The organism is Stenotrophomonas sp. STEN008, from assembly GCF_056760435.1.
Window position 1 is genome coordinate 1 of the sequence record NZ_JBRRET010000029.1, and the last position, 49,156, is coordinate 49,156.

The window sequence follows — 49,156 nt, forward strand, 5'->3', positions numbered from 1 at the left end:
CGTCGCAGCCTTGGCCTCTGCTGCCTCGCGTTCCGCCGCCACGGTGGCAGCCACATTCGCAGCGCGGGCGGGGGGGGGGGGGGGGGGCCGCCCCCGGGGGCGGCACTGCCCCGCTCCGGTACCGCTCCCTTGTGCCGGCAATCGACAGACAGCGCAGACGCACCGTCGTCGCCTGCTCTCGACCCCACGTACACGCCCACGCTGGCAGGCTGGGCGTCATGGCTGAACCGCTCCCCCTGCGTCCGCCACCTCCATTGCTGGACGATGCCTGCGCGTTGTTCCTCGATGTCGATGGCACCCTGATTGAATTCGCTGCACGACCGGACGCCGTGCAGCTGCTGCCCGATGTGCGTGAGGCCATCGGTCGTATCAGCGACCGCCTGGAAGGTGCCGTAGCACTGGTCAGTGGCCGTCCTCTGGCACAGCTTGACCAGTTGTTCGCGCCTCTGCAGCTGCCTGCGGCCGGCCTGCACGGCCATGAACTGCGTGGCCAGGACGGACGCGTGCTGCGCGACGAACATGACGATGACACCGCCGAATGGCTGCATGCCCTGCATCAGCAGGCGATGCGTTTTGCCCATGGCCATCCCGGGGTACTGGTAGAAGACAAGGGTGTGGGCCTGGCCCTGCACTGGCGCGAGGCGCCGCACGCTGGAAGCGAGGTGCGGGCGTTCGCTGACCGCCATGTGCGCGGTCGCTCCAGCTACCGCCTGCAACCCGGCGATCACGTGGTCGAGTTCGTGCCCGTCGGCACCGACAAGGGCCGCGCGATCCGGCGGATGATGCAGTACTTGCCGTTCCGGGGCCGCCTGCCCGTGTTCCTCGGCGATGACCTGACGGATGAATTCGGATTCGACGCCGCCAACGGCCAGCATGGCTGGAGCGTGCTGATCGGCGAGCGTGAACCCAGCGCCGCCGTGTTCGCGCTGCCTGACATACGCAGCGTGCACGCCTGGCTGCGCGAGAATGCCTATTGACCCGGCCACCCCCACGGCCGCAACCGAGATGTACCGCGTGATGACCCAACCCGATCTTGATCTGGGCGTGGTCGGCAACGGCAGCTTCGGCGCCCTGGTCGACAAACATGCCCGTGTCGTCTGGAGCTGCCTGCCCACCTTTGACGGCGACCCCACCTTCTGTGCGCTGCTGGGCCCGAACCAGCAGACAGGCGGCGACTTCGCCGTCGAGCTGGAGGACTTCGCCGACAGCGAGCAGGAATATCTCACCAACACCGCCATCCTGCGCACGGTGCTGCGCGACACGCATGGAGGTGCGCTGGAGATCCTCGATTTCGCACCACGCTGGCGGCAGAACGACCGCTTCTACCGGCCGGTCAGCCTGATCCGCCAGGTGCGGCCATTGGCCGGCAGCCCGCGTATCGTCATCCGCGCACGGCCGCTGGCCGACTGGGGCGCACGTGTTCCCGAATCCACGTGGGGCAGCAACCACGTGCGCTGGATCCTGCCCGACCACGTGCTGCGGCTGACCACCGATGTGCCGGTCCGGATGGTCCGTGATGGCCTGCCGTTCGTCCTCAACCACCCTGTGCACCTGATCCTGGGCGTGGATGAATCGCTCAACCGCTCGATCAGCGGCTATGTGCAGGAAGCGTTCCAGCGCACGCGTGACTACTGGCGCGAATGGGTGCGCTATCTGTCGATCCCGCTGGAATGGCAGGACGCGGTGATCCGCAGCGCGATCACTCTCAAGCTGTGTCAGTACGAGGACAGTGGGGCGATCATCGCGGCGATGACCACCTCGATTCCCGAAGCTCCCGGCAGCGTGCGCAACTGGGACTACCGCTACTGCTGGCTGCGCGATGCTGCGTTCGTGGTGCGTTCGCTGAACCGGCTTGGCGCCACCCGTACGATGGAGCAGTTCCTCGGCTACATCTTCAACCTCGCCACCACCGACGGCACGCTGCAGCCGCTGTACGGCATCGGATTCGAGGCCAAGCTGGACGAGGATGAAGTTCCCAGCCTGTCCGGCTACCGCGGGATGGGCCCGGTGCGCCGCGGCAACCTGGCCTGGGTGCAGCGCCAGCACGACGTGTATGGCAGCGTGGTGCTGGCCTCCACGCAGCTGTTCTTCGATCGTCGCCTGCAGGACCCCGGGGATGCCCATACCTTTGCCCGGCTGGAACCGCTGGGCGAACAGGCCTTTGCCCTGCACGACGTCCCCGACGCAGGCCTGTGGGAGTTCCGCGGCCGCACCGAGGTGCACACCTACACCAGCGCGATGTGCTGGGCCGCCTGCGATCGCCTGTGCAAGATCGCCGTGAGGCTCAAGCGCGATGACCGTGCACGCTACTGGCGCGAGCGCGCCGACATCATCCACGCGCGCATCATGCAGCGGTCCTGGAGCGAATCGCTGGGCCACTTCACCGACACCTTCGACGGCCATCGCCTGGACGCGTCGCTGCTGCTGCTGGCCGACATCGGCTTCATCGATGCACTCGACGCACGTTTCATCGCCACCGTCGAGGCCATCGGCCGCGACCTCAAGCATGGCAATTCGCTGTACCGCTACATCGCACCGGACGATTTCGGCGAGCCGGAAACCAGCTTCACCATCTGCACCTTCTGGTACATCGATGCGCTGGCGGCGATCGGGCGCATGGATGAGGCACGCGAGATGTTCGAGACGCTGTTGAAGCAGCGCAACCATCTTGGTCTGCTGTCGGAGGACCTGGCCTTCGACAGCGGCGAGGCGTGGGGCAATTTCCCGCAGACGTATTCGCATGTGGGTCTGATCACGGCAGCGATGCGCCTGTCACGTTCGTGGCAGGAGGCATCATGAGTCGTCTGGTGGTGGTCTCCAACCGCGTTGCCGTGCCCGGCGAGAACCGCGCCGGGGGCCTTGCGGTGGGCCTGCTGGCTGCGCTCAAGGAGCGCGGCGGCATGTGGTTCGGCTGGAGTGGCAAGACCGTGCGTGATGGCAGCGGCGCGCTGCATGAACAGCAGGACGGCGACATCCGCTTCGTCACCATGGACCTGAACAAGCGCGAGGTGGACGGCTACTACAACGGCTTCGCCAACCGCACGCTGTGGCCGCTGCTGCATTTCCGCCTGGACCTGGTCGACTATGACCGCGGCACGCGCGAGACGTATCACAAGGTCAATGCGATGTTCGCGGACAAGCTCGCGCCGTTGCTGCGCGAGGACGATATCGTCTGGATCCACGACTACCATCTGATCCCGCTGGGTGCCCTGCTGCGCGAGCGCGGCATCGGCTGCCGCATCGGCTTCTTCCTGCACATCCCGATGCCCTCGGCGGACCTGCTGCAGGCCATGCCCGACCACCTGCGGCTGTTCTCCGCGCTGTATGCCTATGACCTGGTGGGATTCCAGACCCAGCGCGATGCCGACCGCTTCCAGACCTACCTGCGGCTGTTCGGCGGCGGTCGCGTGCTCGACAACGGCGAACTGGAGGCCCCGGGGGGGCGCCGCTTCCGCGCTGCCGCCTTCCCGATCGGCATCGACACCGGGCTTATCGCGCGTCAGGCCAGCACCGCAGCGGCCAAGGCCGCCGTGAAGAACCTGCGGGCCAGTCTGCGGGATCGGCAGCTGGCCATCGGCGTGGACCGCCTGGACTATTCCAAGGGACTGCCCGAACGTTTCCTCGGCTTCGAACGTTACCTGCAGCGCCACCCCGACCAGCGCGGCACCCTGACCTACCTGCAGATCGCGCCGGTCTCGCGCGGTGATGTCACCGAGTACCGGCAACTGCGCAGCCAGCTGGAACAGATCGCCGGGCACATCAACGGTGGCCATGCCGAGCCGGACTGGACGCCGCTTCGCTACGTCAACCAGAACTTCACCCATGCCACCCTCACCGGCTTCTACCGCGCGGCGGCCGTCGGTCTGGTCACCCCGCTGCGCGATGGCATGAACCTGGTCGCCAAGGAGTACGTCGCCTCGCAGGACCCGGAGGATCCGGGCGTGCTGGTGCTGTCCCTTCTGGCCGGCGCCGCCGATGAACTGAAGCAGGCGCTGCTGGTCAACCCGCACGATCTGGACGGCGTGGCCGATGCCATCGCCACGGCCGCCACCATGTCGCTGCGCAAGCGCCAGGAGCGCTGGCACGCCATGATGGAGCACCTGCGCACCTACGACATCAACCATTGGCGGCGCAGCTACCTGGACGCCCTCGAAGGCTGAATCAGGCGCATTCTGTACGCCGAAACTTGACGCTTTTGGCTCGAAAGTAATTGCGCATGCAACCATCCCGCCGCTGTGGCGTGATCTCCACAGCCGCTGTCGCAAGTGGCACTCAGGCAGGCGAACGTCCTGCTGCCCCAAGGCTTCCAGCCAGCTGCGTGGCGTCCTCGCGACGCCATCGCGGAAAACGAAAGAAAATGAACCGGCGATATTTCATTTCGCATTGACGCGACCTCCCCACAGTGGCGCCCCCAGAGCTCCTGCAATCGACAGAAGCCGCACCGTGCACGACTGCGTGCACATCACTCCGGGGATCCACTGCATGCACGCGTACGACCGTTTCATCGAAGAAGCCAGCCACCGCCTGGGACTGGGCCATCGCACCCGTTGGGTGGTTGATGTGATTGCCGGCTGGATAGCCTCCCACCCGCGGGGACTGGACGGACTGGAGCAGACCTTCGAGCAGGCGGGCCTGGGGGTTCACTTCCGATCCTGGCGGCGTCCCGGGCAGCCGCCGCTGCCGGTGCTGGCCAGCGACCTGCAGCGTGCGCTGGGTGATCCGGTCATGGACCGGCTGGCCCGGCGCAGCAGACTGTCATCGGGGGCGTTCCGGGTCGTGGCCTGCGATCTGCTGCCGGGGCTGATCGCATTGACGTCCCAGCCCATCGAGCCGGCCCCTTCGGAGCCGCGCCAGCTGCGCAACCGCCCGCAGCGGCAGCGACCGCAGATGGCCGGCACCCTGCTCACCCCGCGGGTGCAGGGCATGGCCCTGCGCAGCCTGCTGTGGATGATGGCCGCCGTGGTCGTGCTCGGCGCTACCGCATGGCTGCAGCTGAAGGCACGCACGCCGCTGTGGACGCCACAGGTGATCGTCCGCGAGCACGACGCGCGGCTGTTCCTGCACCAGCGCGGCGCGCAGGTCTCGGTCCATGGCAGCCTGCCCAGCGACGCCCTGCGCCGCCGCCTGTGGAGCGCGTTGATTGCGGTGCATGGCGCAGGGCACGTCAGTGGCCGTATCGAGATCGATCCGCAGGCCCGGTCGCCGCGCTGGTTCGAGCGCCTGATCCGCACCCTGCCCTGCCTGCAGGGCGACGGACTGCGCCTGGAGTTCGCCGGCAACCAGCTGGATATCGACTCCACCGCCCTGAGCGAAGAGCGGCGCCTGGCGATCTCGCGGCAGCTCCGCCAGGATTTCCCCGCCCTGCGGATGAGTGGGCTGTGGGGTCCGGGCCGGGCGGCATTGTCGCGGCTGCCGGCCGATGCCGGCGCCGCGCAGCGGATCGCTGCGCTGAACCTGACCCGGCTGGAGTTCCATCCCGGCTCCAGCGAACTGCGCGGCAGCTCCAGCGAAACGCTGCAGGTGGTGGCCGACGCATTGCGCAGCACTGCGCCAGGCACACGGGTGGAAGTGGCCGCTCACACCGACAGCCAGGGCGCGTCCGAGGCCAACCGGCAGCTCAGCCAGCAGCGTGCGGACGTGGTGGTGACGGCGTTGCAGGCGCATGGCGTGCCGGCACCGACGCTGGTCGCGGTGGGGTACGGCGAGGAGCATCCGGTAGCCGACAACCGCAGCGAGGACGGCCGCGCGCGCAACCAGCGCATCGCCTATCGGCTGCTTGCGGCTCCGCACTGACACCGCGCGCGGACCGACCGGCACATCAGTCCAGGAAACGGCCGGCCTGCTGCGTCGTCGCCAGCGTGCAGCGGTCGTGACGACCGAACCAGCGGTATCGGTTGCGGGCCAGCCTGCGATAGGCGGCATCCCGCCAGCTGCGCGGCAACAGGCGCAGCACGCCCGCCAGCCGCCATGCGCCTCCCAGCCCGGTCAGCACGCGCAGGATCGCGTCCGTGTCAGTCCAGGCGCCCTGCTCGTCCAGCAGCAGAAAGGAGCGCGGGTCCTGCGGATCCAGCCCATGGCTGCGCAGCAGCAGGCTGCCATGCGTACCCTGCATCGCTGCGAAGCGATAACGCCCGTGGCGGTCCACACGCAGCAGGAAACGCACCCAGCGGCTGCACAGCGCACAGACGCCATCGAACACGATCACTGCGTCACTGCGGGTCGAGCCAGCCTTCATAACGGATCAGGGGTCCAATCCAGGGCAATGTCACATCAACCAGGAAAGTGTAGCGCTCTGCGGCCCAGGCCTCGCGGCAGCGCACGCCGTCGAACCAGCGCGTCGGCAGCGGCAGCAGGCCGAACACGCGGACGCTGCGCACCGACCAGTCGATGCCGCCTTCACGCGCCCGCAGCTCGAATCCGAAGTGCACCGCACCGAGCTGCTCATGCAGACCGCCTTCCTGTGCCCACAGCCGCGACACCATCGGCCAGCGCCCGAAACGTCGCGCCCACTGCTCGCCTTGCCCGCAGACGCTGAACACCACCTCGACCGGCAAGGCGTGCGCCTCCTTCGGCAGCCGCGCCAACGCGGCCAGCATGGGCACCAGCCAATGGCCGCCCCGTGCGATCCGCGCCTGCCCGGTACGGCGGCACGGCAGCGGCGCCGCATGCAACGCCTGCACCGGTGCTGCCAGGGTGGCGAAGGCCGGCCCCAGCACCTGCGCGAACAGCGGCACGGTCAGGGAGCGATCCAGGCCAGCGTTGCCATGCGGCCGGTGCGGCGGTCGCGACGGTGCGAATACAGGTCCGGATCGGCAATGGTGGAGATCGTGCCGCCAGACACCTGGGCCGGGTCCACGCCCACGGACTGCAGGCGCTGGCGGGCCAGTGCGAACAGATCGACCTTCCAGTGCCCCGCGCGGGTGGCCACGAAGGCGGCGGCCGCCGCCGGTTCGTGGCCGACGAAGGCCTGATACACCTCTTCGCCGATCTCATAGTCGGCAGGCCCTGCCGCCGGGCCCAGCCAGACCCGCAGCTGCGACGGCGCGGTGCGCATCGCGGCTACCGTGTGTTCCAGCATGCCATCGGCCAGGCCGCGCCAGCCCGCATGGGCCGCGCCCACTTCGCTGCCGTCGGCGGCGGCAAACACCACCGGAAGGCAGTCCGCGGTCAGGATGGCCAGCACCACCCCCGGCACCGACGTCACCGCAGCATCGGCCACCGGCTCGCTGGCCCCGGCCACTGGCGGGCCATCAAAGCGCAGCACGGTGGTGCCATGCACCTGGCGCAGCCAGTGCGGCGCGGAGGGCAGCGCCAGTCCCTGCTGCAGCAGTTGCCGGTTGTGTTCGACGTTGGCCGGCGCATCTCCATCGGCTGCGTGCCGGTTGCCCAGGTTGAACTGGGCAAAGGGTGCCGGCGAAATGCCCGCGCCGTGCCGGCGTGTGGTCAGCGCCCGCACGCCCGGCGGCGCCGGCCAGTCAGCCTGCAGCAGCGGCAGCGCGGTCGCCATCACCAGCGATCCCGCTCGCGCTCGGTAAAGGCCTCGCTGTCTTCGCGCAGCACCTTCATCAGGTGCAGCATGTCGTCCGGTACCGGCGCCGAATTGCGCACCGGCTCGCCGGTGATGGGATGCACGAACTCCAGCGTCTCGGCGTGCAGGGCCTGGCGCTTGAAGCCACGCAGCGCGGCCACCAGTTCGTCGCTGGCGCCCTTGGGCAGCTTCAGCGCACCGCCATACAGCGGGTCGCCGATGATGGGGTGGCGCAGGTGCGCCATATGCACGCGGATCTGGTGGGTGCGGCCGGTTTCCAGCCGGCATTCCAGCGCGGTGTGCGCCCGGAAGCGCTCGCGCAGGCGGTAATGGGTGATCGCGTCCTTGCCGTCTTCGCGCACCGCCATCTTCAGGCGGTCGCGCGGATGACGGTCGATCGGCGCATCGGCGGTGCCGCCGGCCACCAGAGCGCCCATCACGATGGCCAGATACTGGCGGTGCACATCACGCGCGGCCAGCTGTTCGACCAGGGCCGTCTGCGCCTCCAGGGTGCGGGCGACCACCATCACGCCGCTGGTGTCCTTGTCGAGGCGATGCACGATGCCGGCGCGCGGCAGAACCGCCACCGACGGGTCGCGGTACAGCAGCGCATTGACCAGGGTGCCGCTGTGGTTGCCGGCACCCGGGTGGACCACCAGGCCGACCGGCTTGTTGATCACCAGCAGGTGCTCGTCCTCGAACAGCACGTCCAGCGGGATGTCCTCCGGCTGGGCATCGGTCTGGGTCTCCAGCACCACGTTCAGGGTCACCACCTCGCCACCGCGCAGCGGATCGCGCGGCCGCGCCTGGGCGCCATCGAGCAGGACGTCGCCGGCCTTGATCCATTCGGTCAGGCGTGAACGGGAGTACTCGGGGAACAGTTCGGCCACGACGGCGTCGAAACGCCGGCCGGCGGCGGTGTCGGGGACGATGGCCTGGCGGGCCGATTCGGAGGGTTGTTCAGACATGGCAGGGGGGTATCTTTGAAATTTTGGGGTCCCGGCGGTCGGTTTCAGTCGCAGGACAGGACACTAGGCTATCATCGACCCTTCGTATTCCAGACGCGTCCCGCCTTGACCCCATGATCCGACGCTCCGCCATGCTCTCCGCGCCCGTCCGCCTCACCGCCCTGCTGCTGGTGCTGGTCATCGCCGCCACCGGCTGCCATCGCGGCGCCAAGAAGGGTGATCGCCCCGACGAGGGGACGCCGGTCGAACAGCTGTACGAGAAGAGCCACACGCTGATGAAGGGGGGCAACTGGAGCGGCGCCGAAGCCAGCTTCCGTCGCCTGGTGGCCCAGTATCCCTACGGCCCGTACACCGAACAGGCGATGATCGAAACCGCCTACGCGCAGTACAAGGCCGGCAAGCACGACGATGCGGTGTCGAGCATCGACCGCTTCATCCGGACCTATCCGACCCATCGCAACATCGCCTACCTGTATTACCTGCGCGGCCTGGCCAACTCCAACCGCAATACGGTTTTCCTGCGTCGCGTATGGTCCCTGGACCCCAGCCGCCGCGATCTGTCCACGCCGCACCAGGCGTATTCGGACTTCAACATCGTCGTTGACCGCTACCCGAACAGCCGCTACGCCGCCGACGCCCGCCAGCGGATGATCGAGCTGCGTGACGTATTCGCCCAGCACGAGCTGGACAACGCGCTGTACTACATGCGCCGTGGCGCCTGGGTGTCGGCCGCTGGCCGCGCCAACTACCTGCTGGAAACCTATCCGCAGAGCGCCTTCCAGTACGACGCCGTGGCAGTCCTGGCCGACTCCTACACCCACCTGGGCAACAAGACCCTGGCCGACGATGCCCGGCGCGTGCTGGAGCTGAACCAGCCCGATCACCCGTGGCTGGCAGGCAACTGGCCGAAGTACCCCTGGATGATCCGCAAGCTCAACCCGTTCGCAGGCGAGAAGTCCGCCAGTACCGGCCAGCGCAACGCGCGGCTGGAAAAGAAGTAAGAAAAGGGCCCCGCAAGGGGCCCTTCCTTTTTGTGGGGCCCGCCATGACCGGGCCCTGCGGAGGCGCGGGCCTCAGCCCTTGTAGCCGTTGCTGATCGGATAGCGGCGTTCGCGGCCGAAGGCGCGACGGGAGACCTTCGGCCCCGGTGCGGCCTGGTGCCGCTTCCACTCGCTGATGCGCACCAGCCGCAGCACGCGGTCGACCACGGCCGCATCGTAACCGGCTGCAACGATCTCGGCGCGCGACTGCTCCTGGTCGACGTAGCGGTACAAAATGCCGTCCAGCACGTCATAGGCCGGCAGCGAATCCTGGTCCAGCTGGTTCTCGCGCAGTTCGGCCGACGGCGGGCGGCTGATCACGGCCGGCGGAATCACCGGCGCGCCCCCCACGGTATTGCGCCACTTCGACAGACCGAATACTTCGGTCTTGTACAGATCCTTCAACGGCGCGTAGCCGCCACACATGTCACCGTAGATGGTGGCGTAGCCGACCGCATACTCGCTCTTGTTGCCGGTGGTCAGCAGCAGGCCACCGAACTTGTTGGCCAGCGCCATCAGGATCACGCCGCGGCTGCGCGACTGCAGGTTCTCCTCGGTCACATCCGGGGTTGTGCCCTCGAACAGCGGCGCCAGCGATTCCATCAGGCCCTTGAACGCCGGCTCGATCGACACCGCTTCCAGCTTCACTCCCAACGCCTGGCACTGCTCTGCAGCCAGATCGTTGGACAGGCCTGCGGTATAGCGTGACGGCAGGCGCACGGCAGTCACGTTCTCGGCCCCCATCGCATCCACCGCCAGGGCCAGCACCAGGGCCGAATCGATGCCGCCGGACAGGCCCAGCCACACCTTCGTGAAACCATTCTTGCGGCAGTAATCCTGGATGCCACGGGTCACCGCGCGCCAGGCCAGGGCGTCCATGCTCTCGTCACCATCGTCCATCCAGACGTGCGGCATGAAGCGACGGCTGGCGCCGTCGTACTCCACCACCAGCCACTGGTCGACAAACGCAGCGGCAGCCGGGTGCACCGTACCGTCGCCATCGGCCACCACCGAAGCGCCGTCGAATACCAGTGCGTCCTGGCCACCGACAACATTGAGATACGCGATCGCCGCACCGCTCTCGCGGGTGCGCGCGGCCAGCACGGCATCGCGCTGGGCGTGCTTGCCGCGCTCGTAGGGCGAGGCATTGGGCACCACCACCAACTGCGCGCCAGCACGCACGGTATCGGCCAGCGGCTCAGCGAACCACAGGTCCTCGCAGATCAGCAGGCCCACCGGAATGCCGTCGACGTCGAACACGCAGCTGCCGCCATCAGGGTCGACGTCGAAGTAGCGGCGCTCGTCGAACACCGCGTAGTTGGGCAGCTCGCGCTTGCGATAGGTCTGTTCGACCCGGCCATCGCGCAGCACGCTGGCGGCGTTGTACACCACCGCGCCCGCCGCCTGCGGCCAGCCGACCACAGCGGTGATACCGCGGCAGGCAGCCGCAATGCGCGCGATCGCCTGCTCGCATTCGTACAGGAACCCCGGACGCAGCAGCAGGTCTTCCGGCGGATAGCCGCTGACCGCCAGCTCGGGGAACATCACCAGCCCGGCGCCATGCTCATCGCGCGCCTGGCCGATCATCTCGATGATGCGCTCGGTATTGCCGGCGACATCGCCGACCGGAAAATCGAACTGCGCCATCGCGATGCGGATCGAAGCCATGGAAGGTCCAGCCTGTGGTTGCAATGGCCCATTGTAACGCCGCACCGTGTGCCTGCCGGGCGGACCCTGCGGGTAGCGCCGGGCCATGCCCGGCGGATGACTGCGCGACGCCCAGACGCAGAAAAGCCGCCCGGAGGCGGCTTTTCCAAAGCAAGCCGAGCATGGGCTCGGCTCTACAGATCGTGCCGGCCGGAAGCCGGCAACAACCTTACTTCACCAGCTTGGCGATGGCAGCGCCCAGGTCGCCCGGCGAACGCACGGTGACGACGCCAGCCGCTTCCATGGCGGCGAACTTGCCTTCCGCCGTGCCCTTGCCGCCGGAGGCGATCGCACCGGCATGGCCCATGCGCTTGCCGGCCGGAGCCGAGGCACCGGCGATGAAACCGACGACCGGCTTCTTCACGTGGTTCTTGATGTATTCCGCACCGGCTTCCTCGGCGTCGCCACCGATCTCGCCGACCATGATGATGCCTTCGGTCTGCGGGTCTTCGTTGAACAGCTTCAGGCAGTCAACGAAGTTCAGGCCGTTGATCGGGTCGCCGCCGATGCCGATGCAGGTGGACTGCCCCAGGCCGACTTCGGTGGTCTGCTTGACCGCTTCATAGGTCAGCGTGCCCGAACGCGACACGATGCCGATCTTGCCGGGCTTGTGGATGTGGCCCGGCATGATGCCGATCTTGCACTCACCCGGGGTGATGACACCCGGGCAGTTCGGGCCGATCAGCACGGTGTCCGGGTAGGAACGGGTCAGCACGTTCTTGACGCGCAGCATGTCCAGCACCGGGATGCCTTCGGTGATGCAGACGATGACCTTGATGCCGGCAGCTGCGGCTTCCAGGATCGCGTCGGCCGCGAACGGCGGCGGCACGTAGATGACCGAAGCATTGGCGCCAGTGCTCTGCACGGCGTCGGCAACGGTGTTGAAGACCGGCAGGTCGATGTGGGTGGTGCCACCCTTGCCCGGGGTCACGCCGCCAACAACCTGGGTGCCGTACTCGATCATCTGAGTCGCGTGGAAGGTGCCCTGCTGGCCGGTGAAGCCCTGCACGATCACCTTGGTGTTCTTGTTAATCAAAACAGACATGGGAATTTCCTTCGGTGTCGTGGATCAGGCGGCGTTCTTGACCGCTTCAACGACTTTCTTGGCGCCGTCGTTGATGTTGTCAGCCGGGATGATGGCCATGCCGCTGTCACGCAGCAGCTGCTTGCCTTCTTCCACGTTGGTGCCTTCCAGGCGCACCACGACCGGCACCTTGACGCCCACTTCCTTCACGGCGGCGATGATGCCCTCGGCGATCATGTCGCAGCGGACGATGCCGCCGAAGATGTTGACGAAGATGCCTTCCACCTTGTCCGAGGACAGGATCAGCTTGAACGCTTCGATGACGCGCTGCTTGTTGGCACCGCCGCCCACGTCCAGGAAGTTCGCCGGCTCGCCGCCGTTGAGCTTGATGACGTCCATGGTCGCCATGGCCAGGCCGGCGCCGTTCACCATGCAGCCGATGTTGCCGTCCATGGTGACGTAGTTGATGTCCAGCTCCGAAGCGGTCACTTCGGTTTCATCTTCCTGGGACTTGTCGCGCATCGCGACCAGTTCCTTGTGGCGGAAGTTGGCGTTGTCGTCGCTGTTGAACTTGCCGTCCAGCGCGTACAGGTTGCCGTCGTCCAGGATCGCCAGCGGGTTGATCTCAACCAGCGCCAGGTCCTTTTCGTTGAAGATGCGGTACAGGTTCACCATGATGTTGGCGAACTGGCCGGCCTGCTTGGCGGTCAGGCCCATCTTGAAGCCGATGTCACGGCCGTGGTAACCCTGCACGCCCTCGACGAAGTCCACATTCAGGGTGTGGATCTTGTCCGGGGTCTCGGCAGCCACCTGCTCGATTTCCATGCCGCCTTCCGAGGAGGCGATGTAGCTGATGGTGCGGGTGCCGCGATCCACCAGGACCGACAGGTACAGTTCCTTGACGATCTCACCGGCGGTGGTCACCAGCACCAGGTTGATCGGCAGCTCGACGCCGGCGGTCTGGTAGGTGGCCATCTTGGTGCCGAGCATCTTGGCCGCTGCGGCCTTCACGTCATCGACGGTCTTGCAGAACTTGACGCCGCCAGCCTTGCCGCGGCCGCCAGCGTGGATCTGCGCCTTGACCATCCAGGGGCCCTGGCCCAGCGACTGGGCGACTTCAACCGCCTCGTCCGGAGTAGCCGCGACCTTGCCGGCCGGGACCGGGATGCCGTATTCGGCAAGCAGTTGTTTTGCCTGGTATTCGTGGAAATTCATGCGTCACCGTGGGAATAGGAACGACCGCACGCAATTCCTCAGGGCCTCCGGGGGAGGCACCGGCACGGACCGCGGCGGGCCCACTATTGTGGCCGAGCCGGCGCCGGGGCGCAAAGAAGTCTGTACGGACTACCGGATCCGGGCGGATTTCCGCCGTCATTCAGGCAGTTGCGGATCGCCGGCAGCCGCCCGGCCGCCCTCGCCACAGGCCGATTGCGCGACGCGGACCCGCGGCCGGGCATCGCCACGACCGTATACTGGGCATCTGCGTCCGCTCGGGCATGCCCGTCGCACAACCCAGATCCAGGCAGCCAGAAGGGGAGTTCCGGCGTGTCACCCAGTGCTTCATTGATCGACCGCATCGAATCGATTCCGCGGCGCGAGCTGTACTTCTTCGCCCTGTACCGGGTGCTGATCGCAGCCGTCATCGCCGCCCTGCTGTACAGCCCGTTGTCGATGATGGTCGGCGAGGCCCACCACCCGCGGCTGGCCTACACCGTCGGCGCGGCCTACCTGGCGTTGTCGCTGCTGGCCCTGGCGATCGGCCGCAACGAACGCTGGCTGCGGCCGATCGTGGTCACCGGCGTGCTGGTGGACATCATCGCCGCCATCCTGCTGGCCCACGCCCTGCCCGGCGCCAGTGCCGGCATCTCGATGTCGCTGCTGTTCAACATCGCCGCGGCCGCCACCCTGCTGCCGCTGAGCTGGGGTCTTGGGCTGGCCCTGGCGGCGAGCCTGGCAACGGTGGGCGAATACCTGTGGAAGCTGCTGGAGGGCGGCGACCCGACCCGCACCCTGGCCGAGCTGGCGATGTTCACGACCAGTTACCTGGCCCTGGCCTTCATCAGCTACCAGGTCGGCAGCCGCGCCCGCCGCAACCAGCAGCTGGCCAACCAGCGCGGTGACGAGGTGGCCAATCTGTTCCAGATCAACGAACTGATCATCCGCCGCATGCGCACCGGCGTGCTGGTGGTGGATGCCGACAGCCGCATCACGCTGGCCAACGAGGCTGCCTCGATGCTGCTCGGCGACAGCGACGGTGCGGGCGGAACCGGCCGCCTCGATCTGGCCAGCGTCGCACCCGAGCTGGCCCGTCGCCTGCAGCGCTGGCGCAACGGCTGGACCCAGGACGAACTGCCGCTGCAGCTCAACCCGGACCAGCCCGAAGTGCAACCGCGCTTCGCGCGCCTGCTGGCCGGCAGCGAACTGGCCCTGGTCTTCCTGGATGATTCCAGCGTGGTGTCGCGGCGCGCCGAGTCGCTCACCCTGTCGGCGATGGGCCGCTTCTCGGCCAGCCTGGCCCATGAGATCCGCAATCCGCTGGCGGCGATCAACTATGCCGTGCAGCTGCTGGAAGAAGGTACCGGCTTCAACGAAAGCGACCGCCGCCTGCTGCAGATCATCCGCCAGCAGTGCCAGCGCACCAACGGCATCGTCGAGAGCGTGCTGGGCCTGGCCCGGCGCGAACGTGCCACGCCGGAGAACGTGGATCTGGTCGCCTTCGTGCGCCGCTTCGTGCTGGAGTACAAGCAGGGCCAGACGCTGGAAACCGACAGCATCGAACCGATCGTCAGCGACACCTCGGTGCCGGCGCAGGTCGACACCCGCCACCTCTACCAGGTGCTGACCGTGCTGGTCCATAACGCCCTGAAGTACGGCCGCATCGGCCAGCAGCCGGCCCGCGTGCGGCTGCGTGTAGCCCGGCACGAACGCAGCGCGGTGATCGACGTGATGGACCGTGGCCCCGGCATTCCCGAAAGCGTGGCGGCGCAGCTGTTCCGGCCGTTCTTCACCACCTCCGAGCACGGCACCGGCCTGGGCTTGTACATCGCCCGCGAATTGTGCAGGGCCAACCAGGCACGGCTGGATTACATCCCGGTGCCAGCCGGCGGCTCGTGCTTCCGCTTGGTCCTGCCAGGTCCGCACACCCTGCTGCCCGATGGTTCCTGATTCTGTGCGTCAAACATTTGTCGCTTTCAGCCCCCTCGTTTATCTTTTCCGCCCATGAACGAAACCCGCAGCGCCCTCGTCGTCGACGACGAACGCGACATCCGCGAACTGCTGGTGCTGACGCTCGGCCGCATGGGGCTGCGCATCAGTACTGCAGCCAACCTCGCCGAAGCGCGCGAGCTGCTGGCCAGCAATCCTTATGACCTGTGCATCACCGACATGCGCCTGCCGGATGGCAACGGCATCGAGCTGGTCAGCGAGATCGCCCAGCACTACCCGCGCACACCGGTGGCGATGATCACCGCCTTCGGCAGCATGGATCTGGCAGTGGAAGCCCTGAAGGCGGGCGCCTTCGACTTCGTCAGCAAGCCGGTGGACATCGCCGTACTGCGCGGACTGGTCAAGCACGCGCTGGAATTGAACAACAGCGAGCGGCCCGTACCGGGCCCCGTCGCCGAACAGGGCGCCCGGCTGCTCGGCAATTCGCCGGCGATGGACGTGTTGCGTGCCACCATCGGCAAAGTCGCGCGCAGCCAGGCCCCGGTCTACATCCTCGGCGAATCCGGCGTCGGCAAGGAACTGGTCGCGCGGACCATCCACACCCAGGGGGCACGTGCTGCCGGGCCGTTCGTGCCGGTCAACTGCGGCGCGATTCCCGGCGAACTGATGGAGAGCGAGTTCTTCGGCCACCGCAAGGGCAGCTTCAGCGGCGCCCACGCCGACAAGCCCGGCCTGTTCCAGGCCGCCCATGGTGGCACCCTGTTCCTGGATGAGGTCGCCGAGCTGCCGCTGCAGATGCAGGTGAAGCTGTTGCGCGCGATCCAGGAGAAGTCGGTGCGCGCGGTGGGTGCGGCCAGCGAGGAACCGGTCGATGTGCGCATCCTGTCGGCCACCCACAAGGATCTGGCCGAGCTGGTCGAGGACGGCCGCTTCCGCCACGACCTGTACTACCGCATCAATGTGATCGAACTGAAGGTGCCGCCGCTGCGCGAACGCCGCCAGGATCTGCCGGAGCTGGCCGCTGCCGTGCTGGCACGGCTGGCCCGCAGCCACGGCCGCACCACGCCGCTGCTCGCGCCCTCGGCGCTGGAGGCACTGGCGCAGTACGCCTTCCCCGGCAACGTGCGCGAACTGGAGAACATCCTTGAGCGCGCGCTGGCCCTGGCCGAGGAAGACCGCATCGGTGTCGACGATCTGCGCCTGCCGCAACACGCCCCCCGCATGCCCGGCAACGGCACGGCCGCCGAAGCCGTGGTCGATCTGCAGCCGGGCAGTGCCGCCCTGCCCTCGTACATCGAACAGCTCGAACGCAGCGCCATCCAGCGCGCGCTGGAAGAAAACCGCTGGAACAAGACCCGTACCGCCGCGCAGCTGGGCATCACCTTCCGCGCGCTGCGCTACAAGCTGAAGAAGCTGGGCATGGAGTAAGGGCCGCAAGGCCCAGTGGTCGGATCCCTTTCCGCAGGAAAGGGCTCCGACCCCGTCAGCACAACCGCGTCAATCCTTGGTAACGCGGTTGATCTCGGCCAGGCTGGTCACGCCCGCCGCGACCTTCCTCAATGCCGACTGCCGCAGGTCATTGACCCCGATCGCCTGCGCGGCTTCGGCAATCTGCAGCGCATTGCCACCGGCCAGCACGATCGTGGCGATCTCGTCGGTCATCGGCATCACCTGGTAGATACCGGTGCGGCCCTTGTAACCCTCGGTGCATTCATCACAGCCCACCGCCTCATGCAGCTGGATGCCCTCATCCAGCTGGGCCTGGGTAAAACCCTCGGCCAGCAATGCATGCTCCGGCAGCTGCGCCGGGCGCTTGCAGTTCGGGCACAGCCGTCGCGCCAGACGCTGGGCGATCACCAGGGTCACCGAGCTGGTGATGTTGTACGGCGCGATGCCCATGTTCATCAGGCGCGCGATGGTCTGCGGCGCGTCGTTGGTATGCAGGGTGGACAGCACCATGTGGCCGGTCTGCGCGGCCTTGATGGCGATCTCGGCGGTCTCCAGGTCGCGGATTTCGCCGACCATGATGATGTCCGGATCCTGGCGCAGGAACGAGCGCAACGCAGCGGCGAACGTCATGCCGCGCTTGTTGTTCTGCTGCACCTGGTTGACGCCGGGCAGCCGGATTTCCACCGGGTCTTCCGCCGTGGAGATGTTGCGCGTCTCGTCGTTTAGAATGCCCAGCGCGGTATACAGCGACACCGTCTTGCCCGAACCGGTCGGCCCGGTCACCAGCACCATGCCGTATGGCTTGTGGATCGCATCCAGGAACAGCTTCTGCTGGTCGGGCTCATAGCCGAGCTTGTCGATGCCCAGCTTGGCGGCACTGCCGTCGAGGATACGCAGCACGACCTTCTCGCCGAACAGCGTCGGCAACGTGCTCACACGGAAATCGATCTGCTTGGACTTGGACAGGTTGAGCTTGATGCGGCCATCCTGCGGCACGCGCTTCTCGGCGATGTCCAGCTGTGCCATCACCTTCAGGCGCGCGGCGATGCGCTGGTTCAACTTCACCGGCGCGCGCGCGACCATCTTCAACAGCCCGTCGATGCGCAGGCGCACGCGGTAATCGTCTTCGTACGGCTCGAAATGGATGTCCGACGCGCCCTTGCGGATCGCATCGACCAGCACCTTGTTGACGAACTTCACCACCGGGGTGTCGTCGCCCTTGGCATCGATGCCGGAGTCGCCGCCCGCGCCATCCTCATCGCCCAGGCCCACGTCGAGGTTGGCCATCCCCTCATCGTCACCGCCCAGCGCGTCACCCAGCGTGTCGTGGCTGGCGTGCCACTGTTCCAGAGTGCGGCGGATCTGGTCCTCGTCGACCAGGATCGGCTCCACCACCAGGTTGGTGTGGAACTTGATCTCGTCCAGTGCGTGGGTCGGGTTGCTGGTGCCGACGAACAGCTTGCCGCCACGCTTGAACAGCGGCAGTACGTTGTGCTTGCGCAGCAGTTCCTCGCTGACCAGGCTCATCGCGTTCTGGCTGGCATCGAAGGTCGAGACGTCGAACAGCGGCATGCCGAACTCAACCGCATTGGCCGCGGCCAGCTGTGCTGCCCCCACCACCTTGTTCTGCGCGAACCACTGCGGCAGCGGCTGCCGCGCGGCGGCGGCCCGGGTCATGGCGTCGCGGGCGGTGGCCTCGTCCAGCGCACCATCCTGGACCAGGCGGCGCGCCAGCCCGGTGATGCCGACAAGGTTGGGGGATGAAACAACGCTCATGGGATTCCTCGTTACTCGTGCCCTGACGGCCGGAATTCAGTTTCAGAAACGGGTTGCCGGCCCATAGCGGCCAGGTAGCTCAGCAAACGCAGGGGTCCGTTTCCTCGCGCATCGGGCGCGAGCGCCTTCCAGTACTGGTCCGTCAGTTGCCGCGACGCCGTGGTATCCCCCAGCTGCCGCGCAGCGTGCTGCATTGCACCGAACAGATAATAGCCGGTGGCAGGGTCGGCCAGCAGCATCGGCGCATGCTCGCTGCCCAACAATCGCCGGCCTTCCGTGAGTACAGCGTGGTGGTCGTCGGTGGCCGCGGCGGCAACCAGGGCAAGGCTGGCGGACACGACGGGATCTGCCGGGGTGCAGTCCATCCAGTCGCGCTGCGCCCAGAGGGCCGCCCGCTGCGCTGCCGGCAGGAACGGGATCGTTTCTCCGGCCAGCACGAACAGCAGCCGGGTGGTTTCCATCGGAGATCCGTCCAGTTCGCAGCGCGCTGCCAGCCCACGCAGCGCCTGCGCACTCATCCAATCGGCATCCGCCACATCCGTGGGCGCCTCGCCCTGCAGGAAAGCTGCCACGGCCCGTGCGGTCGGACGTTTGTCATCCCGGCTGGACGCCGGTTGCGGCAGACCCGCCGCAGTAGCCGTCACCTGCCCCGTTGGCGGGGCGCTGACGATCCGCCAGGGGGCCGTCATCACCTGCTGGAAATCACGGGTGAACGCCCCCTGGAAACGTGCCACCGGGGCATTCAACTTCAAGGTCGGGAAGTAATCGGAATTGCGCGCGGCCGGATACAGAGGAACGAAGGCGCGCAGCGCTGCGTCATCCATGGACAGGGCGTTCTCCAGATCGGCCACCGAATGCACGCCGATCCGCGCCAGTTCCCCGCGCAGCTGCGGCTGTTGGAACAGGCTGCCCTTCATCGGCGGCAACGTGCCCTTCGGCGTCGCCACCAGGATCAGGTCGCCACGATTGGCCAGGTAAGCGCGCACATCGGAGAACTGTTCCAGCAGCCCCGCCAGTACCGAGCTGACCAGTTCGGGGGTGATCTCATACAGCTGCAGCCACTGCACGAACACGCCACCTTCGTTGAGCTGCTGTGGCACGAACGCATAGAACTCGTCGCTGAACAGCGCCGCCGTTCCACCCACCCAGGGATTGGACGGCTCGGAAATGATCAGATCGTACTTGCGCGGACTGGCGGCGAAATAGGACTTCGCATCGTCGATCACCACGTGCGAGCGCGGATCGTTGAAGGCGCGCTCGACACGCTCGCCGAACAGACGCGCGCCCTCCACCATGGCCGGCTCGATCTCCACCGTTTCCACGCGCCCGACGCGCTGGTCGCCCAACAGCGTGTGCGTGCTGAGCCCGGATCCGAAACCGATCACGCCGACGCGCTGGTAATCATCGCGCAGCGCCAACGGCAGAGCCGCCAGCAGGATCATGGTCGATTCGTCGCTGGTGGGTGCCTGTACCATCGACACGGCCATGCCTGCATCCACTTTGCCGTTGGTGGCGATGGCACGCATGCGGCCGATCGGCTGGGTGCTTTCATAGACCGCCACGGTGGCCGTCTGCCCATCGCGCGAGAACAGCATCGTGGCGGTATCCGCCAGACGGGCCGTGCCATGGCGGTACACCGACGAATTCAGCACCAGCGGATCGAAGCGGACCAGCACGACGGCCGCCACTACGCCAGCGACACCCAGCGCGCCAGCCTGCCACAGTGGCGAGCGCAGACGGCCCGGGGCCGCAAGCCGAAGGCGCTGCAGCAGCACCAGGCCCAGCACGATGTCGACCACTGCCGCGACCAGCAGCGCGTACTTCAGCCCCAGCAGCGGCATCAGCAGATGGATGGCCGCCAGCACACCGACGATCGCGCCGAGCGTATTGAACGCATAGGCCTGGCCGATCGCGCGCTCGCCCTGCCCGGCGCGCAGCAGCGCCAGGGTCAGCAGCGGCAGCGTCATGCCGGCGAAGAACGCCGCCGGGAACATCACCAGGCCGGCAATGGCGGCACTGGCCAAGTTGTACAGCACGTAACCATCCGCGCTGCGCACGATGACCCGCATCAGCCAGCCGACCCAATCGAAGGCCTGCGCATAGACGAACATCGAGGCCAGCGCCGCCAGCCCCATCCACACCTGCACCCAGCCTGCCACCCGCAGGGGCGACGGCATCCGGTCGGCGCGGCGGCGCAGCCACAGGCCACCGAAGGCGATGCCGAGGATGAACGCCGCCAGCATCAGCTCGAACGAATGCAGCGTGGTGCCGAGTGCGAGCGACAGCATGCGCACCCAGGTGATTTCGTAGACGAAGGACGACGCGCCGGTCGCTGCCGCGACCAGCAGCACCAGCCGCACCGGCACTGCAGTCTCCGGTCGTACGCCGCCGGCAGCCGGCGCGGCGGAGGCCACTACCGCAGGCGCGCTGCCGTCGCGGGCCAGTGGATAGACCAGGATGGCCACCACGATGTTGAGCAGGCCGGCACTGAGGACGGTGCCCGGCAGCCCTACCGCCGGCAGCAGCGCGTAGGTCGCCACCAGGGCGCCGGCGGCCGCGCCCAGGCTGTTGGAGAAATAGAGCCCGGCCAGCACCTCACCCTGCGACCCGGGCTGCAGGCGCATGTAACCCGCACTCATCAGCGGGAAGGTCGCGCCCAGCAGGATGCATTGCGGCAGCACCAGGGCCGTGGCCAGCGCCCAGCGCAGCGCCGTGGACGAGGTCCCCTCCATGCCCGGCATGAGGTGGGTGTACGCCCAACCGGTGACGCCCTGGAACAGCCCGTCGAAACCGATGCCCAGCACCCCGATCACCAGCTCGATGACCGCGTAGGCCAGCAGCGGCCGGCGCAGCAGCGCGCTGCGGCGGCTGACCAGCCACGCCCCCAGCGCCATGCCGCCCATGAACAGGATCAGCACCAGCGATTGCGCGTGCGAGGAATGCCCCAGGAACAGCCCCAGGTACTGCGTCCAGATGGACTGGTAGATCAGCCCGGCGAAGCCGGAGAGCACGAAGATCAGAAGCAGCCATGGGCCATGGCTGAATGAAGGACGGCGCATTGCGAACTCCCCAGTCGCACGGTCGATTTCAACAGAAGAACAAACTTCGCGGACTCAATGCAAGCGCGCGGCCAGACGGGATCCGGACAACCCGCAGCGCCCAAACGAAAACGGGGAGCCTGGGCTCCCCGTTTCCGTACGCGAGCAGCAAACGCCAGTTACTCGGCAGGTGCGGCCTCACCCTGGCACGAACCCGGGCGGTACTTCGAAGCGATGGAACCTTCGCAGGTCCACTTCGGGATGACGCCATTCGCCACGTTGCTGTCGTCGGCCTTCAGCGTGATGGTATCGCCATCGATGTCATCAGCAATGCCACGCGCGGTCGCGGTGATGGTCTTGGTGGTCGCATCCCATTCCAGCTTGTCGACATACTGGGTCTGCTGGAAATCCGGCTCCCAGGTGGCCGGCGGCAGGGCATTGTTGCTGGCCACGTATTCCGACACGTCGGTACGCAGCGAAGAAGCCGCAAGGATCACTTCCGAGACCTTGGCCTTCTTGGTGTAGTTCGAGTAAGCCGGCAGCGCGATGGCGGCCAGGATGGCGATGATCGCAACGACGATCATCAGTTCGATCAGGGTGAAGCCCTTCTGGTTCTTCATGGTGGTACGTCCCCAAGTAGTGGTGGTTGATTTTCCGGGTGCGGCAACCGGCCGGCCAGATGACCGGATGAGCAGGCTGCCTGTCCCCGCGGGTGGATCAACGCAGGTTGCGTGCCAATCTCCCATGGCCACGCCTCCCCCGATTTCCCCGCGCCAATGATGGCAGCTATTTCGCGGATGGGAACCCCCCTGCGCCGAATCTGCGATGGACGCGGCAATGTGACGCAGCGCGTCACCTTCCGCCTCGACGCGTCGAAAACCCTGCACGCCGTCACGTCGGTAGGCTCCCCGGACGGGTCTGAACCAGCTACCATCGCCGCTCAGGATGCCCGCCTGGGGATGGCGGGCCTGGGGAGCCAACATGTCTGTGAGTCGCAGTGCGATCAAGAAGGAGCCCGTGGCCCGCGCCACGATGGAGCTGCAGCCGTTTGTCTGGGAGGGGACCGACAAGCGGGGCATAAAGATGAAGGGCGAGCAGCTGGCGAAAAACGCCAACCTGCTGCGCGCCGAACTGCGCAGGCAGGGCATCAGCCCGGGCCAGGTCAAACCCAAGCCGAAGCCGCTGTTCGGTGCGGCCGGCAAGCCGGTCTCTCCGAAGGACATCGCGTTCTTCAGCCGGCAGATGGCCACCATGATGAAGTCCGGCGTGCCGATCGTGTCGGCGCTGGAGATCATCGGCAGCGGGCACAAGAACCCGCGCATGAAGAAGATGGTGGACACGATCCGCACCGACATCGAGGGCGGCTCGTCGCTGCACGAGGCCATCAGCAAGCATCCGGTGCAGTTCGATGAGCTCTACCGCAACCTGGTACGGGCCGGCGAAAGCGCCGGTGTGCTGGAGACCGTGCTGGACACCATCGCCTCCTACAAGGAAAACCTGGAGGCGCTGAAGGGCAAGATCAAGAAGGCGCTGTTCTACCCGGCCATGGTGCTGGTGGTGGCGTTCCTGGTCAGCACGATCCTGCTGGTCTGGGTGGTCCCGCAGTTCGAGGAAGTCTTCCAGAGCTTCGGTGCCGACCTGCCGGCATTCACCCAGATGGTGGTGAACCTGTCACGGTTCATGGTGTCGTGGTGGTGGCTGATCGCCATCGTCGCCATCGGCGCGGTGGTGGCGATCGCCATGACCTACCGGCGATCGGAGAAGATGCAGCACACCGTCGACCGGCTGATCCTGAAGGTGCCGGTCATCGGCCAGATCATGCACAACAGTGCGATCGCCCGCTTCTCCCGCACCACAGCGGTGACCTTCAAGGCCGGCGTGCCGCTGGTGGAGGCCCTAGGCATCGTCGCCGGCGCCACCGGCAACAAGGTCTACGGCGAGGCGGTGCTGCGCATGCGCGACGACGTTTCGGTCGGCTATCCGGTCAACATGGCGATGAAGCAGCTGAACCTGTTCCCGCACATGGTGATCCAGATGACCGGCATCGGCGAGGAGGCCGGCGCCCTTGACACCATGCTGTTCAAGGTCGCCGAATACTACGAGCAGGAGGTCAACAACGCCGTGGATGCCTTGAGCAGCCTGCTGGAACCGATGATCATGGTGTTCATTGGTACCATTGTCGGCGGCCTGGTCATTGCGATGTACCTGCCGATCTTCAAACTGGGCGCCGTCGTCGGATAAAAATACATGGCTTTTCTCGACCAGCACCCCGGCCTCGGCTACCCCGCCGCGGCCGGACTGGGACTGCTGCTGGGCAGTTTCCTCAATGTTGTCATCCTGCGCCTGCCCAAGCGGCTGGAATGGCAGTGGAAGCGCGATGCGCGCGAAGTGCTGGAGGAACCGGACTTCTACGAGCCGCCACCGCCGGGCATCGTGGTCGAGCCGTCGCACTGCCCGCACTGCAAGCACAAGCTGTCCTGGTACGAGAACATCCCGCTGTTCAGCTGGCTGATCCAGGGGGGCAAATGCCGCCACTGCAAGGCGCCGATCTCGCTGCAGTACCCGCTGGTGGAAGCGATGACCGCCCTGCTGGTGCTGGCCTGCGTGTGGCAGTTCGGCTTCGGCTGGCAGGGCTTCGGCGCCATCGTGCTGACCTGTTTCCTGATCGCGCTGTCCGGCATCGACCTGCGCACCCAGCTGCTGCCCGATCAGCTGACCCTGCCCCTGATGTGGCTGGGCCTGATCGGCAGCATCGACAATCTGTACATGCCCGCCAAGCCGGCCCTGGTCGGCGCGGCCGTGGGCTATCTGTCGCTGTGGACGGTCTGGTGGCTGTTCAAGCAGCTGACCGGCAAGGAGGGCATGGGCCATGGTGACTTCAAGCTGCTGGCGGCGCTCGGCGCCTGGTGCGGCCTGAAGGGCATCCTGCCGATCATCCTGCTGTCCTCGGTGATCGGCGCCATTGTCGGTTCGATCTGGCTCTACAGCCGGGGACGCGATCGCGCCACGCCGATTCCGTTCGGTCCGTACCTGGCCATCGCCGGCTGGTTGTTCTTCATGTGGGGCGAACCGTTGGTGGAGCGCTACCTGGCCCTGAGCGGCCTGCGCTGAGGGCCCCGCCGTGAGCCGCTACGTGGTCGGCCTGACCGGCGGCATCGCGGCCGGCAAGAGCGAAGTGACGCGGCGCTTCGAGGCGCTGGGCATCGTGGTGGCCGACGCCGATCTGGCCGCCCGCGCGGTGGTGGCCACCGGCAGCCCGGCGCTGGCCCGCATTGCCGACCGGTTCGGCACGGACATGCTGCTGGCAGATGGCAGCCTGGACCGGGCGCGCCTGCGCACCCATGTCTTCGCTGACCCGGCCGAACGGACGGCACTGGAAGCCATCACCCACCCCGCCATCCGCCTGTTGATGCAGCAGCAGTGCACGCAGGCGCCGAGCCCGTACGCCATTGCTGCGATTCCGCTGCTGACCGAGGTGGGCGGCCGCCAGGCCTATCCATGGCTCGACCGGATACTGCTGGTGGATGCACCCGAAGGCGTACAGCACGCCCGGCTGATGCAGCGCGATGGCATCGACGCCGCGCTGGCCGACCGGATGATCGCCGCCCAGGCCAGCCGCGCGCAGCGCCGGGCACTGGCCGATGACGTGGTGGTCAACGATGGGCAGCCGGACGACCTGCAGGCGCAGGTGGAGGCGCTGCACCACCGCTATCTGGCACTGGCCGCGAGCTGACCCGCCGGGCACGTGCCCGGCGTTGCAGAATCGTCGTGGCAGTGTCCCCGGCCATCACTGCAATGTGGCTGTCCCCCTGATTCTCTCGGCCTGCAGCTGCTGCTGCACGTGACACGTCAGTTCCCGCGCGGCCAGAATCAGGCCTTCCATCGCGCCCGGTGGCAGCACGTTCTGCTGGCCGCCCCGCGTGCGCGCGATGTGCGCGGCGTACATCACCCGGGTCAGGGTGCCGAGACCTTCGACGGCGCGCCTGAGATCGGCAGGCTGCACTGCGTCGGCGCTGACACCGCCGGCGTCGATTGGCGTCTGCTGGGCCGGCATATGGCCGTCGCAGCGGGACAGTACGTCCTCGACGCGCTGGGCGACGTCCGGAGACAACTGGCTGATCGAGTCACCGACCAGTTGATGCAGGTTGGGGTAGCGGATGCGATGCGACATGGCGATGCTCCTGGCAGCCGGCAAAGTGCGCGGACTGGCATCTTGGCCATCTGCACGTCCGGCAATCAGGAGGTAAAAGCGTCAACTGCCTGATGACTACCCGGAACCGTGAGATCGGACACGCAGCGGAAGCGGCAGAGCGTGCGCGCGCCGGGTGTCTGGCCGTGCAGAACAGATGCGTTCATGCCGTTAGCGACAGCGACGCCCTGGAAGAGGCGTCCCTGCAGGGCCGGGCCCTGCTCCGCAGGCAAAGGATCTGCTACAGCGGCCTGGGCGAGAACGTCAGCGTTGCGATCACGCCCCGCTCGCCCCCGGGGCGCACGCTGACCTGCCAGCCGTACAGGTCGCAGAGGCGGCTGACGATCGACAGGCCGATGCCGCCGCCCTGCGAATGGCCCGCGTGCGTACCGCGGTAACCGCGCTGGAACAGCTTGGCCGCATCTTCCTCGCTCAGGCCCGGACCACTGTCGGTGACCGAGACCGAGTTGGCCCCTACGTGCACGCGGACTTCGCCATCCTGCGAGTACTTCACCGCGTTGCCGATGAGGTTGCCCAGGGCCACCGAAAGCGCGGCCTCGGGCGCGTCGATCACCAGGTTGCGCTCGCCCTCCAGCGCCAGTTCCAGGGGCTTGCCCCCCAGCTGCGCACGGTGCGCGTCCAGCAGCTGCTCGGCCACGCGGGCAACATTGCTGGTGCCCTGCCCCCGCTCGTTCCGGGACAGCAGCAGCAAAGCGCCGATCAGATCACTGCACTGCTGCTCGGCACGCTGGATGCGCTGCAGGCGCTGCAGCACCTTTTCATCCAGGCCGGGACGGGTCAGCAGCAGCTCGGTGGCGCCGCGGATCACCGCCAGCGGCGTGCGCAGTTCGTGGCTGACGTCCGCATTGAACTCACGGTCGCGCTGCACCACTTCGGTCAATCGCGAGGAGTAGTCGTCCAGCGCCTGGGCCAGCTGGCCCACTTCGTCGTCGGGGAAGCGCGGCGCCAACGGCTCAGGCTCGCTGGTGCCACCCCGGTAGGCGCGCAGGCGGGCCGCCAGGTCCGATACCGGCTTCATCACCTTCGAGGCCGACCACCAGCCCAGCACCAGCGACAGCAGGCTGAATACCAGCACCGACAGCACCAGCGCACGGTTGAGCTGCTTGCTGCCGCGCATGCTGTCGGTCATGTCATAGGCCAGGAAGAACCACGCATCGTCGGCTTTGCGCACGGCAAGCTTGTAGGCGTACGGCTGCCCCTGTTCGTCGGTCCCGCTGAGGTTGTAGTTGCCGGTCTGCAGGTCAGCCCATTGCGGCCAGGACTCACGCGCCTTGTCGAACTTGTCCGCCGAATAGGCATACGCGCGGATCTGCTGTACCGGCACGGCCGGATTGCGTCCGGGGTGCTCGTAGAAGCGACGGGCGTATTCTTCAATGTTGTGGTTGATCACATCCTCGACCAGCTGGTTCTCCACCCGAATCCGGGCCCAGTTGGTGGCGAACGCGAACAGTGTTGTCAGGCAGAAGCCCAACAACACGAATGACACGATGATTCGACTGCGCAGGCGGCGCCGATACGGCGTGCGCCGGCGCTCCCCCTTGGTTGCCACGGGATCAGCTTTCCGGGGTGGCGATGCGGTATCCGATGCCATGGCGGGTCTGGATCAGCGGCACTTCGAACGGCTTGTCGACCACGGCACGCAGACCGTGGATATGGACGCGCAGCGAATCCGAGTCGGGCAGCTCCTCGCCCCACACGCGGGTTTCCAGTTCCTGGCGGGTGACCACGGCCGGCGCCGCTTCCATCAGCGCCTGCAGGATTTTCAGTGCGGTCGGGTTGAGCTGCAGCAGCTTGCCCTGGCGGCGCACTTCCAGCGTGTCCAGGTTGTACTCCAGGTCGCCGGTTTCCAGCACGCGGGTCTGCACCCCCTTGCCACGTCGGGACAGCGCGTTCAAACGCACTTCCACTTCCTGCAGCGCGAACGGCTTGATCAGGTAGTCGTCCGCACCGGAATCAAAACCCGCCAGCTTGTTGTCCAGCGAGTCACGAGCGGTCAGCATCAGCACCGGGGTCTGCTTGCGCGCTTCGTTGCGAAGCTTGCGGCAGACCTCGATTCCGTCCATTCCCGGCAGGTTGAGATCCAGCACGATCGCGTCGAACTCGTGCACTACGGCCAGATGCAGTCCGGTCACGCCATCGGCGGCGAAGTCCACGGTGTGGCCCCGGTCCTCGAGGTAGTCGCCCAGATTGGCCGCAATGTCGCTGTTGTCTTCGATTACCAGGATTCTCACTGTCACCTCTAGTTGACGAATTTTCCGACGCGCTGGGCCTGGCCCATATCACGCTGTGCCTTGTCCTTCTGCCGGGCGCGCTCGGCGACAGTCATGCACTGCGTCGTGTGCCGGTTCGAACCCGTGGCTTTCTCACGTTGGCATATTAGACGACTATCTTCACGTGACTGTGTCAAAACCGTGTTCACGACCTGCTGGTCGTTGATGACATCGGTTCGTACCCGTTCAGGCATCAGATCCCGGTTCGGGTACTGCTCCACGGCAGCGCGCAGGCGCACCAGCGCTTCGCGGACCCGGCTACGGTCGGCCATCGTCAGCTCGCTGTAGGTCTCGCCGTCGTTGAGTTCGACTTCGATGCGCTCGAGCTGCTGCTGCAGCGGCTTGCCGGAGGCAAAGACCTCGCCGCCCTGCTTGGATGCGGAGGCGGTGGCGGCCAGGGCCAATCCGGAGAACAGGAGCGCAGGCAAAAGGAGGGACTTCATGGCAAACGGATCCTTGTCTGAGTTGAGAGCCGACTGTATTCGCACCACCTTCACGCCAGCAAGTGCCACGCGTGGGGGCGGCGGACGGCCTAGCGGTTGCTGGCAGGGTTGAGATTGTTGAACGTGCGCTGGTCATTGATCAGCGCCTTGCCCTTTTCTTCGATGCGGCGACGTTCGGCGACAGTGAGGCAACGGCCCTTGGGCATGTTGCTGCCGGTGGTGCGCTGGTAGGTGCAGACCTGGCGGCTGTCGTCGTGCGCGCGGGCGAGCAGCTGGTTGACCCGCTCCTGGTCGTTGAACACCTGCGCCTGTACCTGCGGCGGCAGCTCATCGACCCGCTGCCGGTCCCCCATGCGCTGGGTGATGCGGGCCAGCGCCTGCTGGATCTGGCTGCGGTCATCGGCGCTCAGTTCGGCGTACTCCGGCGCCTGCAGCGCCTTCTCGACCTGTTGGATCTGGCCGGCAACCGGAGCCTGGCGATCCATCTGCAGGGCGCTCTTCTCTGTCTTGGCGACAGCAGCGCCCGACAGGCACAGCAACAACGCGATCATCGTGATGCGGTACATCGCCTACCTCCCGGTCCATCGGAACGAAGGCCCAACTCTACGAGCGCCCCTGGGTCGCCACAAGTGGCGCGTGGCCTACGGACGCGCATAAAAAAGGCCCAGGCGGTGCACCCGCCTGGGCCTGAAGTCGTATCCCGATACCGATCCTGCTGAGAGGCAGAGCTGCGGTTCGCTGAAGCCTACGCCCGCACCGATTAAAGGCATGTTAAAGCAGCGTCTCGCCACCCGAAGAGAATCTCAACTTACTGAAAAATCAGGATTTTTTCAGCTTCTCGACGTGCTCGATGATGCGCATGGCCACGTCCACCCCGCAGGCTGCCTCGATGCCTTCCAGGCCCGGGGTCGAGTTGACCTCCAGCACCAGCGGGCCCCGCTGCGAGCGGATCAGGTCGACGCCGCAGACCGACAACCCCAGTGCCTTGGCCGAGCGCACCGCGACCTGCTGTTCGGCGCGGCTGGCCTTGGCCGCCACGGCGGTGCCGCCGGCGTGCAGGTTGGAGCGGAAGTCGCCTTCGGGTGCCTGCCGCTGCATCGAGGCCACCACCTGGTCGCCGACCACGAAACAGCGCAGATCGGCCCCCTTGGCCTCACCGATGAACTCCTGCATGAGGAAGTTGGCATACAGGCCACGCAGCGCCTCGACGATCCCGCGCGAGGCACTGGCCTTTTCGGTCAGGATCACGCCGCGCCCCTGCGTTCCTTCGTTGAGCTTCACCACATGCGGCGGCGGCCCCAGCATCGACAGCAGATCGACGGTGTCATCGGGGTTGTCGCCGAACACCGTGACCGGCATGTCGATGCCTTTGGCCGCCAGCAGCTGATGCGCGCGCAGCTTGTCGCGCGAGCGCAGGATCGCGTCGGACGGATTGGGCGTACGCGCGCCCATCAGCTCGAACTGGCGCAGGACCGCAGTGCCATATCGCGTGATCGACGCACCGATGCGCGGAATGACCATGTCCACACCGGTCATCGGCCGCCCTTTGTAGTGCATCGAGAATCCGTCGGCAGCGATGCGCATGTAGCAGCGCAGCGGATCGAGGATGCGCACCGTGTGGCCGCGCGCACGCCCCGCTTCGACCAGCCGGCGGGTGGAATACAGGGAGCTGTTGCGGGACAGGATGGCGAGCTTCATCGCGGCGGGATCGATCGGCAGGCGCGCAGCATAGCGCGGCCGTGTGGCGGGCGGATGATGCCTCGCGGTTGCCGGGACAGGGGGCCACGGCCCAGCCAGCCGCAGCCCCCCCCCCCCGTTTGCGGGGGGGGGGGGGCTGCCGCGTGCTATCGGCCCGTATTGATCCGTGCAACGACCTCCCGCACTCTCTTGGTGTAGGCCCCCACAAGCTGCCTGGACTGCTCCGGCGTGACGGCCTTGCCGACGTGGCCAGGCTGTGCGGCATAGTCCCGCTGGAAATCGCACATTTCCACGGATACCGCGCTGCTGACGTCGTCCTGCGCAACAGAGGGCGCACCGGTACTGCCATCCGCATTGACGTTGATCATGAACGCGCGGTCGCCCGTGTAGCCGCCGAAGCTGTTCTTCGCGTTGACCATCCCGCAGACAATCGTACCGTCGAACATCGCAAACGCCTGACGGATGACGATCTTTGCCGAGTCAGGATCCTTCAGCGCCCGACGGACCCCCGCCTCCGCTATGGCCCGATCAGCCTCGACCTTCTGCTTTCTTGCATCTTCTTCGGTCGGCGTGCACGCCGCCGCAATACCCATCAACGCAACCGCAAGAATCCGATTCCGCATTCCCCCCCCTGCCACTGGCTTGAATGTTGCCGCACTTTACCGGCTTATCGCCCCGCCAGACCATCGGCAAGCACGGGAAGCGCCCACGCTTCACCGACTCACAGAGCCGGCAGGCACAGAAAGATGCAAAAGGGGAAACATCCAGGTTCGCGGCCGATCCGGAAAACACACGCATCGTTGCGGAAGATGGAGCGGGCGAAGGGAATCGAACCCTCGTCAGTAGCTTGGGAAGCTACAGCTCTACCATTGAGCTACGCCCGCGTCGCGTGGTGAAAGTCTATGCGGTCGGGCCGGTGTTGCGCAATGGTGGCCACCGCATGCGCCGGGCATGGCCCGACGCTGCCATGCAGCCTTCCCAGGCCCTTGCGGGGCCTGGGAAGGTGCGTTCGTCAGAAACTGCCGCTGAAGCTGGCAAACAGCGTCGCGTCACGTGCACGCTTCTGCGCGGTGGAGGTGCTCAGGCCGATGTTGCTCTGCAGCCCGAACAGCTCCGTGCGGGCGCCCAGCACCACGGTGGCGTAGTCCTTGTCGAACTTCAGGCCCGGCACGCGGTAGCTGCCCAGCTCCGGCAGGGACTGCAGCCAGGCGCTGGCCTGCTTGGTGTCTTCGAACTCGTGGTCGTAGGTGGCCTGCACGTAGGGCTTGAAGGTGCCGCCATCGAAGCGCGCCTGCCAGCCGATGCGACCGACAGTGGAGTCCAGCTCCTGGTTGTTGTAACCCAGCGCAGTGGCCAGCGTGCCGGCGTCGGCGCTCTCGGTATAGCCGTCGATCTTCACCTTCTGCCAGATCACGGCAGCCACCGGACCGTGGCGGAAGCCGCCCTCGGTGCCGAACTCGTACCCCGCATTGATGGCGGCGGTGAGATTGCTGCCATCTGCCGAACCGCCATGCTCACGGGTGGCCGGACCCAGCTGCACCTTGCGGGTCACGTCGTAGTCGAGCCAGCTGTAGCTGACCTGCCCGTTGACCCAGGCACGCTCGCCGTACCAGCCAGCGAACAGGCCCAGCGTGGTGTCGGACTGGGTGTAATCGCCGCGGCTGTTGCCGAAATCGGCATCCATGCGTCCATATCCACCGAAGCCGCCAAAGACCATGCCGTCACGCGACCAGTCGACACCGAACAGGCCGGCCGGCGCCAGGCCGTCGTAGAGATCGGCGTGGTCATAACGCTGCATGTCGCCGCGCACACCGCCCCACCACGACAGGCCGTCAGCCGGACGACCGCCCAGATGCATGCCGACCTGGTCGGCGCGCGAACGGCCGATGGTCTGCGCCGAATGGCTGAGCACCTGCTGCAGGCGCGGGCCTTCCAGCACGGATACCGCGTACTGGCCCAGCAGTGCATGGCCTGCCGTGGTCGGATGCACGCCGTCGGCGAACAGGTAGGTCTTCGCGGCATCCGGGCTGACGTAGGACGTCGGGTTGCAGCCGATGATGCTCTGCGTCGAATTGGCCGGGTCGATGGTGCAGGCCGTGCTGGTGACGTTGGTGAAACCGTACATGGCCGGATTGGCGGCCACTTCACTGAGCACCGTGAAGGTATCCAGCGGGATGAATTCGATGCCCGCCTGCTTCAGCCCGCCATACAGGGCGTTGTTGTAGCCGGCCGACAGCGCGGTGGCGGCGGCGGCATTGGGGCCACGGAAGGACGGCGTCAGGCCGACGTTGGGCAGGTTCGGCACCAGCACATACTGGGCGCCCGCCTGCTTCAGCGCCCCGACCAGGGCGATCTGGTCGGTGACGGCCGCGCCGATGATGGCCTGCGCCTGTGTCGGCGCCGTAGCGGCCGCGAACAGGTCGTTGGCACCGCCCCAGACAGTGTACAGCGCGTTGGCATCGGCTTTGCCGCCATTTGCGGCCAGGTAGCGGGTGAGTTGCGTCTTCAGCGACGGAATGGGCCCCAGGGCACCAGTGACCTCCACCGACACGCGCGCACCGCCGACGGCGTAGTTGTCGCCGTTCTGGCCGTTGCCGTTGGGCGTACCGTTCAGGCCGTAGTAGTTGGCGACCTGCTGCGACCAGACCCAGCCCGGATTGGTGGTGAACTGACCGGTGACCGGCTGTGTTGCCGGGGGCAGCAGCGGCCGGAAATAGCCCGCGTCGGTCAGGCTGTCGCCGAAGAACACCGCGTGCGAGTAAGGGGATTCGCCTGCCATGGCCGGAACCGCGGCCAGTGCGATCGCGGCCGCCATCAGGGAGCGGATCGGGCGTTTGCTGAGCAGCATGTAAAGAACTCCTGTGGGGACGTCATTGAGGATCCGGCGTGCGTACGCCGGCGCACGGTGAATGGTTTCACCGCACCGACGATTGCTCACGCTGCGCCGCCGCATGAATTGCCGAGCAGCCCGCCAATCGCAGGCTGCGCCGATGCGGGCGCCGTGCGGAGGAACGGATGGTTTCCGTCCTGACGGGCCATACGCGACAATGCCGCCATGAACATCCAGCTCAACGGCGAACCCCGCACCCTGCACGCTTCGGCAACCCTTCATGACCTGCTCGAGGCCGAGCAGCTGCTGCAGCGCCGGGTGGCGGTCGAGGTCAATGGCGAGATCGTCAGCCGCAGCCGCCATGGCGAGCACCGCCTTGCCGAAGGTGACGTAGTGGAGATCGTGCACGCCCTGGGTGGGGGTTGAGGCACGACGCCCACGCTGCGCGCTCGCCGGGCATGGCCCGGCGCTGCCCCTGCGCCTGCCTCCCGGCGGCATCGAAGTGACGACCCCATCTTCAGGCGGATAAGCGATAATCGCGCCATGAACGTTCATGTCTCCCCCGATTCGCTGGTGATCGCCGGCAAGACCTACGGCTCGCGGCTGCTCACCGGCACCGGCAAGTTCAAGGATCTGGAAGAAACCCGCCTGGCCACCGAGGCCGCTGGCGCCCAGATCGTCACCGTGGCCATCCGCCGCACCAACATCGGGCAGAACCCCGGCGAGCCGAACCTGCTGGACGTGCTGCCGCCGGAGCGCTTCACCATCCTGCCCAACACCGCCGGCTGCTACACCGCCGAAGACGCGGTGCGCACGTGCCGCCTGGCCCGTGAACTGCTGGACGGCCACAACCTGACCAAGCTGGAAGTGCTGGGCGACCAGAAGACCCTGTACCCGGACGTGATGCAGACCCTCAAGGCCGCCGAACAGCTGGTCAAGGATGGCTTCGAGGTCATGGTCTACACCTCCGACGACCCGATCCTGGCCAAGCGCCTGGAAGAGATCGGCTGCGCTGCGGTGATGCCGCTGGCCGCGCCGATCGGTTCGGGCCTGGGCATCCAGAACAAGTACAACCTGCTGCAGATCATCGAAGACGCCCGGGTGCCGATCATCGTCGATGCCGGCGTCGGTACGGCATCGGATGCGGCGATCGCGATGGAGCTGGGCTGCGATGGCGTGCTCATGAACACGGCCATTGCCGGCGCGCGCAGCCCGGTGCTGATGGCCAGCGCGATGCGCAAGGCGGTCGAAGCCGGCCGTGAGGCGTTCCTGGCCGGGCGCATCCCGCGCAAGCGCTACGCCAGCGCGTCGTCGCCGGTGGATGGGTTGATCGGCTGATGACCAATCCTTTCGACAGCGCTGGGTCCAAGGCCCCGCCCAAGCCGTTCACCGTCAGCGAGGGGCGCCGCGAGGTGCGCAGTTTCGTGCTGCGCCAGGGCCGCTTCACGCCTGCCCAGCAGCGCGCGTTCGACGAACGCTGGCCGCGCTTCGGCCTGGATTACAGCGGCCAGCCGCGCGACCTGGACGCCACCTTCGGTCGCCCGGCGCACAAGGTGCTGGAGATCGGCTTCGGCAACGGCGCTGCACTGCGCTTTGCTGCCCAGCATGACCCGTCGCGCGACTACATCGGCATCGAAGTGCACGCGCCCGGTGTCGGCCGCCTTCTGAACGCCCTGGCCGACGACAACGCCGACCACGTGCGCCTGTACCACCATGACGCGGTGGAAGTACTGCAGAACGAGATCGCCGATGGCGCGCTCGATGAAGTGCGCATCTACTTCCCGGACCCGTGGCACAAGAAGCGCCACAACAAGCGCCGCCTGCTGCAGCCGGCCTTCGCAGAGCTGCTGGTGCGCAAGCTGCGTGCGGGCGGCCGCCTGCACTGCGCCACCGACTGGGAAGACTACGCCGAACAGATGTGGGACGTGCTCGATGCGACCGCCGGCCTGGTCAACCGGGCCGGTCCGCGGGGCAGCGTGCCGCGCCCGGAATGGCGGCCGCAGACCCACTTCGAGACCCGCGGCCAGAAGCTCGGCCATGGCGTCTGGGACCTGTTGTACGACCGCACCTGACGATCGCCCGAGGACGCCGCGCCCCACATGGATACCGCGCTGACGCTGACCAACGACATGAAGCTCGTACTCGGGCTGGTCGGCTTCACGATGGCGATGTTCCTGTTCGAGCGGATCCGCGCCGACGTCGTCGCGCTGGTGGTGCTGGTGGTACTGGGTGTGACCGGCCTGATCGCCCCGGAGGAAATCTTCGGCGGCTTCTCCGGCAACGCGGTGATGAGCATCATCGCCACCACCATCCTCGGTGCGGGCCTTGACCGCACCGGCGCACTGAACCGGCTCGCGGCCTGGCTGCTGCGACGCGGACATGGCATCGAGCAGCGCCTGCTGATGATGACCACGGCCATCGCCGGCCTGAACTCGTCCTTCATGCAGAACCCGTCGGTGATGGCGCTGTACCTGCCGGTCGCCTCGCGGTTGGCGGCACGTACCGGGCTGACCATGCAGCGGCTGCTGCTGCCGATCTCGGCGGCGATCGTGATGGGCGGTGCGCTGACCATGGTCGGCAACTCGCCGCTGATCCTGCTGAACGACCTGCTGGCCTCGGCCAACAACAACCTGCCCTCCGGCCTGGCCAGCATCGAGCCGCTGCGCATGTTCGCGCCGCTGCCGATCGGCGTGGCGCTGCTGATCGCCTCGCTGCTGTACTTCCGCTATTACGGCGACCGCAAGCTGATCGAGGAAGAGACCCTGGTCAACGATGGGGTCACCCCGGCCCGTACCGAGAGCTACTTCGCCAAGACCTACGGCATCGAAGGCGATGTGTTCGAACTGGTGGTCACCGCCGAAAGCCCGCTGGTCGGCATGACCCTGGGCGAGGCCGAGAGCCTGCATGACGCGCCGCTGCTGCTGGCGCTGAAGACCGGCAACGATACGCGGCTGGCGCCACCGGCGGAAATGCGCATCTGGGTGGGCAGTGTGCTGGGCGCGATGGGTCCGCGCGAGCAGATCGGCGATTTCGCCCAGAACCAGTTCCTGCGCATGTCCTCGCGGCTGAAGCACCTGGGCGACCTGTTCAATCCCAGCCGCGCCGGCATTTCCGAGGCGGTGGTGCCGCCGACCTCGAACGTGATCGGCAAGAGTGCGGCCGACCTGCGCCTGCGCAAGGAGCGCGGCATCAGCCTGCTGGCGATCAACCGCGACAAACAGGTGATCCGCGAGGACGTGCGCGACGTGCAGCTGCGCGCTGGCGACATGCTGGTCTTCCACAGCATCTGGACCGACCTGGCGCAGGCCGCCAAGAGCCGTGACTTCGTGGTGGTCACCGACTACCCGACCGGCGAACAGCGCCCGCACAAGTTCAAGATCGCCATGGCGATCTTCGCGCTGACGATCCTGATCGCGCTGACCAGCAAGCTTCCGGTAGCGCTGACCCTGATGACCGGCGTGGCCGGCATGCTGCTGACGGGCGTGCTGCGGATGGACGAGGCCTATGCCTCGATCAACTGGAAAACCGTGTTCATGATGGCCGGACTGATCCCGCTCGGCTGGGCAATGGACTCCAGCGGCGCGGCGGCCTGGGTCGCCGGCCATACCATCGACAAGCTCCCCACCGGCATACCGGTGTGGGTGCTGGAACTGGCCCTGGCGCTGCTGACAACGGTGTTCTCGCTGGTGATCAGCCATGTCGGCGCAACCATCGTGATGGTGCCCATCGCGGTGAATCTGGCGCTGGCGGCGGGTGGCAACCCCACCGCGTTCGCACTGATCGTGGCGCTGTCGGCCTCCAACAATCTGATGACGGCCTCCAATCCGGTCATCTCGATGATCACCGGCCCGGCCAACTACACCCCGCGCGAGATGTGGCGGGTCGGCGGACCGTTGTCGCTGATCTACACCTGTGTGGTGGTGCTGATGATCAACCTGATGTTCTGAGGGTCGGGTTCATCGGCAGGGCTGCGCCCTGCACCCGCAGAAGCAACGTCAACACCAACGCCAAAGGCAGGCACTCCGCCTTCGACAGATCGGTAGCGTCGAGCCATGCTCGACTGCATCTGGCCTCAGGCCAGGTAGACCTGCCCATCACGCACGTCCACCGGCACCGCGCGCAGGCGGTCGCCCTTGCAGGGGCCGGCGATGCAGTCACCGCTGTCCAGCGCGAACGAGGCGCCGTGGGCGGCGCAGACCAGATGCCCCTCGCGGCTCTTCAGGAACTGCCCCGGCGCCCAGTCCAGGCGACGGCCGGCATGCGGGCAGATGTTCAGGAAGGCGCGCACCTGTGCGCCGTCGCGATACAGCAGCAACGACTCGGCATCGCCCTCGACCACTGCTTCGACCTCGGCAAACGCACCATCGGCAATGGCATCAAGGGCGATCAGGGCAACAGCGGCAGTCATGGCGAAGGCTCGGACAGTAAAGAAGCATTGTCGCATGCCTGCTCAGGTGACTGGCTGCAGGATGAACACAAGTCATTGATTCGTAATAAGCACAGGCTATATTTAACGAGTTTTTCACTCAATGACAGTGCGGGCTCCCGATACTCTGGTTTCGCTGATTTCCCAGCCTATCGAGCCGCCATGTTCAATCGCGATTCCGCCTTCAACCAGTTCCGCACCCTGTTCGCGCCGCGCAAGCCGCGTCACCCGCTGGTGCGCGTTGCCGTGGGCCTGCTCGGCCTGGCGATCCTGGCCGCGATGGTGTTCATCGGCGTGTTCGTCGGTGCGGCGATGATCCTGGTCGGCCTGGCGTGGAAGCTGCTGGCCTCGCGCAAGGCGGGTGCAGCCCGACCGGCCGACCCGACCGTGGTCGAGGGCGAGTACCGGGTGGTGCGCAAGCCGGTGCTGCCGGCCTCGCGCTGAGCCCTGCCGGCCGGCGTGCCCGCTGACGGCGGGCGCCATGCGTTCTAGACTGCGGGCATTCCCTTCCTGGATGCCCGCATGTCCGACGTTTCCGATGTGATCCCTGCACCTGCCACGCCGCGTGTTCCGGTGGTGGGCGGTGGCAGCTTCCCCGTGCACCGCGTCTACTGCGTGGGTCGCAACTTTGCCGACCATGCGCGCGAAATGGGAGCCGCGGTGCCGGCGGCCGACGACCGCGGCCGGCCGATGTTCTTCAGCAAGCCTGCCGATGCGCTGGTGGTCGGCCATGACGATGCCATCCCCTATCCGCCCGCGACGGCCAACCTGCATCACGAAGTGGAGCTGGTGGTGGCCATCGGCCGTGATGCCCCGGCCGGCGAGCTTCCCGTGGCCGATGCCGAAGCGCTGGTGTACGGCTATGCCGTCGGCCTGGACCTGACCCGCCGCGATCTGCAGGCGGCCGCCAAGGAGAAGGGCCATCCCTGGGATGCCGCCAAGGGCTTTGATGCCTCCGCACCGATCAGCGAGATCGTGCATGCCGGCGAAGTGGGCGATCTTGCGGCGCTGAACCTGTCGCTGGAAGTCAACGGCGAAGTGCGCCAGCAGGCCCTGCTGGACCAGATGATCTGGAACGTGCCGGAAATCCTGCACGAGTTGTCCAAGCTGTGGCAGCTGCGCGCCGGTGACCTGGTGTTCATGGGCACGCCGTCCGGAGTGGCCGCACTGAAGCCGGGCGACCGTTTCAGCGCGCGCCTGGAAAACGTGGCCGAGCGCCACGGCGTGATCGCCGGCTGACACCACCTGCGCTACTCTGCGCGCTGTCCACATCCCCCACAGGAGAAAACACATGGGAGTGCTCACCGAATTCAAGGAATTCGCGATGCGCGGCAACGTCATCGACCTCGCCGTCGGCGTGGTGATCGGCGCCGCCTTCGGCAAGATCGTCACTGCACTGGTCGAGAAGATCATCATGCCGCCGCTGGGCCTGCTGATCGGCAAGGTGGACTTCTCGCAGCTGGCGTGGACGCTGTCGCCGGCACGCATCGGGCCGGACGGCAAGGAGATTCCGGCGGTGGTGATCGGCTACGGTGACTTCATCAACACCCTGATCCAGTTCGTGATCGTGGCGTTCGCCATTTTCCTGGTGATCAAGGTCATCAACCGTCTGTCGCGCAAGAAGGAAGCCGCTCCCGCCGCCCCGGCCGAGGAAGTGGTGCTGCTGCGCGAGATCCGCGACAGCCTGAAGAAATAAGGCGTAGCGCCGGGCCGTACCCGGCGAGGCTGCCGCATGTGAAAGCCCCGCTCCGGCGGGGCTTTCGCTTTGCCGGACGTGGCGGAAAACAGCGTTCGCTCCGGACATGACCTCCCGCCCATGCGCGCGTCTGAACGACTGTTAAGCTCCAAGGCTTGGTCCCTTCCCGGAGTTGTCCATGCGTCGCCGCGTCCTTGCCATCGCATCCTCCCTTGCCCTGCTGGCCGCCCCGGCCTTCGCGGCACCGCGCGCCACCACCCTGCCCCCGGCGTCGCTGGCCACGGCCGCGCAGCTGCGCGATCAGGCCCTGGCCGATGACACCGGCTGGAAGGTGGTCGAGTCGCTGACCACCGAAATCGGTCCACGCATCGCCGGCAGCGAAGCCGACGCGCGTGCGGTCGCCTGGGCCGAAGCCAAGTTCAAGGCCCTGGGTTTCGACAAGGTCTGGAAAGAACCGGTGACCTTCCCGAAGTGGGAGCGCCGCAGCGAACACGCCGCCGTGACCGGCAGGAACCCGCAGCCGCTGCAGATCACCGCACTGGGTGGCAGCCCGGGCGGTACCGTTGAAGCAGAGGTCGTGCGCTTCGCCGACCTGGCCGCGCTGCAGGCTGCGCCCGCCGGTTCATTGAAGGGCAAGATCGCCTTCGTCGATTACCAGATGCTGCCGTTCCGCGATGGCCGCGACTACGGCCGTGGTGGCGCGATCCGCAGCAAGGGACCGTCCGAAGCGATCCGCAAGGGCGCCGTCGGCTTCCTGATGCGCTCGGCCGGCACCGATTCGCATCGCGTACCGCACACCGGCATCACCCGATTCGATGACGGCCTGACCCCGGTACCGTCCGCGGCCCTGTCGGTGCCCGATGCCGACCAGCTGGCACGCCTGCTGGCACGTGGCAGCACCACGGTGAAGGTCGCGCTGGACTGCGGCTGGGACGGTACGGCGACCTCCTACAACGTGATCGGCGAGATCACTGGCCGCACCCTGCCCAAGGAAGTCGTGGTGATCGGTGGCCATCTGGATTCGTGGGATCTGGGCACCGGTGCCGTCGATGACGGCGCGGGCGTCGGCATCACCATGGCCGCGGGGCATCTGATCGGCCAGCTCAAGCAGGCCCCCAAGCGCACGATCCGGGTGATCGCGTTCGCCAACGAAGAGCAGGGGCTGTACGGCGGCAAGGCTTACGCCGAAGCACATGCAAAGGACGTGGCGCTGCACCAGCTGGCTGCCGAGAGCGATTTCGGTGCCGGCCGCATCTATGCGTTCAATACCGGCTCGCCAAACCCGGAAGGCTCGCGCGAAGCGACCCGGCAGATCGCCGAGGTGATGAAGCCGCTGGGCATCGAGTACGCAGCCGACAAGGGCGGCCCGGGTCCGGATATCGGTCCGCTGGCGGCCAAGGGTGGCGCCTGGGCGTGGCTGGCACAGGATGGTTCGGACTACTTCCACCTGCACCACACCGCCGACGACACGCTGGACAAGATCGACCCGAAGGCGCTGGCGCAGAATGTGGCGGCGTACACCGTATTTGCCTATCTGGCCGCAGAGGCTGACGGCAACTTCGGCAGTGAAGCCAAAGCGACCACACCGCCGAACGAGTGGGGGAGTCGCGCCGGGCCATGCCCGGCGAGCGCAGCGGGAAAGGAGGTGCGGACCAAGGTCCGCACCCACCAGGCTGGGTCACCCCATCTGCCCGGACAGTTACCGTTCCCACGCGCAGGTGTTGCGAACACCAAGCCGGTGCGGATCGAACAGGGGATCCGTCCCCAAGCGACGGTGGTGCTCGTAATCGCGCAGCGCAGCCAGCGCCGGCCTCTGCAGCAGCAGGATGGCGAGGATGTTCAACCAGCTCATCAGGCCCACGCCGATATCCCCCAGCGACCAGGCGACCGTGGCACTGTTCAGCGCCGAGTAGCCGGTGGCCAGCAGGAACAGCAGCTGGAACCCGCCCATCACCCACGGCATCGGGCGGTCCCGGCACAGGTAACTGATGTTGGTCTCGGCCATGTAGTACAGCGCCAGGATGGTGGTGAACGCAAAGGGCAGGATGGCCAACGCCACGAATGAACGGCCGAAGCCCGGCAGTGCCGATTCCACCGCGTGCTGCACGAAACGCGGTCCGGCCTCGACGCCCGGCAGATTGCCCAGCAGCAGGCGCGCATCATCTGGAATGCCGTTCACCGCCGGGTCGTAGACGTTGTACAGGCCGGTAGACAGAATGAGGAAGGCGGTCGCACTGCACACCACCATCGTGTCGATATAGACCGAGAACGACTGCACCAGGCCCTGCTTGACCGGATGGGAGACCTCCGCTGCGGCCGCCGGGTGCGCACCACTGCCCATGCCGGCTTCGTTGGACAGCACGCCGCGGCGCACGCCCCACTGGATCGCCGTGCCGATCATGGCGCCGAACGCTGCATCCATGCCGAAGGCACTGCGCAGCACCAGCGCTGCGACCTCCGGCACTTTGTCCGCGTTGAGCACCATTACCATCGCGGCCACCAGCAGATAGGCGATGGCCATCAGCGGCACCAGCCACTGGGCGACACCGGCGATGCGGCGTACACCGCCAACAAGGATGGCACCCAGTGCAACCAGCAGTGCGCCGGTGGTGAACACGACCGGTACGTCCCAGGCTTCATTCACCGCGCTGGTGATCGCATTGGACTGCGTACCCGCCAGCATCGCGCCGGCCAGCACGGCGACCAGTGCAAACAGCACCGCATACCAGCGCTGGCCCAGTCCCTTCTCGATGTAGTAGGCCGGGCCACCCCGATACTGGCCACCGGCATCGCGATCCTTGTAGATCTGCGCCAGCGTCGATTCGATGAAGGCGCTGGACGCCCCCAGGAAAGCGACAACCCACATCCACAGGATCGCACCGGGACCACCGAAGGCGATGGCCATCGCCACACCGGCGATATTGCCAACGCCCACCCGGCTGGACAGCGACAGGGACAACGCCTGGAACGGGGACACCCCTGCATCGGACCGCTCATGGCGGAACACCAGGCGCAGCATGTCAGGCAGCGCGCGCAGCTGGATGAAGCGGGTGCGCACGCTGAAGTACAGGCCGGCGAGCAGGCACAGCACCACCAGGTAAGGGCTCCACACCACGCCGAGAAGGGCATTGACGATCGATTCGACGTTCATCGCGCCCCCTCAGAAGGACATGCCCAGGGCGACCTGGGGGCTGATGAGGCGGGCGGCATTGCGGCCGGCCACCGTGACCTCCACGCCGGCGATCAGGCCAAGCGAGGGACTGAAGTGGTACTGCAACGCGGGGGCGAAAGTCAGCGTACGGCTGGCCGGGCGCCATTCGTCGACGCGCGCGATGGCGCCTTCCGCGCCGGGAGCGAAGCCGCTGAGGCGTTGCCGGGTCTCGCGGCTGGCCGCCACTTCCATCACCGCCACCCAGCGGGGGTTGACGCTGTATTCGGCGCCGATCGACAGGCCCAGTACCGAACCGCGCGCGATGTGGCCCTGGAAGCCCGCGGCGGTACCGTACACGCTGGCACCGGTGAGGGCCGTGCGGGAAGGCGCCGGACCCGCGCTGAGCTGGGCACGCCAGCGCAGTGGCCGCTCGTTGCCCAGCCACACCACCTGCTGCACGCCCAGCGCGGCGACGGTACGCTGCACGCCGTCACCCTGCGCGTCGAGCGGATTGCCGGTGATGCGGTCATGGCTGCCCGTGCTGAAACGCTGCACGAGCGCCACTGAAACCGCGGGCCGGGTGCCATCCGCATTGGCCGCCTGCAGCAGATACTGCAGGCGCGCAGTGGTGTCACCCGCGCGGAAACCCCGGCTGTGCGCGGCACCGGATTCGGCGCGCGACGCGCTCAGGTTGACCTGGCCGGTGATCCGCTCGCCCAATCCATAGGCGATGGGCACCACCACCGTCCAGCCGCCACTGCGTTCGCCACTGCGCTGGCGCTGGCCACGGTCATCGAAGTGATCGCGGCTGTCGACACGTACCAGATAGGGTTCGATGTAGCCGTGCCCCTTCGGCATGCCGGCCGGATTCGGGGTGATCAGCGGACCCGTGAAATTGACGCATTCCAGACTGCGTGCGCCGGCATACACATCGACCGACGCAAGCAGGCTTGACAGCGAGAGGAGCACGCCGAGGGCGCAACGATGACGACCATGCATGTGGAACACCTTGCCTGACAGGAATGGAACTCCAACCTGCGTCGAGCAAGAGGGCGCAACAATGAGGCAAGTTTCAAAAGCATGCTTGATCGGAAAAATCAGGCTGTACGCAACGCAAGACGACGTTATCCGCCTTAAGCTGCCTTGACGCTGCACAACGTCCGCGGTGGTCCCGCCGGCACATCGCGCAAAAGAAACCCGGCCACGGGGGCCGGGTCCTGGCAGCCGATGGCGGCGATCGGTCCGTCAGCCGTCGCGACGGCTCGCCCACTGCGCCAGCAGCACTGCGGTGGCCGAGGCCACATTGAGGCTCTCCACCGCGCCACTGCCGGGAATGGAGACCTGCAGGTCACATTCACCGGCCAGGTCGCGGTCCATCCCCTCGCCTTCGGCGCCCATGACGTAGACCAGACGCGCCGGCAGCGACGTGCGGAATACATCGTCACCGCCATCGACGAGTGTGGCCGCCAGACCGAAGCCGGCATCGCGCAGCTGGGCCATCGCCTGCGGGGTCGCAGGCAGCTGCACCAGCGGCACGGCTTCGGCACCGCCTTCGGCCACGCGGGCAGCCGCACCGGACAGCGCCAGCGTGCTGCCGGCCGGCAACAGCAGCGCCTTCGCGCCGAAGTGCGCCGCCGAACGCAGGATCGCGCCGAGGTTGTGCGGATTGCCTACGCCATCCAGCCACAGCGCCAGTGACGGGCCTTCGCCGATCTGCTGCAGCCACTGCGCCAGCGGCACGGTCGGCGCACGCAGCACGTCGGCCACCACGCCTTCGTGGTGGGTGGTGCCGGCCAGCTTGTTCAGATCGCCCTCCTCGACCACGCGGTAACCCACGCGGTTGGCCACGCACCACTTCAACAGCGGCTGCAGGCGCGGAATCCGGGCCTCCAGCAGATACAGCTTGCGCAGTGCCTGCGGCCGCGCTGCGAACGCGGCCAGCACGGCATTCAGGCCGTACAGGCGCAGCTCATCGCTGCCTCCGCGTCCACCGCCGTCCGTTGCCGGCAGGTCCGTGCGCGGCAACGGTGTGGCGCGCGGCGGACGAGCGGACGGGCGGCGGTTGTTCCAGGGGTTGTTCACTTACACGTTCTCCTGCTTGCGCTGGCGCCAGAAATCGGCGTTCCGGATGCCCAGTGCATCGGGATCGAACGTCGGATCCAGGCCCAGCTTCTTCTGTCGTTCGTAATCGCGCAGCGCCAGCATGGCGGGCTTCTGGATGATGAAGATGGCGATGATGTTCAGCCAGGCCATCAGGCCCACGCCGATGTCACCCAGGCCCCAGGCCAGGGTCGCGTTGTGGAACGCACCGAACACCACCATGGCGATGATGCCCAGGCGCAGACACAACACGGTCAGCGGACGGTGCTTGTTGTGGTTCACATAGCTGAGATTGGTCTCGGCCATGTAGTAGTACGCCATGATGGTGGTGAAGGCGAAGAAGAAGATCGCCAGCGAGACGAACGACGCGCCCCAGCCCGGCAGCACGGCTTCAACGCCGGCCTGCGCATAGCCCGCCCCTTCCGGAATGCCGGCCAGGCCCTGGAACACCGGAGCCGCGCCTTCCACCGGCGAGTACACGTTGTAGGTGCCGCTGGCCAGGATCAGGAACGCGGTGGCGGTGCACACCATCATGGTGTCGAAGTAGATCGCGAACGCCTGCACGTAGCCCTGCTTGGCCGGATGCGAGACTTCCGACGCCGCTGCCGCGTGCGGGCCGGAGCCCTGTCCCGCTTCGTTGGCGTAGATGCCGCGCTTGACGCCCCATTCGATCGCCAGGCCCATCATCGCGCCGAACGCCGCATGGGTGCCGAACGCGCTGTTGAAGATGATGCCGAACATCTCCGGCACCTGGTCGGCATTGAGGATCATGATGACGATGGCCATCAGGATGAAGGCCGCCGCCATGAACGGCACCACGATCTCGGCGAAGGTGGCGATGCGCTTGACGCCGCCGAAGATCACCACGCCCAGCAGCAGCGCGACCACGATGCCGATGCCGAGCTTGAGCGCGGCAACCGATTCCATGCCGAAGGCCTGGCCATCCAGCGGACCGCACAGCGCACCGCCACGGCAGGCATTGATGATGCTGTCGGCGATGGCATTGGCCTGCACCCCCGGCATCAGGAAGCCGGCGGCGATGATCGTGGCGATGGCGAAGGCCATGGCATACCACTTCAGGCCCATCGCCTTTTCAATGTAGTAGGCCGGGCCACCACGGTAGCGGCCTTCGGCATCCTTGGTCTTGTAGATCTGCGCCAGGGTGCATTCCACATATGAGGTGGATGCACCGAGGAAGCCCATCACCCACATCCAGAAGATCGCACCGGGGCCACCGAAGGCGATGGCCGTGGCCACGCCGGCGATGTTGCCGATACCCATGCGCCCGGCCATGGACATGGCCAGTGCCTGGAACGAAGAAACGCCGGCGTCGGACTTTTCGCCCTTGACGGTGAGGCGGCACATTTCCACGAAGCCGCGGATCTGCATGAAGCGGGTGCGGACGCTGAAATAAAGGCCGGCTGCCAGACACACGAAGATCAGTGCCTTGCTCCAGATGATGCTGTTGACGAAATGTACGGTAGCTTCCACGCGCGCTCTCTCCAGTCGGCGGGGTGAATGGACGTCCCGTCGGCTGGAAGGGACCGGTCGATTCTCCCTGATCGAAGGTCGCTGCGATAGCGCCGGAAGGCATCCGCCGGGGGGGGGCCGCCCCCGGCCCAGGCGCCCCCCGGGGGGGGGGCGGGCCGCCCGCCGGCCGGGGGGGGCCGCCCCCCCGCGCCCGCGCGCCCGCGGGGGGGGCGGCGGCCCCCCCCCCGGCTCCGTTCAGGGCAGCTCGGTGCGCACCCGCGCGAACCGGCGCAGGTCATGCAGGGTGCCGCGCTTGTAGATAGCGCAGCGCTCCACGCCCTCTTCCTGGAAACCGTTCTTTTCCAGCACCCGGGCCGAGCCCAGATTGAAGTCCACCACGGTGGCCTGAAGCCTGAACAGGCGCAGTTCGTCCATCACCCACGGCGCGAAGACGCCCACCACGCGGGTCATGATGCCCCGCCCCCAGTACGCCCGGCCAAGCCAGTAGCCCAGCTCGGCGGTATGCCCACGCTCGGCCACGCCCGGCTGGGCACCGATGCTGCCGCAGGCCTGGCCGTCGATCTCGATGGCCAGTGCCAGGGTGCCCGGGGTCAACACGCGACCGGCAAGGAACGCCTCACCGTCCTCACGTGTGTAGGGATAGGGGAAGCGGTCGCGCAGACCCCGTGACACCTCGGCATCGTTGGCATGACGCAGCAGCGATTCGAGGTCGCCGCCGCGCCATGGACGCAGCTGGAAACCGTCGCCGCGCAGCACTGGGGTCGGGGCCCTTTCCTGCGGGGAAAGGGATCCGCCCCCGTCGGCGCGACGGTCAGGCATGCCCGCCCACCGAGGGCGACGCTGCTTCCTGCTTTTCCAGCTCGCGCTTCACTGCTTCCGGCGAGCGGGTGTACGGGGCCAGCCGTGCGTAGAACGCCGGCACCACGAACAGCGACAGGAAGGTGGACAGGGTGACGCCGAAGATGATCACGATACCGATCGTGCCACGGCTCGCCGAACCCGGTCCACCGGCCACCACCAGCGGAATCGCGCCGACCACGGTGGCGATGGAGGTCATCAGGATCGGACGCAGGCGCACCATCGATGATTCGATGATGGCCTCGCGCACGCTGCGGCCGTCGTCACGCAGCTGGTTGGCGAACTCGACGATCAGGATGCCGTTCTTCGCCGCCAGGCCGACCAGCATCACGATGCCGATCTGGCTGAACAGGTTCACTGTGCCCCCGCTCAACCACAGGCCGACCAGCGCACCGAGCACGCCCAGCGGTACCGTCAGCATGATCGTCAGCGGATGGATGAAGCTCTCGAACTGTGCGGCCAGCACCAGGTACACCACCAGCAGGGCCATGGCGAAGGTCAGCAGGACCGCACCGCCGGCGCTCTGGTACTCGCGCGACTCGCCCTTCCAGTTCACCTGCGCGTACTGCGGCAGCTCCTCGCGCGCGACGTTCTGTGCCCAGGCAATGGCCTCGCCCAACGGGTAGCCCGGCGCAAGGCCTGCGCTGATGGTGATCGAGCGCAGGCGGTTGAAGCGGTTCAAGGTGCCTGCCTCGGCAACCTCGCTCAGGGTGACCAGGTTCGACAAGGGCACCAGCTCACCGGAGGTGGCACGCACGCGGATCGCGGCCAGATCGGCCGGCGTGGCGCGTCCGTCGCGGCCCGCCTGGACCAGCACGTCGTACTCTTCGCCGTTGTCGACGAAGGTGGTGACGCGACGCGAGCCCATCATCGTTTCCAGCGCCGAGCCGATTGCGGTGACCGGCACGCCCAGGTCGGCCGCGCGCTGGCGGTCGATGTTCACCCGCATCTGCGGGCGGGTTTCCTTGTAGTCCGAGTCGGGGCCGACCAGGCCGGGATTGTCGGCCATGCGCAGCAGGATGCGGTCGCGCCACTGCGCGATCTCGGCGTACTCCGGGCCTCCCAGCACGATCTGGAAGGGCTGGCCGCCGCTGCGGACCAGGCCACCGCCGACCTGCGTGCGCACGCGCACGCCCTGGATGGTGTCCAGCTCCTTCTGCAGCTCATTGGCGACCTCCGGGGTGCCTTCGCTGCGCTGGCGCCACGGCTGCAGGAAGATGCTCACCCGGCCGGTGTGCATTTCCTCGCTTGCGCCCCAGCCACCGGGCACGCGCGGGTTGGCGCGCACGATCGGCTTGTCCGCTCCGACGTGGGGCGCCAGCATCGCTTCGACCTGCTGCACCTGCTGCACGGTGTAGTCGTAGCCTGCGCCTTCCGGGCCGTCGATCATGATCTGGAACGAGCCACGGTCTTCGGCTGGCGCCAGTTCCGAGGGCAGCACCTTGATCAGCAGCCAGCTGGCAGCCAATGCCGCCGCCATCACCAGCAGGTAGATCCAGGTGCGATCGACGTGGCGCTGCAGGATGCGGCCATAGGCGCCGGCCAGCCGCTCCAGGTTGCGGTTGACGAAGCCATGCAGGCCACGCGGCGCCTGCCCGGTATGCGGCTTGAGCAGTTTGGAGGCCATCATCGGTGTCAGCGTCAACGCCACGAACGCGGACAGCGCCACGGCCGCGGCCAGCGCCACCGCCAGCTCTCGGAACAGGCGTCCGGTGTTGCCCTCGAGGAAACCGACCGGCAGGAACACCGCCACCAGCACCGCGGTGGTCGCGATCACCGCGAAGGCCACCTGCGTGGTACCGCGCTTGGACGCCACCAGCGGCGGCTCACCCAGATCGATCCGGCGCTGCACGTTCTCCACCACCACGATCGCATCGTCGACCACCAGGCCGATGCACAGCACCAGCGCAAGCAATGTCAGCAGGTTGATCGAGAAATCGAACGCGTACAGTGCGATGAATGCGGCCACCAGGCACACCGGTACCGTCACGGCCGGAATCAGCGCTGCGCGGAAGCTGCCGAGGAACAGCCAGATCACCGCCAGCACCAGGATCATCGCCTCCACCAATGTGGCATAGACGCGATCGACGGCCGCTTCGATGAAGGTGGTGTTGTCGAAGGCAACGAAGATCTGCGTGCCCTTGGGCAGCGTCAACGCGACCCGCTCGGCTTCGGCGCGCGCGGGGGGCGCGGCGGGCACCGCGTTTGGGGGGGGGGGGGTTTCGGGTGCCCCGCCCCTGGCCCGCGCGGCCTTTGTTCGGGGTTATGCGCGGCGCGAGGGCGGCCCC

General features: G+C 67.0%; 41 protein-coding genes, 1 tRNA gene and 2 pseudogenes. 18 read left to right on the forward strand and 26 right to left on the reverse strand.

Features of this window, described 5'->3' with window-relative positions:
* Nucleotides 1-218 precede the first annotated feature (218 nt).
* The 4 genes from otsB to ACVOME_RS13560 all read left to right on the forward strand — a co-directional run bounded on the left by otsB (nucleotide 219) and on the right by ACVOME_RS13560 (nucleotide 5,793).
* Nucleotides 219-977 (forward strand): trehalose-phosphatase, encoded by a 759-nt coding sequence (otsB, locus tag ACVOME_RS13545; RefSeq protein ID WP_053517008.1) that lies wholly within the window; start codon nucleotides 219-221, stop codon nucleotides 975-977.
* 40 nt (nucleotides 978-1,017) lie between these two features.
* Complete coding sequence (locus ACVOME_RS13550; protein ID WP_053517094.1) at nucleotides 1,018-2,799, forward strand: glycoside hydrolase family 15 protein; 1,782 nt, start codon at nucleotides 1,018-1,020, stop codon at nucleotides 2,797-2,799.
* Entirely contained in the window at nucleotides 2,796-4,160 is a 1,365-nt protein-coding gene (gene otsA / locus ACVOME_RS13555) for an alpha,alpha-trehalose-phosphate synthase (UDP-forming) (RefSeq protein ID WP_053517011.1), read from the forward strand. The genes ACVOME_RS13550 and otsA overlap by 4 nt, the downstream gene beginning before the upstream one ends.
* Nucleotides 4,161-4,482: 322 nt before the next feature.
* Complete coding sequence (locus ACVOME_RS13560; protein ID WP_197572149.1) at nucleotides 4,483-5,793, forward strand: OmpA family protein; 1,311 nt, start codon at nucleotides 4,483-4,485, stop codon at nucleotides 5,791-5,793.
* Nucleotides 5,794-5,818: 25 nt separating this feature from the next.
* Here the strand turns inward: ACVOME_RS13560 and ACVOME_RS13565 are convergent, their stop codons facing one another.
* The 4 genes from ACVOME_RS13565 to rluD are packed head-to-tail and all read right to left on the reverse strand — an operon-like array spanning nucleotide 5,819 to nucleotide 8,496.
* Nucleotides 5,819-6,235, reverse strand: coding sequence for a thiol-disulfide oxidoreductase DCC family protein (locus ACVOME_RS13565; protein WP_277381033.1), 417 nt, complete (start codon nucleotides 6,233-6,235; stop codon nucleotides 5,819-5,821).
* Entirely contained in the window at nucleotides 6,210-6,716 is a 507-nt protein-coding gene (locus tag ACVOME_RS13570) for a DUF4166 domain-containing protein (RefSeq protein ID WP_481505188.1), read from the reverse strand. The genes ACVOME_RS13565 and ACVOME_RS13570 overlap by 26 nt, the downstream gene beginning before the upstream one ends.
* A 20-nt stretch (nucleotides 6,717-6,736) precedes the next feature.
* Complete coding sequence (gene pgeF, locus ACVOME_RS13575; protein WP_065175783.1) at nucleotides 6,737-7,507, reverse strand: peptidoglycan editing factor PgeF; 771 nt, start codon at nucleotides 7,505-7,507, stop codon at nucleotides 6,737-6,739.
* The gene (gene rluD, locus ACVOME_RS13580; RefSeq protein ID WP_053517019.1) at nucleotides 7,507-8,496 is read right to left on the reverse strand and encodes a 23S rRNA pseudouridine(1911/1915/1917) synthase RluD; all 990 of its coding nucleotides are present in this window, start codon (nucleotides 8,494-8,496) and stop codon (nucleotides 7,507-7,509) included. Before rluD ends, pgeF begins: the two co-directional genes overlap by 1 nt.
* Nucleotides 8,497-8,609: 113 nt before the next feature.
* Here rluD and ACVOME_RS13585 point away from each other — a divergent pair, with 113 nt between their 5' ends.
* Nucleotides 8,610-9,497 carry an outer membrane protein assembly factor BamD gene (locus ACVOME_RS13585; protein ID WP_053517021.1) on the forward strand — a complete coding sequence of 296 codons (888 nt, stop codon included), beginning with the start codon at nucleotides 8,610-8,612 and terminating at the stop codon, nucleotides 9,495-9,497.
* Between the two features lie 72 nt (nucleotides 9,498-9,569).
* Here the strand turns inward: ACVOME_RS13585 and ACVOME_RS13590 are convergent, their stop codons facing one another.
* The 3 genes from ACVOME_RS13590 to sucC all read right to left on the reverse strand — a co-directional run bounded on the left by ACVOME_RS13590 (nucleotide 9,570) and on the right by sucC (nucleotide 13,482).
* The gene (locus ACVOME_RS13590) at nucleotides 9,570-11,204 is read right to left on the reverse strand and encodes an NAD+ synthase (protein WP_053517022.1); all 1,635 of its coding nucleotides are present in this window, start codon (nucleotides 11,202-11,204) and stop codon (nucleotides 9,570-9,572) included.
* A gap of 208 nt (nucleotides 11,205-11,412) precedes the next feature.
* The gene (sucD, locus tag ACVOME_RS13595) at nucleotides 11,413-12,288 is read right to left on the reverse strand and encodes a succinate--CoA ligase subunit alpha (RefSeq protein ID WP_005418610.1); all 876 of its coding nucleotides are present in this window, start codon (nucleotides 12,286-12,288) and stop codon (nucleotides 11,413-11,415) included.
* A 24-nt stretch (nucleotides 12,289-12,312) separates the two neighbouring features.
* The gene (gene sucC / locus ACVOME_RS13600) at nucleotides 12,313-13,482 is read right to left on the reverse strand and encodes an ADP-forming succinate--CoA ligase subunit beta (RefSeq protein ID WP_005418614.1); all 1,170 of its coding nucleotides are present in this window, start codon (nucleotides 13,480-13,482) and stop codon (nucleotides 12,313-12,315) included.
* Nucleotides 13,483-13,812: 330 nt separating this feature from the next.
* Here sucC and ACVOME_RS13605 point away from each other — a divergent pair, with 330 nt between their 5' ends.
* Together ACVOME_RS13605 and ACVOME_RS13610 are read left to right on the forward strand one after the other, a co-directional pair.
* Nucleotides 13,813-15,432 carry a sensor histidine kinase gene (locus ACVOME_RS13605; protein ID WP_053517024.1) on the forward strand — a complete coding sequence of 540 codons (1,620 nt, stop codon included), beginning with the start codon at nucleotides 13,813-13,815 and terminating at the stop codon, nucleotides 15,430-15,432.
* A 54-nt stretch (nucleotides 15,433-15,486) separates the two neighbouring features.
* Nucleotides 15,487-16,860 (forward strand): sigma-54-dependent transcriptional regulator, encoded by a 1,374-nt coding sequence (locus ACVOME_RS13610; protein WP_053517026.1) that lies wholly within the window; start codon nucleotides 15,487-15,489, stop codon nucleotides 16,858-16,860.
* Between the two features lie 69 nt (nucleotides 16,861-16,929).
* On the opposite strand, the gene pilB is transcribed toward ACVOME_RS13610, so the two are convergent.
* The 3 genes from pilB to ACVOME_RS13625 all read right to left on the reverse strand — a co-directional run bounded on the left by pilB (nucleotide 16,930) and on the right by ACVOME_RS13625 (nucleotide 22,315).
* Nucleotides 16,930-18,657, reverse strand: coding sequence for a type IV-A pilus assembly ATPase PilB (pilB, locus tag ACVOME_RS13615; RefSeq protein ID WP_053517028.1), 1,728 nt, complete (start codon nucleotides 18,655-18,657; stop codon nucleotides 16,930-16,932).
* An 11-nt stretch (nucleotides 18,658-18,668) separates the two neighbouring features.
* On the reverse strand, nucleotides 18,669-21,716 hold the full coding sequence (locus ACVOME_RS13620) for a fused MFS/spermidine synthase (protein WP_065181643.1): 3,048 nt from the start codon (nucleotides 21,714-21,716) through the stop codon (nucleotides 18,669-18,671).
* Between the two features lie 158 nt (nucleotides 21,717-21,874).
* Nucleotides 21,875-22,315, reverse strand: coding sequence for a pilin (locus ACVOME_RS13625; protein WP_065181644.1), 441 nt, complete (start codon nucleotides 22,313-22,315; stop codon nucleotides 21,875-21,877).
* A 361-nt stretch (nucleotides 22,316-22,676) separates the two neighbouring features.
* Here ACVOME_RS13625 and ACVOME_RS13630 point away from each other — a divergent pair, with 361 nt between their 5' ends.
* Genes ACVOME_RS13630 through coaE form a run of 3 tightly spaced genes read left to right on the forward strand, consistent with a single transcriptional unit; the run spans nucleotide 22,677 to nucleotide 25,428 of the window.
* Nucleotides 22,677-23,936, forward strand: coding sequence for a type II secretion system F family protein (locus tag ACVOME_RS13630; protein ID WP_053517034.1), 1,260 nt, complete (start codon nucleotides 22,677-22,679; stop codon nucleotides 23,934-23,936).
* Nucleotides 23,937-23,942: 6 nt separating this feature from the next.
* Nucleotides 23,943-24,806, forward strand: coding sequence for a prepilin peptidase (locus tag ACVOME_RS13635; protein WP_053517036.1), 864 nt, complete (start codon nucleotides 23,943-23,945; stop codon nucleotides 24,804-24,806).
* Between the two features lie 10 nt (nucleotides 24,807-24,816).
* Nucleotides 24,817-25,428: a dephospho-CoA kinase gene (gene coaE, locus ACVOME_RS13640; RefSeq protein ID WP_262100842.1), complete on the forward strand. Its 612-nt coding sequence runs from the start codon at nucleotides 24,817-24,819 to the stop codon at nucleotides 25,426-25,428.
* Nucleotides 25,429-25,482: 54 nt separating this feature from the next.
* On the opposite strand, the gene ACVOME_RS13645 is transcribed toward coaE, so the two are convergent.
* The 9 genes from ACVOME_RS13645 to ACVOME_RS13685 all read right to left on the reverse strand — a co-directional run bounded on the left by ACVOME_RS13645 (nucleotide 25,483) and on the right by ACVOME_RS13685 (nucleotide 33,164).
* Nucleotides 25,483-25,866, reverse strand: coding sequence for a hypothetical protein (locus ACVOME_RS13645; RefSeq protein ID WP_193396507.1), 384 nt, complete (start codon nucleotides 25,864-25,866; stop codon nucleotides 25,483-25,485).
* Nucleotides 25,867-26,125: 259 nt separating this feature from the next.
* On the reverse strand, nucleotides 26,126-27,496 hold the full coding sequence (locus tag ACVOME_RS13650) for a sensor histidine kinase (protein WP_053517042.1): 1,371 nt from the start codon (nucleotides 27,494-27,496) through the stop codon (nucleotides 26,126-26,128).
* A complete protein-coding gene (locus ACVOME_RS13655; RefSeq protein ID WP_053517044.1) occupies nucleotides 27,459-28,136 on the reverse strand; it encodes a response regulator transcription factor in 678 nt (225 codons plus the stop codon). The genes ACVOME_RS13650 and ACVOME_RS13655 overlap by 38 nt, the downstream gene beginning before the upstream one ends.
* An 8-nt stretch (nucleotides 28,137-28,144) precedes the next feature.
* Entirely contained in the window at nucleotides 28,145-28,618 is a 474-nt protein-coding gene (locus tag ACVOME_RS13660) for a hypothetical protein (protein ID WP_065175768.1), read from the reverse strand.
* An 89-nt stretch (nucleotides 28,619-28,707) separates the two neighbouring features.
* A complete protein-coding gene (locus tag ACVOME_RS13665; protein WP_197600539.1) occupies nucleotides 28,708-29,184 on the reverse strand; it encodes a hypothetical protein in 477 nt (158 codons plus the stop codon).
* A gap of 253 nt (nucleotides 29,185-29,437) precedes the next feature.
* The gene (gene rimK, locus ACVOME_RS13670; protein ID WP_065181793.1) at nucleotides 29,438-30,316 is read right to left on the reverse strand and encodes a 30S ribosomal protein S6--L-glutamate ligase; all 879 of its coding nucleotides are present in this window, start codon (nucleotides 30,314-30,316) and stop codon (nucleotides 29,438-29,440) included.
* A 146-nt stretch (nucleotides 30,317-30,462) separates the two neighbouring features.
* Nucleotides 30,463-30,909 carry a hypothetical protein gene (locus ACVOME_RS13675; RefSeq protein ID WP_262219124.1) on the reverse strand — a complete coding sequence of 149 codons (447 nt, stop codon included), beginning with the start codon at nucleotides 30,907-30,909 and terminating at the stop codon, nucleotides 30,463-30,465.
* 217 nt (nucleotides 30,910-31,126) lie between these two features.
* Nucleotides 31,127-31,200 (reverse strand) — tRNA-Gly (locus tag ACVOME_RS13680).
* A 128-nt stretch (nucleotides 31,201-31,328) separates the two neighbouring features.
* Nucleotides 31,329-33,164 carry an autotransporter outer membrane beta-barrel domain-containing protein gene (locus ACVOME_RS13685; protein WP_481505185.1) on the reverse strand — a complete coding sequence of 612 codons (1,836 nt, stop codon included), beginning with the start codon at nucleotides 33,162-33,164 and terminating at the stop codon, nucleotides 31,329-31,331.
* Nucleotides 33,165-33,371: 207 nt separating this feature from the next.
* Here ACVOME_RS13685 and thiS point away from each other — a divergent pair, with 207 nt between their 5' ends.
* From thiS to ACVOME_RS13705, 4 genes are all read left to right on the forward strand, one after another.
* Nucleotides 33,372-33,572 carry a sulfur carrier protein ThiS gene (thiS, locus tag ACVOME_RS13690; RefSeq protein WP_053517056.1) on the forward strand — a complete coding sequence of 67 codons (201 nt, stop codon included), beginning with the start codon at nucleotides 33,372-33,374 and terminating at the stop codon, nucleotides 33,570-33,572.
* 117 nt (nucleotides 33,573-33,689) lie between these two features.
* Nucleotides 33,690-34,484, forward strand: coding sequence for a thiazole synthase (locus tag ACVOME_RS13695; protein WP_053517058.1), 795 nt, complete (start codon nucleotides 33,690-33,692; stop codon nucleotides 34,482-34,484).
* Nucleotides 34,484-35,218: a tRNA (guanosine(46)-N7)-methyltransferase TrmB gene (gene trmB, locus ACVOME_RS13700; protein WP_053517060.1), complete on the forward strand. Its 735-nt coding sequence runs from the start codon at nucleotides 34,484-34,486 to the stop codon at nucleotides 35,216-35,218. The genes ACVOME_RS13695 and trmB overlap by 1 nt, the downstream gene beginning before the upstream one ends.
* A gap of 27 nt (nucleotides 35,219-35,245) precedes the next feature.
* Nucleotides 35,246-37,093: an SLC13 family permease gene (locus ACVOME_RS13705; RefSeq protein ID WP_053517063.1), complete on the forward strand. Its 1,848-nt coding sequence runs from the start codon at nucleotides 35,246-35,248 to the stop codon at nucleotides 37,091-37,093.
* A 125-nt stretch (nucleotides 37,094-37,218) separates the two neighbouring features.
* Here ACVOME_RS13705 and ACVOME_RS13710 read toward each other — a convergent pair whose 3' ends face one another.
* Nucleotides 37,219-37,554 carry a Rieske (2Fe-2S) protein gene (locus tag ACVOME_RS13710; RefSeq protein WP_053517065.1) on the reverse strand — a complete coding sequence of 112 codons (336 nt, stop codon included), beginning with the start codon at nucleotides 37,552-37,554 and terminating at the stop codon, nucleotides 37,219-37,221.
* A 180-nt stretch (nucleotides 37,555-37,734) separates the two neighbouring features.
* Here ACVOME_RS13710 and ACVOME_RS13715 point away from each other — a divergent pair, with 180 nt between their 5' ends.
* The 4 genes and pseudogenes from ACVOME_RS13715 to ACVOME_RS13730 form a co-directional block, all read left to right on the forward strand.
* Nucleotides 37,735-38,016, forward strand: coding sequence for a hypothetical protein (locus tag ACVOME_RS13715; protein ID WP_128988456.1), 282 nt, complete (start codon nucleotides 37,735-37,737; stop codon nucleotides 38,014-38,016).
* A gap of 78 nt (nucleotides 38,017-38,094) precedes the next feature.
* On the forward strand, nucleotides 38,095-38,811 hold the full coding sequence (locus ACVOME_RS13720) for a fumarylacetoacetate hydrolase family protein (protein WP_065181655.1): 717 nt from the start codon (nucleotides 38,095-38,097) through the stop codon (nucleotides 38,809-38,811).
* Between the two features lie 52 nt (nucleotides 38,812-38,863).
* Entirely contained in the window at nucleotides 38,864-39,268 is a 405-nt protein-coding gene (mscL, locus tag ACVOME_RS13725) for a large-conductance mechanosensitive channel protein MscL (RefSeq protein WP_053517072.1), read from the forward strand.
* Nucleotides 39,269-39,446: 178 nt separating this feature from the next.
* Nucleotides 39,447-40,865 (forward strand): annotated as a pseudogene (locus tag ACVOME_RS13730) (M28 family peptidase); the annotation flags it as partial.
* A gap of 102 nt (nucleotides 40,866-40,967) precedes the next feature.
* Here the strand turns inward: ACVOME_RS13730 and ACVOME_RS13735 are convergent.
* From ACVOME_RS13735 to ACVOME_RS13760, 6 genes and pseudogenes are all read right to left on the reverse strand, one after another.
* Complete coding sequence (locus ACVOME_RS13735) at nucleotides 40,968-42,419, reverse strand: amino acid carrier protein (protein WP_197625475.1); 1,452 nt, start codon at nucleotides 42,417-42,419, stop codon at nucleotides 40,968-40,970.
* Between the two features lie 9 nt (nucleotides 42,420-42,428).
* On the reverse strand, nucleotides 42,429-43,418 hold the full coding sequence (locus tag ACVOME_RS13740; protein WP_481505186.1) for a hypothetical protein: 990 nt from the start codon (nucleotides 43,416-43,418) through the stop codon (nucleotides 42,429-42,431).
* A 246-nt stretch (nucleotides 43,419-43,664) separates the two neighbouring features.
* A complete protein-coding gene (locus ACVOME_RS13745; RefSeq protein ID WP_481505187.1) occupies nucleotides 43,665-44,501 on the reverse strand; it encodes a TrmH family RNA methyltransferase in 837 nt (278 codons plus the stop codon).
* Nucleotides 44,502-46,010: an alanine/glycine:cation symporter family protein gene (locus ACVOME_RS13750; protein ID WP_065175761.1), complete on the reverse strand. Its 1,509-nt coding sequence runs from the start codon at nucleotides 46,008-46,010 to the stop codon at nucleotides 44,502-44,504.
* A gap of 234 nt (nucleotides 46,011-46,244) precedes the next feature.
* Nucleotides 46,245-46,829 (reverse strand): GNAT family N-acetyltransferase, encoded by a 585-nt coding sequence (locus ACVOME_RS13755; RefSeq protein WP_197600542.1) that lies wholly within the window; start codon nucleotides 46,827-46,829, stop codon nucleotides 46,245-46,247.
* Nucleotides 46,822-49,059 (reverse strand): annotated as a pseudogene (locus ACVOME_RS13760) (efflux RND transporter permease subunit); the annotation flags it as partial. The pseudogene ACVOME_RS13760 and the gene ACVOME_RS13755, both read right to left, overlap by 8 nt.
* Between the last annotated feature and the right edge of the window lie 97 nt (nucleotides 49,060-49,156).

Coding starts and splice junctions, on each gene's coding strand:
- ACVOME_RS13705 (WP_053517063.1), top strand. CDS start 35,246: ATGGATACCGCGCTGACGCTGACCAACGACATGAAGCTCGTACTCGGG.
- rimK (WP_065181793.1), bottom strand. CDS start 30,316: ATGAAGCTCGCCATCCTGTCCCGCAACAGCTCCCTGTATTCCACCCGC.
- sucC (WP_005418614.1), bottom strand. CDS start 13,482: ATGAATTTCCACGAATACCAGGCAAAACAACTGCTTGCCGAATACGGC.
- ACVOME_RS13630 (WP_053517034.1), top strand. CDS start 22,677: ATGTCTGTGAGTCGCAGTGCGATCAAGAAGGAGCCCGTGGCCCGCGCC.
- pgeF (WP_065175783.1), bottom strand. CDS start 7,507: ATGGCGACCGCGCTGCCGCTGCTGCAGGCTGACTGGCCGGCGCCGCCG.
- ACVOME_RS13625 (WP_065181644.1), bottom strand. CDS start 22,315: ATGAAGAACCAGAAGGGCTTCACCCTGATCGAACTGATGATCGTCGTT.
- ACVOME_RS13650 (WP_053517042.1), bottom strand. CDS start 27,496: ATGGCATCGGATACCGCATCGCCACCCCGGAAAGCTGATCCCGTGGCA.
- ACVOME_RS13660 (WP_065175768.1), bottom strand. CDS start 28,618: ATGAAGTCCCTCCTTTTGCCTGCGCTCCTGTTCTCCGGATTGGCCCTG.
- ACVOME_RS13635 (WP_053517036.1), top strand. CDS start 23,943: ATGGCTTTTCTCGACCAGCACCCCGGCCTCGGCTACCCCGCCGCGGCC.
- rluD (WP_053517019.1), bottom strand. CDS start 8,496: ATGTCTGAACAACCCTCCGAATCGGCCCGCCAGGCCATCGTCCCCGAC.
- trmB (WP_053517060.1), top strand. CDS start 34,484: ATGACCAATCCTTTCGACAGCGCTGGGTCCAAGGCCCCGCCCAAGCCG.
- ACVOME_RS13665 (WP_197600539.1), bottom strand. CDS start 29,184: ATGTACCGCATCACGATGATCGCGTTGTTGCTGTGCCTGTCGGGCGCT.
- ACVOME_RS13720 (WP_065181655.1), top strand. CDS start 38,095: ATGTCCGACGTTTCCGATGTGATCCCTGCACCTGCCACGCCGCGTGTT.
- ACVOME_RS13585 (WP_053517021.1), top strand. CDS start 8,610: ATGATCCGACGCTCCGCCATGCTCTCCGCGCCCGTCCGCCTCACCGCC.
- ACVOME_RS13590 (WP_053517022.1), bottom strand. CDS start 11,204: ATGGCTTCGATCCGCATCGCGATGGCGCAGTTCGATTTTCCGGTCGGC.
- ACVOME_RS13755 (WP_197600542.1), bottom strand. CDS start 46,829: ATGCCTGACCGTCGCGCCGACGGGGGCGGATCCCTTTCCCCGCAGGAA.
- ACVOME_RS13560 (WP_197572149.1), top strand. CDS start 4,483: ATGCACGCGTACGACCGTTTCATCGAAGAAGCCAGCCACCGCCTGGGA.
- ACVOME_RS13685 (WP_481505185.1), bottom strand. CDS start 33,164: ATGCTGCTCAGCAAACGCCCGATCCGCTCCCTGATGGCGGCCGCGATC.
- ACVOME_RS13735 (WP_197625475.1), bottom strand. CDS start 42,419: ATGAACGTCGAATCGATCGTCAATGCCCTTCTCGGCGTGGTGTGGAGC.
- ACVOME_RS13610 (WP_053517026.1), top strand. CDS start 15,487: ATGAACGAAACCCGCAGCGCCCTCGTCGTCGACGACGAACGCGACATC.
- pilB (WP_053517028.1), bottom strand. CDS start 18,657: ATGAGCGTTGTTTCATCCCCCAACCTTGTCGGCATCACCGGGCTGGCG.
- ACVOME_RS13550 (WP_053517094.1), top strand. CDS start 1,018: ATGACCCAACCCGATCTTGATCTGGGCGTGGTCGGCAACGGCAGCTTC.
- otsB (WP_053517008.1), top strand. CDS start 219: ATGGCTGAACCGCTCCCCCTGCGTCCGCCACCTCCATTGCTGGACGAT.
- otsA (WP_053517011.1), top strand. CDS start 2,796: ATGAGTCGTCTGGTGGTGGTCTCCAACCGCGTTGCCGTGCCCGGCGAG.
- ACVOME_RS13715 (WP_128988456.1), top strand. CDS start 37,735: ATGTTCAATCGCGATTCCGCCTTCAACCAGTTCCGCACCCTGTTCGCG.
- ACVOME_RS13645 (WP_193396507.1), bottom strand. CDS start 25,866: ATGTCGCATCGCATCCGCTACCCCAACCTGCATCAACTGGTCGGTGAC.
- sucD (WP_005418610.1), bottom strand. CDS start 12,288: ATGTCTGTTTTGATTAACAAGAACACCAAGGTGATCGTGCAGGGCTTC.
- ACVOME_RS13565 (WP_277381033.1), bottom strand. CDS start 6,235: ATGAAGGCTGGCTCGACCCGCAGTGACGCAGTGATCGTGTTCGATGGC.
- mscL (WP_053517072.1), top strand. CDS start 38,864: ATGGGAGTGCTCACCGAATTCAAGGAATTCGCGATGCGCGGCAACGTC.
- ACVOME_RS13620 (WP_065181643.1), bottom strand. CDS start 21,716: ATGCGCCGTCCTTCATTCAGCCATGGCCCATGGCTGCTTCTGATCTTC.
- ACVOME_RS13675 (WP_262219124.1), bottom strand. CDS start 30,909: ATGGGTATTGCGGCGGCGTGCACGCCGACCGAAGAAGATGCAAGAAAG.
- ACVOME_RS13740 (WP_481505186.1), bottom strand. CDS start 43,418: ATGCATGGTCGTCATCGTTGCGCCCTCGGCGTGCTCCTCTCGCTGTCA.
- ACVOME_RS13710 (WP_053517065.1), bottom strand. CDS start 37,554: ATGACTGCCGCTGTTGCCCTGATCGCCCTTGATGCCATTGCCGATGGT.
- ACVOME_RS13695 (WP_053517058.1), top strand. CDS start 33,690: ATGAACGTTCATGTCTCCCCCGATTCGCTGGTGATCGCCGGCAAGACC.
- thiS (WP_053517056.1), top strand. CDS start 33,372: ATGAACATCCAGCTCAACGGCGAACCCCGCACCCTGCACGCTTCGGCA.